At 41.9% G+C, this 57,671-nt stretch carries 59 protein-coding genes and 2 pseudogenes (2 of these 61 only partly in view); 47 read left to right on the top strand and 14 right to left on the bottom strand.

From position 1 onward, the window contains the following. The 4 genes from kdpB to ACN222_RS21220 all read left to right on the top strand — a co-directional run. Positions 1-1,919 carry the 3' portion of a potassium-transporting ATPase subunit KdpB gene (gene kdpB, locus ACN222_RS21235; RefSeq protein WP_010998383.1) on the top strand. 187 nt of this gene lie to the left of the window's left edge, so 1,919 of the gene's 2,106 nt are visible here — the last part of the coding sequence; its start codon lies off the left edge, out of view; the stop codon is at positions 1,917-1,919. Positions 1,920-2,024: 105 nt separating this feature from the next. Beyond that, positions 2,025-2,321: a K(+)-transporting ATPase subunit F gene (gene kdpF, locus ACN222_RS21230; RefSeq protein WP_010998382.1), complete on the top strand. Its 297-nt coding sequence runs from the start codon at positions 2,025-2,027 to the stop codon at positions 2,319-2,321. A gap of 317 nt (positions 2,322-2,638) precedes the next feature. Then, positions 2,639-3,238, top strand: a complete 600-nt coding sequence (gene kdpC / locus ACN222_RS21225) for a K(+)-transporting ATPase subunit C (RefSeq protein ID WP_010998381.1) — start codon at positions 2,639-2,641, stop codon at positions 3,236-3,238. A gap of 217 nt (positions 3,239-3,455) precedes the next feature. Continuing rightward, the gene (locus tag ACN222_RS21220; RefSeq protein WP_010998380.1) at positions 3,456-4,589 is read left to right on the top strand and encodes a universal stress protein; all 1,134 of its coding nucleotides are present in this window, start codon (positions 3,456-3,458) and stop codon (positions 4,587-4,589) included. Positions 4,590-4,597: 8 nt separating this feature from the next. Here the strand turns inward: ACN222_RS21220 and ACN222_RS21215 are convergent, their stop codons facing one another. The 4 genes from ACN222_RS21215 to ACN222_RS21200 form a co-directional block, all read right to left on the bottom strand. Next, a complete protein-coding gene (locus ACN222_RS21215) occupies positions 4,598-5,092 on the bottom strand; it encodes a DUF427 domain-containing protein (RefSeq protein WP_010998379.1) in 495 nt (164 codons plus the stop codon). 119 nt (positions 5,093-5,211) lie between these two features. Continuing rightward, positions 5,212-6,783, bottom strand: coding sequence for an HlyD family efflux transporter periplasmic adaptor subunit (locus ACN222_RS21210; protein ID WP_010998378.1), 1,572 nt, complete (start codon positions 6,781-6,783; stop codon positions 5,212-5,214). Between the two features lie 61 nt (positions 6,784-6,844). After that, a complete protein-coding gene (locus ACN222_RS21205; protein WP_010998377.1) occupies positions 6,845-9,856 on the bottom strand; it encodes a peptidase domain-containing ABC transporter in 3,012 nt (1,003 codons plus the stop codon). A 751-nt stretch (positions 9,857-10,607) separates the two neighbouring features. Continuing rightward, a complete protein-coding gene (locus ACN222_RS21200; RefSeq protein WP_419756872.1) occupies positions 10,608-16,073 on the bottom strand; it encodes a phytase in 5,466 nt (1,821 codons plus the stop codon). Positions 16,074-16,589: 516 nt separating this feature from the next. Between ACN222_RS21200 and ACN222_RS21195 the strand changes: the two genes are divergently transcribed. Further along, positions 16,590-17,141, top strand: coding sequence for a histidine phosphatase family protein (locus tag ACN222_RS21195; RefSeq protein ID WP_126987197.1), 552 nt, complete (start codon positions 16,590-16,592; stop codon positions 17,139-17,141). A 461-nt stretch (positions 17,142-17,602) separates the two neighbouring features. After that, a complete protein-coding gene (locus tag ACN222_RS21190) occupies positions 17,603-18,073 on the top strand; it encodes a dTDP-4-dehydrorhamnose 3,5-epimerase (protein WP_096637190.1) in 471 nt (156 codons plus the stop codon). Positions 18,074-18,208: 135 nt separating this feature from the next. On the opposite strand, the gene argJ is transcribed toward ACN222_RS21190, so the two are convergent. Continuing rightward, positions 18,209-19,372 (bottom strand): bifunctional glutamate N-acetyltransferase/amino-acid acetyltransferase ArgJ, encoded by a 1,164-nt coding sequence (gene argJ, locus ACN222_RS21185; protein WP_010998373.1) that lies wholly within the window; start codon positions 19,370-19,372, stop codon positions 18,209-18,211. A 379-nt stretch (positions 19,373-19,751) separates the two neighbouring features. Here argJ and ACN222_RS21180 point away from each other — a divergent pair, with 379 nt between their 5' ends. After that, entirely contained in the window at positions 19,752-21,224 is a 1,473-nt protein-coding gene (locus ACN222_RS21180; protein ID WP_096637189.1) for an AAA family ATPase, read from the top strand. Positions 21,225-21,237: 13 nt separating this feature from the next. Here ACN222_RS21180 and ilvA read toward each other — a convergent pair whose 3' ends face one another. Beyond that, complete coding sequence (gene ilvA, locus ACN222_RS21175; protein WP_010998370.1) at positions 21,238-22,749, bottom strand: threonine ammonia-lyase, biosynthetic; 1,512 nt, start codon at positions 22,747-22,749, stop codon at positions 21,238-21,240. Positions 22,750-23,083: 334 nt separating this feature from the next. Between ilvA and ACN222_RS21170 the strand changes: the two genes are divergently transcribed. Next, positions 23,084-23,902, top strand: a complete 819-nt coding sequence (locus ACN222_RS21170) for a zinc-dependent peptidase (RefSeq protein ID WP_010998369.1) — start codon at positions 23,084-23,086, stop codon at positions 23,900-23,902. A 186-nt stretch (positions 23,903-24,088) separates the two neighbouring features. Here the strand turns inward: ACN222_RS21170 and ACN222_RS21165 are convergent. From ACN222_RS21165 to ACN222_RS21150, 4 genes and pseudogenes are all read right to left on the bottom strand, one after another. Next, positions 24,089-24,620, bottom strand: a pseudogene (locus tag ACN222_RS21165) (HEPN domain-containing protein). A gap of 11 nt (positions 24,621-24,631) precedes the next feature. Continuing rightward, positions 24,632-25,813, bottom strand: coding sequence for a DUF262 domain-containing protein (locus ACN222_RS21160; protein WP_010998367.1), 1,182 nt, complete (start codon positions 25,811-25,813; stop codon positions 24,632-24,634). Between the two features lie 254 nt (positions 25,814-26,067). Beyond that, positions 26,068-26,625: pseudogene (locus ACN222_RS21155) on the bottom strand (Uma2 family endonuclease). Positions 26,626-26,679: 54 nt separating this feature from the next. Then, a complete protein-coding gene (locus ACN222_RS21150) occupies positions 26,680-27,159 on the bottom strand; it encodes a DUF2335 domain-containing protein (RefSeq protein ID WP_010998364.1) in 480 nt (159 codons plus the stop codon). A 484-nt stretch (positions 27,160-27,643) separates the two neighbouring features. Here ACN222_RS21150 and ACN222_RS21145 point away from each other — a divergent pair, with 484 nt between their 5' ends. Beyond that, complete coding sequence (locus ACN222_RS21145; RefSeq protein ID WP_010998363.1) at positions 27,644-29,341, top strand: putative bifunctional diguanylate cyclase/phosphodiesterase; 1,698 nt, start codon at positions 27,644-27,646, stop codon at positions 29,339-29,341. On the opposite strand, the gene ACN222_RS21140 is transcribed toward ACN222_RS21145, so the two are convergent. From ACN222_RS21140 to ACN222_RS21130, 3 genes are all read right to left on the bottom strand, one after another. Continuing rightward, a complete protein-coding gene (locus ACN222_RS21140; RefSeq protein WP_010998362.1) occupies positions 29,338-29,664 on the bottom strand; it encodes a hypothetical protein in 327 nt (108 codons plus the stop codon). The two genes, ACN222_RS21145 and ACN222_RS21140, sit on opposite strands and share 4 nt — an antisense overlap. 217 nt (positions 29,665-29,881) lie before the next feature. Beyond that, complete coding sequence (gene cls / locus ACN222_RS21135; RefSeq protein ID WP_010998361.1) at positions 29,882-31,324, bottom strand: cardiolipin synthase; 1,443 nt, start codon at positions 31,322-31,324, stop codon at positions 29,882-29,884. Positions 31,325-31,333: 9 nt separating this feature from the next. Continuing rightward, positions 31,334-32,170 (bottom strand): endonuclease/exonuclease/phosphatase family protein, encoded by an 837-nt coding sequence (locus ACN222_RS21130; protein WP_049942531.1) that lies wholly within the window; start codon positions 32,168-32,170, stop codon positions 31,334-31,336. 448 nt (positions 32,171-32,618) lie between these two features. On the opposite strand from ACN222_RS21130, the gene ACN222_RS21125 reads away from it, so the two are divergent. The 5 genes from ACN222_RS21125 (at position 32,619) to ACN222_RS21105 (ending at position 36,716) form a co-directional block, all read left to right on the top strand. Then, complete coding sequence (locus ACN222_RS21125; RefSeq protein WP_010998359.1) at positions 32,619-33,482, top strand: alpha/beta fold hydrolase; 864 nt, start codon at positions 32,619-32,621, stop codon at positions 33,480-33,482. A 311-nt stretch (positions 33,483-33,793) separates the two neighbouring features. After that, positions 33,794-34,252: a pentapeptide repeat-containing protein gene (locus tag ACN222_RS21120; protein WP_010998358.1), complete on the top strand. Its 459-nt coding sequence runs from the start codon at positions 33,794-33,796 to the stop codon at positions 34,250-34,252. Between the two features lie 306 nt (positions 34,253-34,558). Continuing rightward, on the top strand, positions 34,559-35,386 hold the full coding sequence (locus ACN222_RS21115) for an ABC transporter permease (protein ID WP_010998357.1): 828 nt from the start codon (positions 34,559-34,561) through the stop codon (positions 35,384-35,386). A 244-nt stretch (positions 35,387-35,630) separates the two neighbouring features. Then, entirely contained in the window at positions 35,631-36,089 is a 459-nt protein-coding gene (locus tag ACN222_RS21110; protein WP_010998356.1) for a hypothetical protein, read from the top strand. Between the two features lie 159 nt (positions 36,090-36,248). Then, positions 36,249-36,716, top strand: a complete 468-nt coding sequence (locus tag ACN222_RS21105; protein WP_010998355.1) for a GNAT family N-acetyltransferase — start codon at positions 36,249-36,251, stop codon at positions 36,714-36,716. 197 nt (positions 36,717-36,913) lie between these two features. Here ACN222_RS21105 and ACN222_RS21100 read toward each other — a convergent pair whose 3' ends face one another. Further along, a complete protein-coding gene (locus ACN222_RS21100; protein WP_010998354.1) occupies positions 36,914-37,402 on the bottom strand; it encodes an NAD(P)H-quinone oxidoreductase subunit N in 489 nt (162 codons plus the stop codon). Between the two features lie 887 nt (positions 37,403-38,289). Here ACN222_RS21100 and rplC point away from each other — a divergent pair. The 33 genes from rplC to ACN222_RS20935 form a co-directional block, all read left to right on the top strand. Then, positions 38,290-38,925, top strand: coding sequence for a 50S ribosomal protein L3 (rplC, locus tag ACN222_RS21095; RefSeq protein WP_010998353.1), 636 nt, complete (start codon positions 38,290-38,292; stop codon positions 38,923-38,925). A gap of 64 nt (positions 38,926-38,989) precedes the next feature. Beyond that, entirely contained in the window at positions 38,990-39,622 is a 633-nt protein-coding gene (gene rplD / locus ACN222_RS21090; protein ID WP_010998352.1) for a 50S ribosomal protein L4, read from the top strand. Beyond that, positions 39,615-39,929 carry a 50S ribosomal protein L23 gene (locus ACN222_RS21085; RefSeq protein ID WP_010998351.1) on the top strand — a complete coding sequence of 105 codons (315 nt, stop codon included), beginning with the start codon at positions 39,615-39,617 and terminating at the stop codon, positions 39,927-39,929. The genes rplD and ACN222_RS21085 overlap by 8 nt, the downstream gene beginning before the upstream one ends. A gap of 6 nt (positions 39,930-39,935) precedes the next feature. Beyond that, positions 39,936-40,799 (top strand): 50S ribosomal protein L2, encoded by an 864-nt coding sequence (rplB, locus tag ACN222_RS21080; protein ID WP_010998350.1) that lies wholly within the window; start codon positions 39,936-39,938, stop codon positions 40,797-40,799. 122 nt (positions 40,800-40,921) lie between these two features. Continuing rightward, positions 40,922-41,200, top strand: coding sequence for a 30S ribosomal protein S19 (rpsS, locus tag ACN222_RS21075; protein ID WP_010998349.1), 279 nt, complete (start codon positions 40,922-40,924; stop codon positions 41,198-41,200). 84 nt (positions 41,201-41,284) lie between these two features. Then, a complete protein-coding gene (gene rplV, locus ACN222_RS21070) occupies positions 41,285-41,644 on the top strand; it encodes a 50S ribosomal protein L22 (protein ID WP_010998348.1) in 360 nt (119 codons plus the stop codon). A 52-nt stretch (positions 41,645-41,696) separates the two neighbouring features. Then, on the top strand, positions 41,697-42,479 hold the full coding sequence (gene rpsC, locus ACN222_RS21065) for a 30S ribosomal protein S3 (protein ID WP_010998347.1): 783 nt from the start codon (positions 41,697-41,699) through the stop codon (positions 42,477-42,479). A 147-nt stretch (positions 42,480-42,626) separates the two neighbouring features. Further along, complete coding sequence (gene rplP, locus ACN222_RS21060) at positions 42,627-43,055, top strand: 50S ribosomal protein L16 (protein ID WP_010998346.1); 429 nt, start codon at positions 42,627-42,629, stop codon at positions 43,053-43,055. A gap of 3 nt (positions 43,056-43,058) precedes the next feature. Beyond that, entirely contained in the window at positions 43,059-43,283 is a 225-nt protein-coding gene (rpmC, locus tag ACN222_RS21055) for a 50S ribosomal protein L29 (protein WP_010998345.1), read from the top strand. A 12-nt stretch (positions 43,284-43,295) separates the two neighbouring features. Then, on the top strand, positions 43,296-43,541 hold the full coding sequence (rpsQ, locus tag ACN222_RS21050) for a 30S ribosomal protein S17 (RefSeq protein WP_010998344.1): 246 nt from the start codon (positions 43,296-43,298) through the stop codon (positions 43,539-43,541). Between the two features lie 38 nt (positions 43,542-43,579). After that, positions 43,580-43,948, top strand: a complete 369-nt coding sequence (gene rplN, locus ACN222_RS21045; RefSeq protein WP_010998343.1) for a 50S ribosomal protein L14 — start codon at positions 43,580-43,582, stop codon at positions 43,946-43,948. After that, the gene (gene rplX, locus ACN222_RS21040; protein WP_010998342.1) at positions 43,948-44,301 is read left to right on the top strand and encodes a 50S ribosomal protein L24; all 354 of its coding nucleotides are present in this window, start codon (positions 43,948-43,950) and stop codon (positions 44,299-44,301) included. Before rplN ends, rplX begins: the two co-directional genes overlap by 1 nt. Positions 44,302-44,406: 105 nt before the next feature. Next, the gene (gene rplE / locus ACN222_RS21035; RefSeq protein WP_010998341.1) at positions 44,407-44,955 is read left to right on the top strand and encodes a 50S ribosomal protein L5; all 549 of its coding nucleotides are present in this window, start codon (positions 44,407-44,409) and stop codon (positions 44,953-44,955) included. Positions 44,956-44,975: 20 nt separating this feature from the next. After that, entirely contained in the window at positions 44,976-45,377 is a 402-nt protein-coding gene (gene rpsH, locus ACN222_RS21030; protein ID WP_010998340.1) for a 30S ribosomal protein S8, read from the top strand. A 96-nt stretch (positions 45,378-45,473) separates the two neighbouring features. Next, entirely contained in the window at positions 45,474-46,022 is a 549-nt protein-coding gene (rplF, locus tag ACN222_RS21025) for a 50S ribosomal protein L6 (RefSeq protein WP_010998339.1), read from the top strand. A 2-nt stretch (positions 46,023-46,024) separates the two neighbouring features. Beyond that, complete coding sequence (gene rplR / locus ACN222_RS21020; protein WP_010998338.1) at positions 46,025-46,387, top strand: 50S ribosomal protein L18; 363 nt, start codon at positions 46,025-46,027, stop codon at positions 46,385-46,387. Between the two features lie 92 nt (positions 46,388-46,479). Continuing rightward, positions 46,480-47,004, top strand: coding sequence for a 30S ribosomal protein S5 (rpsE, locus tag ACN222_RS21015; protein WP_010998337.1), 525 nt, complete (start codon positions 46,480-46,482; stop codon positions 47,002-47,004). A 68-nt stretch (positions 47,005-47,072) separates the two neighbouring features. Continuing rightward, positions 47,073-47,519: a 50S ribosomal protein L15 gene (rplO, locus tag ACN222_RS21010; RefSeq protein WP_010998336.1), complete on the top strand. Its 447-nt coding sequence runs from the start codon at positions 47,073-47,075 to the stop codon at positions 47,517-47,519. Between the two features lie 70 nt (positions 47,520-47,589). After that, positions 47,590-48,903 (top strand): preprotein translocase subunit SecY, encoded by a 1,314-nt coding sequence (secY, locus tag ACN222_RS21005; RefSeq protein WP_010998335.1) that lies wholly within the window; start codon positions 47,590-47,592, stop codon positions 48,901-48,903. After that, the gene (locus ACN222_RS21000; RefSeq protein WP_010998334.1) at positions 48,903-49,457 is read left to right on the top strand and encodes an adenylate kinase; all 555 of its coding nucleotides are present in this window, start codon (positions 48,903-48,905) and stop codon (positions 49,455-49,457) included. The genes secY and ACN222_RS21000 overlap by 1 nt, the downstream gene beginning before the upstream one ends. Before the next feature lie 199 nt (positions 49,458-49,656). Then, complete coding sequence (gene infA / locus ACN222_RS20995) at positions 49,657-49,881, top strand: translation initiation factor IF-1 (protein ID WP_006276978.1); 225 nt, start codon at positions 49,657-49,659, stop codon at positions 49,879-49,881. Between the two features lie 116 nt (positions 49,882-49,997). Continuing rightward, positions 49,998-50,111 (top strand): 50S ribosomal protein L36, encoded by a 114-nt coding sequence (rpmJ, locus tag ACN222_RS20990; protein WP_010998333.1) that lies wholly within the window; start codon positions 49,998-50,000, stop codon positions 50,109-50,111. A gap of 114 nt (positions 50,112-50,225) precedes the next feature. Continuing rightward, positions 50,226-50,606, top strand: a complete 381-nt coding sequence (gene rpsM / locus ACN222_RS20985; RefSeq protein ID WP_010998332.1) for a 30S ribosomal protein S13 — start codon at positions 50,226-50,228, stop codon at positions 50,604-50,606. A gap of 54 nt (positions 50,607-50,660) precedes the next feature. Continuing rightward, complete coding sequence (gene rpsK / locus ACN222_RS20980) at positions 50,661-51,056, top strand: 30S ribosomal protein S11 (protein ID WP_010998331.1); 396 nt, start codon at positions 50,661-50,663, stop codon at positions 51,054-51,056. A gap of 290 nt (positions 51,057-51,346) precedes the next feature. After that, the gene (locus ACN222_RS20975; protein ID WP_010998330.1) at positions 51,347-52,294 is read left to right on the top strand and encodes a DNA-directed RNA polymerase subunit alpha; all 948 of its coding nucleotides are present in this window, start codon (positions 51,347-51,349) and stop codon (positions 52,292-52,294) included. A 35-nt stretch (positions 52,295-52,329) separates the two neighbouring features. Then, positions 52,330-52,680, top strand: coding sequence for a 50S ribosomal protein L17 (gene rplQ / locus ACN222_RS20970; RefSeq protein ID WP_010998329.1), 351 nt, complete (start codon positions 52,330-52,332; stop codon positions 52,678-52,680). A gap of 84 nt (positions 52,681-52,764) precedes the next feature. Beyond that, positions 52,765-53,613: a tRNA pseudouridine(38-40) synthase TruA gene (gene truA / locus ACN222_RS20965; RefSeq protein ID WP_010998328.1), complete on the top strand. Its 849-nt coding sequence runs from the start codon at positions 52,765-52,767 to the stop codon at positions 53,611-53,613. 73 nt (positions 53,614-53,686) lie between these two features. Continuing rightward, entirely contained in the window at positions 53,687-54,142 is a 456-nt protein-coding gene (gene rplM, locus ACN222_RS20960; protein ID WP_096637188.1) for a 50S ribosomal protein L13, read from the top strand. Then, positions 54,142-54,558: a 30S ribosomal protein S9 gene (gene rpsI / locus ACN222_RS20955; protein ID WP_010998326.1), complete on the top strand. Its 417-nt coding sequence runs from the start codon at positions 54,142-54,144 to the stop codon at positions 54,556-54,558. The genes rplM and rpsI overlap by 1 nt, the downstream gene beginning before the upstream one ends. Before the next feature lie 107 nt (positions 54,559-54,665). Next, positions 54,666-54,905, top strand: coding sequence for a 50S ribosomal protein L31 (gene rpmE / locus ACN222_RS20950; RefSeq protein WP_010998325.1), 240 nt, complete (start codon positions 54,666-54,668; stop codon positions 54,903-54,905). 102 nt (positions 54,906-55,007) lie between these two features. Continuing rightward, the gene (prfA, locus tag ACN222_RS20945; RefSeq protein WP_010998324.1) at positions 55,008-56,108 is read left to right on the top strand and encodes a peptide chain release factor 1; all 1,101 of its coding nucleotides are present in this window, start codon (positions 55,008-55,010) and stop codon (positions 56,106-56,108) included. Positions 56,109-56,126: 18 nt separating this feature from the next. Next, positions 56,127-56,732: an Rpn family recombination-promoting nuclease/putative transposase gene (locus tag ACN222_RS20940; RefSeq protein ID WP_010998323.1), complete on the top strand. Its 606-nt coding sequence runs from the start codon at positions 56,127-56,129 to the stop codon at positions 56,730-56,732. A 131-nt stretch (positions 56,733-56,863) separates the two neighbouring features. Further along, positions 56,864-57,671: the 5' portion of an ABC-F family ATP-binding cassette domain-containing protein gene (locus ACN222_RS20935; protein WP_010998322.1), read on the top strand. Its footprint extends 887 nt past the window's final position; the window shows 808 of its 1,695 coding nt (coding positions 1-808); it begins with the start codon at positions 56,864-56,866; its stop codon lies beyond the right edge, outside the window.

Raw genomic sequence — 57,671 nt, 5'->3', positions numbered from 1 at the left:
CAACACTCGTCACCTTAGCCGTGACTATTAATCCCGACTTATTTGGCCCCAATCAACAGAAAAATCCCCAACTTTTCAACGGTCTATTAACCGGGATTTTATTTTTTACTGTTTGGTTTGCTAACTTTGCCGAAGCCGTCGCCGAGGGTAGAGGTAAAGCCCAAGCTGATACATTGCGCTCAACTAAATCAGAAGCGATCGCCAAACAACTTTCTCCTGATGGCACAATTGCAGAAGTCCCTTCCACTAACCTCAAACAAGGCGACACTGTATATGTAGTAGCTGGCGATATTATTCCCGCCGACGGGGAAGTAATTATGGGTGTCGCCTCAGTGGATGAATCAGCAATTACTGGGGAATCTGCCCCAGTTCTCAAAGAATCAGGCTCAGATGTTGCTAGTTCCGTTACTGGTGGAACACGGATTATTTCCGATGAACTGATTGTCAGGGTGACATCTGACCCAGGTAAAGGTTTTATTGACCGAATGATTGCCTTGGTAGAAGGTGCAGAACGCAGCAAAACACCTAATGAAGTCGCTTTGACTGTCTTATTGGCAGTTTTGAGCTTGGTATTTCTATTTGTGATTGCCACCTTACCTGCATTTGCCTACTATGCTGATACACCAGTTAATGTCCCGACTTTAATTGCCTTATTAGTTGCATTGATCCCCACCACCATCGGCGGGTTACTCAGCGCTATTGGCATTGCTGGTATGGATAGAGTTGCCCAATTTAACGTCATCGCCACCTCTGGACGGGCAGTAGAAGTCTGTGGTGATATTAATACCCTAGTGTTAGATAAAACAGGCACAATCACCTTGGGTAATCGTTTGGCTGAAGAGTTTATTCCCATTAATGGTTACTCTGTAGAACAATTAGCCAGCGTTGCTTGGGCTGCTAGCGTTTTTGACGATACACCAGAAGGCAAATCAATTGTCCGCCTAGCTGAGAAATTAGGTATCAGGTATGACCTAGATCCCAACCTAGCCCAAGCAGTAGAATTTTCTGCCAAAACACGGATGAGTGGCACTAATTTACCTGGTGGAAGGGAAGCAAGAAAGGGAGCAGTCGGTGCGATTCAAGGGTTTGTGCGTTCTCGTAATGGGCAAACTATCCCAGAATTAGACGCAGCCTATGAGCGAGTCTCCCAACAGGGAGGTACACCCCTAGCAGTTTGCCTAGATAACGAAATTTACGGTGTCATCTACCTAAAAGACATTGTTAAATCTGGGATTCGAGAACGATTTGACCAGTTGCGGCGGATGGGAGTACGTACCATTATGCTCACTGGTGATAACCACATCACAGCCTCTGTCATCGCCCAAGAAGCCGGAGTTGATGACTTTATCGCCGAGGCCACACCAGAAGATAAAATCAGCGTCATTCAACGAGAACAAGCACAAGGCAAACTCGTAGCCATGACGGGAGACGGAACCAATGATGCGCCAGCCTTAGCCCAAGCTAATGTTGGTGTAGCCATGAACACGGGAACCCAAGCCGCCAAGGAAGCCGCCAACATGGTAGATTTGGACTCAGACCCCACAAAACTGATTGATATTGTCAGTATTGGTAAACAATTGCTGATTACCCGTGGTGCGTTGACTACATTTTCCATTGCGAATGACATTGCTAAATACTTTGCCATTATTCCGGTCATATTTGCGGCGGCTAATCTGCAAAGCCTGAATATTATGAATTTGACTAGTACTAACTCTGCTGTGCTGTCGGCTCTAATTTACAACGCCTTAATTATTCCGGCTCTCATCCCCTTAGCTTTAAAAGGTGTGCAGTTTAGACCATTAACAGCCAATCAGTTACTTCAACGTAATATTCTCATTTATGGCTTAGGTGGAGTGATTGCACCATTTATCGCTATTAAATTGATAGATATATTAATTACTCTGGTTGGGTTGGCATGAAAAAACGATTCGAGATGGTGCAGGGGGGAGAAGAAAACCAATGACAACTGACAACTGACAACTAACAACTAACTAAATAATTTAAGCGGGTGTATAAGAAAAAGTATGAAAAAAGGAATTGATGGATATGACAAGTTTTTCATGGTGGATTTGATACAGGCGATTACCTCCGCTTTTTCGGAGACTATTGCCTATATTTGGTCAAGATGGACAAAACAACAGCTACCCTTAGCGATCGCCCTTATTTTATGTTTCCATCTCATCATTAACCCCAGAGTCTATGCAGCTACTAGTATTACACTAAATCAAAACTCCCCCTGGGCTTTTGGTATTTTAGGAGCAGTGATCGCCGGACTTGTTATTTACTTATTTGTCGTTATTTTTCAACCAGAGCGCTTTTAATAATGGCAACAAAGATTGGTGAAATCTACACCTACAAAATCTAAAATTGAATGGCTCTTGCGTTGGTTTTATGGTGGAGCATTAAAATCACAGTTTTATAGAAAGGCTCAAAAACTTAAAACCCAGTCACAGCAATGAATACAGGCTATCTTTGGGTTTTATTTATTATTCTGTTCCATAAAATGAACTGAAGAGCCAATTGAATTGTGATATTAACGGAAAAATGTTATGAGAAAAGTCGGGTTTAAAACCGAGTGTAACTGTGGTTGACTGTCTTTAATTTTGAACTTTTAATTTTGAATTTTGAATTGATTAATATGTCTTTTATTCGAGAAATTTTGAGAGCAATTCGTATTACTCTAATCTTTTGGTTAGTGACAGCCATTATTTATCCTCTCGCTATTTTAGTAGTTGGGCAAGGTTTATTTCCCATCCAAGCTAACGGTAGCATCATGGAAAATATAGAAGGAACACCAATAGGTTCAACCTTAATTAGTCAAGTATTCACTTCCGAAAAATATTTTCACAGTCGTCCTAGTGCGGTTAGATATAGTCAAGGCAGAAAAGCCAAGCCAACAGGTATATCTGGTGGTAGCAATCTAGCTCCTAGCAACCCAGCACTGCTTGAGCGCATCATTGAGGAAGCAAATCAACTCCGTGATGAGAATGTTCAACCTATTGCCGATTTAATTTATAGTTCCGGTTCGGGCTTAGATCCCCATATTTCTGTTCAAGCTGCAAGACAACAGTTAGAAAGAGTCGCTCGCGCCCGTGGTGTTCAACCAGATGAAATTCTCCTGGCAATTAATAAGTTCACTGATGGTAGATTTTTAGGAATTTTTGGTGAACCAGGAGTTAATGTTCTGCGATTAAATTATGCTCTCGATTTGCAAGATATCAATCGTCAACAAAACTGATAATATTAGGGATTTTTAACATTTGACAGTTAACTCTGAATTTTTAACTTAGGACTTACGCATGAAAACGAAAAATCAAGGGTTTGGAGAAGGGTGTAGGAAAGGGTATAGGGGTGTCAATGTTTAAAACCCTTACACCCCTATACCCTTACCCCCTTACACCCAGTCTCAACAGAAAACCTGGGTGCGTAAGTCCTATAACTATTGACCAATTCCTATGTATCCAGTAAAGCGGGGCAAACATAAAATTTTTATTGGTATGGCTCCGGGTGTAGGGAAAACTTACCGGATGCTAGAAGAAGCACAGGCTCTTAAACAAGAGGGAATTGATGTTGTTATTGGTCTGTTAGAAACTCACGGACGCAAAGAGACAGCCGATAAAGCAGCAGGGCTAGAAGTTGTTCCACGTCAGCAAATAGCCAGAGGTGGATTAACACTCACTGAAATGGATACAGATGCTATTTTAAAGCGATGTCTATCAACAAGCCGCTATGGGTCTACACCCCAGTTAGTATTAGTTGATGAACTAGCTCACACAAACGTCCCTGGCTCACCACGAGAAAAACGCTATGAAGATGTAGAAATCATCTTAGCCGCAGGTATTGATGTCTATTCCACCATGAATGTGCAGCATTTGGAAAGTCTCAATGATGTGGTAGCGAAAATCACTGGTGTGGTTGTCAGAGAGCGTGTACCTGATAGGATTCTGAAAGAAGCCGATGAAGTTGTGGTTGTAGATGTTACACCTGAAACCTTACAAGAAAGGTTAATAGAAGGGAAAATTTATGCACCACAAAAAATTCAACAATCCCTAGATAACTTTTTTCAACGTCGTAACCTCATTGCTTTGCGGGAATTGGCTTTGCGGGAAGTAGCAGACAATGTAGAAGAAGAAGCGATACCAGGGGTAAACGCCAGTACAGCCAATGGACAATTCTGTAATATTCACGAACGAGTTTTGGTTTGTATCTCTACATATCCCCAATCCGTACAATTGTTACGTCGGGGTGCAAGACTCGCAAATTACATGAATGCACCCTTATATGTAGTATTTGTTGCTAATCCTGAACAATTCCTCACCAAAGAAGAAAGCTTACACATCGACACTTGCGAGAAATTGTGTAAAGAATTTGCAGGTACTTTTATTCGTGTGACTAGTGGTGATATAGGTAAAGCGATCGCCCAGGTTGCTGAACAATATCGTATTACACAAATCGTCATCGGTGAAAGTCAGCGATCGCGTTGGCAAATTCTCCTCAAAGGTTCTTTAACTCACAAGTTAGTCCGCTTGCTAAAAAACATCGATTTACACATCATTGCTACCGAAAAAACACCCTCAGCCAAGCGCTAAAAAACATTTCACCATCCCCAACTACCAGGGATACCTTTAAAAGGGCCGACGACATCTTTCGTTATCCAACCACCATAAAAATTTCCCGGTTGTGGTTCCACCTGATCGCCATCAACATAGCAAGCCTCCATAAGATGGGCATAGAATGCGACATGATCTTGCAGCGATGCAAATGCTGTTGTCGGATTGGGGTAAAACCAGGCTGCGTTTTGCGCTTCTTTATCTCCCACGCGGATGGTATAGTAACCCGCTAATCCTTTCCACTCACAAAAACTCGATTGTGGTGTAGGGATGAGGTATTCCATTTTAATATCCCCTGGAGGAATGTAATAGGAAGGCGGATGGCTTGTTTCTAAAACACGCTTGGCATTTTGGGTATCGGCGATGATTACCCCATTAAAAATTATCTGAATGTGTTTGCTTGTGTCCTCCAAGCGAGGGGGACGAGGATAGTCCCAAACAGATTCTTGTCCCGGTTGAGGTTCAATACGTTGAGGATACATCAGCTTATATCAATTCAAAATTCAAAATTCAAAATCAGGAAAGCCAAACAGGATAAGGGTCAACTGTCAACTGTCAACACCAAAAGATGTGTAAATTCGATGCCTGACATCTGAAATATTTAACGCACCTGTTTTAAACTATCAACTTGATTGGTAAACATTTCCGTAAACAGACTTAGGACTGTCCGTTCTTCCCTGACTTTGATATTAGCGCTAATTGACATACCCGACTGCAAGGAAATGTGCTTATCTTGGACTTGTAAGTATTGTTGATTGAGTTTAATTCTGGCAGGGAAGCGATAAAACTTATATATTTCATCTGGTTGCAACGCATCTGAGCCAATATCAATTATTTCACCTTTGATATCACCAAACTGGCTGAAAGGAAAAGAGTCAATTCTGACATCTACTTTCATTCCTTTGCGGACAAAACCAATATCTTTATTAGTGATGAAAACCTCAGCAATAAAGTTTTCATTAGGGACGATTTGCAATAATTTTTGTGTAGGGTTCGCCACAAATCCAGTATTGTTTGCTTTTAAATCAAAGATTGTGCCAGCTACAGGAGCGCGTAATTCTTGATATTTAAGATCCTGTTGAGCTTGAGAAATTTTGCTTGTGATATCGGCTAAATTGCGTTCATTATCTAAGACAATTCTCATGAACTGACTATCAATTTCTGCAATACGTTTTTTGTTATCAGCAATTTTCTCTAAAATATTTTTATCAGAATTAGCAACTGTATTAGTAACTTGCTGTTGATTTTTTTCAATATCAAATTGCAGGCGTTTTTGTTCTTCAACTAATTGAGCGACTTCTGCTGCTGTAGTTTGTACCTGCTGTTGTTGATTTAGATATTGTAACTGCGAAATACCACCTTCTTCTGCTAAGATTTTAATCTTATCTAAAATCCTTTGTTGGATTGCCAAACTAGATTGAGTATCTTGTAGCTTTACCGTTGTTTGAGTTAGTTGTTTTTGAATTTTGGAAACTTCTAGTCCTGCGGCTGCTGCACGAGAATCTAATTCAGTTTTGGCAACTTGTAGCTGTTTTTGTTCATCACTATCTAAACCTATACCCGTGGTAGCATTATTTAATTGAGTACGCAGCAATTCATTTTCTGCAACTAGTGCTGCACGACTTCTTAACAGAAAAGTTGCTTCTTGTGGTAATCGACTGCGAACAAATTCTAGTTCAGAAGCAATACCACCAGTTGATCTCATTAAGCGGCGATAGGTCTGATTTTCTTGAGTTAAGGCACGTCTAACCTTTTCTAATGAGTTTAACTGGGCGACGGTGGTAACTTGATCAAAGGTTAATAGTAGATCACCTTTATTAACTGTTTCTCCATTTTTAACAAAAACCTCCTTCACTACACCATTCACTGGTGCTTGTACTTCTTTAACTGTACCTTCTGGTTTCAGTTGACCAGTAGCTGGTACTACCTGTTCGATTTTTGCAAAATATGCCCAACCAATACCCACACAAGCTAACCCTATCAAGGTCAGCATAATTGTGCGTGACCAAATAGGAGATTGGCGCAGTACTACCGATTGCTCAAAGTCATTTTGATTAAATTTAACTAAAGCTTTGCTTGTCTCTGGTGAAGCTTGACCATCAATTTTGATCATCTTATTTTGCTTCCCATTACTATTATTACCGTTACGGCGATCGCTATTGAGTTGAGTCATAGTATTTTTGAATAAGGGACTGGGGATTGGGGATTGGGGACTGGGGATTGGGAATAACCAATTACAAATTTACTTCCTGTTGTTGGTACAGGTAAAAATAATGACCTTTAGCCGCCATTAATTCTTGGTGGCTTCCTTGTTCTATAACTTTTCCTGCATCCATGACCACAATCATGTCTGCATGACTGACGGTGTTGAGTCGGTGGGTAATAAAGAATACTGTGCTACCTTGAAAGGCTTTAGCTAAGTTAAGGCAAACTTGTCGTTCTGTAGGATAGTCTAAAGCGCTGGTAGCTTCGTCTAATACTAATAGTTTAGGTCTTTGGAGAACAGAACGGGCGATCGCTATTCTCTGTCTTTGTCCTCCAGAAAGTCCAGCCCCACGTTCCCCTACGCGGGTATTATACCCGTTGGGTAAGCTCATAATAAATTCGTGGGCTGCTGCTACTCGCGCCGCTTCGATAATTTCGTCAGTGCTAGCATCAGGGTTTGTCAGGGCAATATTTTCTTGCACCGTCCCATCAAATAACAGGGTTTCTTGGGGTACTACACCGACTTGGCGACGTAATGAATATAGTTCTACTTTGGCAATATCGTAACCATCAATTAAAATTCTGCCGGACTCTACATCGTACAAGCGCAGCAGTAATTTCATCATCGTACTTTTACCGGAGCCGCTTTGTCCGACTATACCGATAAATTTCCCAGAGGGGATTTCTAAATTGACATTGGATAGCTGTAAAGGGCCGCTTGGTGCGAACCTAAAGGAAATATTCTCGTATTTGACAGACCCTTGAATCTCCGGTAAGGGAATATTGTAGCGGTCAATTTCGGCTTCTTGGGGCGTATCAACAATATCACTCAACCGTTCTAGAGATAATGCTGTTTCTTGGAAGCTTTGCCAAAGTTGAGCTAGGCGTAAAATAGGGCTGGTGACGTAACCGGAGATAATTCTAAAGGCGATTAATTCCCCTAGAGTTAGTTCACCTTGGAGTACCAAATAAGCACCCACCCACAACACAAGTAAACTGCTGAGTTTGTTGAGAAATTGACTCGTAGAGTTAGCTAGTGTTGATGTGATAACAGTTTTAAAACCTGCTGCTACATATCGAGCATACCTCTCTTGCCAGGAAAAGCGCGATCGCAGTTCGATATTTTGCGCCTTCACCGTCTGAATCCCAGACATCACCTCAACTAAATAAGATTGCGTTTCCGAGTTGCGTTCGGCTTTGGAACGTAACTGTCTACTCACCGTAGGCGATGCAATTAAGGTGATAATGATAAATATAGGAATCGTGCCTAAACCAACTAAGGTAAGTTGCCAGCTATAAAATAGCATGACAATGATATAAACCACGGAGAAGACCGCATCTAAACCTACTGTCAAGGCTGTCCCCGTGAGAAACTGACGAATATTTTCTAATTCGTTGATGCGGGTAGCGAGTTCACCCACAGGACGCTTTTCAAAGTAGCGCAGTGGTAGGCGTAATAAGTGGTCAATGATTTCTGAACCCAAACCCATATCGATACGGTTGGTAGTATCGACAAATAAGTAAGTCCTTAAGGTGGTGAGGACTGCTTCAAATACCCCAACGGCTAACAGCAAAACTCCCAAAACATTCAGGGTACTAATACTGTTTTGGACGATGACTTTATCAATGATGAGCTGAATAACTAGGGGATTGGCTAAAGCCGCTAACTGAACAAAGAAAGAAGCAATAAAAACTTCAATCAAAACCCGGCGATAGCGAGACAAGTAAGGTATGAACCAACGTAAACCAAAGCGTTCTTGTGGGGTTTCTTTGGTAGCAGACAGCAGCAATACCCTGATTTGTGGGGGATAACTGTCTTCGACAATATCTAAATGCTCAAGTATCTGGGCGGGTTTGCAGCGTACTATCCCTTGAGATGGTACACCCAAAACTACATTATTATTATCAGCCGCATACAAGACTGCATAACCATCACCATAACGGACTAAGGCCGGGGTAGGAACACGGGTAATAGCCGCCGCAGGTAAATCAACTAGATTGGCTTTGAGTCCAATTAACTCGGAGAGGTAAGCGCAAGCAGGGAAGGAGATGGTTCCTTGACGTTTAATTTGCTCATTCAAAATGCGGCGCACTACTTCTTTGCGGAAGGGAATTTGTAAGTGCTTGGTAAGCATTTGAAAACAAGCAAAGGTAGAATTTAATTCACCTTTACCCCGAACAAAGGGGAATTTTTGTCTTGGTTTAGCATTGCTGGGAACAGAACTTGACTGGGGAAGTTCTTCTTCGCTAGCGTAGGGAATATCTAAAGCTTCTGTAATGTTGGGTGAACTATCATGGACGGTAAGTTCTCCACCAGGGCGATAATCGTTCTCTAAAAACAATAAATCTAAAGGCTCTAAACCAACTAACCGCGCCGGACTTTCTCCCTGGACTTCAATTACCCGATTCCCGTCACTAGGTTCTAGGCGAGAACCTATGGGGTAATTTGTCACTGTTCCGCCACTAACAAACCAAATGCTTTCACTATCTAATTGATGGAAGAAATTTCTCCCTGGTGGAAGGTAATCTATTTTGGCATTTTCTAGAGCTTGTGCAGCCAGTTCATCAAGGTTACTAATCACGTTAGCTTGGTTAGCTAACTGGGAACTCAAAACATCGAAAACCTCGATGATGTAACTTTGGTTTTGGCGTGCGTGAGCAAAACCTGGGTATGACTCCAACAGACGTAAGTAATCTGTAGCATTTAAAGTTAAGCCTATCACTTCATCGGCAGAGGCGATCGCAGTTTCACAAGCTACATCCCGCAATAACCCAATTTCACCAATGATTTCCCCTGGTTTCATCAACTTTAGGGTTGTCGGGACTTGCGTTTGCGGATCAAATCCCAACAGTCGTACTTGACCTTCATAAATAATTGTTACTCGTTCTGGCGTTCTTTCTTTGCCAATAATTTTTTGACCAATACGATAGCGAAATGGCTGTAAATTGTCGAGGATTTGAGTCAGTTCCTCACTTGGTAACTGGTCAAAACCCTCAATGGTGACAAGAAATTCTTGAAAAGCGCTCTTAATATAAGTCATTTCTAATTCAGTTAACTAAATTTATCTATGCTTGAGTCAGCTTTAGGAAGTTTTTACTACAAAGACAAAATTTAAAGTTTTTTCATTTAATTTATACATAGCTTTTGATTTGCTACCAAGACAAAAGTGTAATTTGTCTTATTAGACCTATCTATGTTTAAAGAATTTCACTGAGAATCTAATAAACTAATCTGAAATTATTCAGATCAAAATGTATACCCTCCAACCGAACAAAAGTACCGTATATATACACAACCCAGAGAGATTTAATTGTTAGTGGCTATTACATCAAATGCACCAGAAATTTTATCAGTAAATACCCAAAGTAAAATTACCACTATTTTGCCAACCCATAAATACTTGGGCTTAGATAATTAACTTTATTTTTCAATTTATACGAAATTCACTGATTTGGTCTTGGAGGCATAGTGCTAATTAGTCTTGACAGCAAAAAAATATCTAGGATTCTAGAATACCAGCAAGGTATTGTATGATTACTTATTTCACGAAAATAATTATATTTATTTATACAATTTACCTGTCCGCTTTACGTAATTGTCAGAGCTTGTAAATTCAGGGATTATACGGTATATCATTCCTCATGAAAGTAAACTTAGCTAGTTATAAATCAAACAAGACTGAAAGTATTAGTTATTGACGAACTAGAGACGTACACCATGAAAATTCCTAATTCACATCTAGCGTGAATTAACGTGAGTCTCTGTTGGAGACTCACGTTGAGTTAGGATGACTAACCCACCAAACTTACAGCAAAAACAAAGTCAGTCACACTCAGACTAGTTGAAGTAATTCCTTGTAATGCAACTAACTCAGTCGCCCCTAGTTTCACCAAAGTATCAGCGCCTTGCTGTACCAGACTCAAAGCGCTAAATTGTGTCACACCAATTCCACCCAGTCCGATTTTGTCAACACCGACTGCAAAATCAGTCACAGTATTCTTGCTAGTTGGTAAACTACCATTAGCAATCCAAAACTGGTCAGCACCAGCGCCACCAGTGAGGCGGTTACTACCAGCTTGACCTGCAAATAGCACATCATCACCATCACCACCGAACAAAGAGTCATTCACACTGGAGAATAATTTGTCATCTCCTGAACCACCATTGAGACGGTTATAGCTACCGTTACTTGTGAGGGTGTCGTTACCAGAACCACCAAAGGCAAATTGACGAGAACCTTCAATGACTTGCAGAGTATCATTACCTGCTGCGCCAAAAAGGTTATTACTTCCACCTGCTTCAATCACGGTGATTTCGTCGTCACCATTACCACCATTAGCTGTGGTATTGCTGGCGGGACTATCCACACCAATGAAGACTTGATCGTTACCATTACCAGTAGAGACGGAAGCATTACTGCCTACAAATACCGTATCATCACCGTTGCCCGTGGAGATAGTATTATTCCCAGGAGAATCTACCGTATCGGCACCATCACCTGTGAATAATATTTGACCAGGTTCCGCCGTAATATTATCACTACCAGAGGAGCCGAACTGAATATCTAATGGTTGTGTGACTGGTAAATTATCGGGGAGTTCCAAGAGAGCCAGTCTTTCAGCTAGTGGGGAAACTCTAATGCTAATTGTCCCATCAGGATTGGTGGTAGTTCCCGTGACACCGAAATCATTGTCATTGAGTAGGGCGAGAGTATTTGGTGCGACGAGTGCTAGTCCTTCTAATTTACCCACACCTGTGTAACCCAGTTCAGCCGCATTGGCGATGAGACTCTTACTCACAGGGGTGATATTAGCAGCAGTTAACTCATCTGGTGTCAGTTGTTCAATTGTTCTACCAGTGGGCAAACTATAGTTAGCAGAGTTATTGATATTGGTAGCACCCGCCAAATCAATCAGAAAAATCAATTTATTAGCGTCGGCGGTTTCACCATCATCCCGCTCAACTACAGCGAATTTACCCTTACCCAAGGAAACTGCATCACCAATTTTGTCAGTATTTGGCAGACCTTCCAGTAAATACAAATATTCGGCTGTTACTTGTTTGCTGACAATATCAAACTCCAGAATTCTCAAGTTGCGGGAACTGCGAGAAACCGTATCACCACTATTGTCAGGGTTATCAATGGGACTTTGAATAAAGGCGTAAAGTTTGTTACCTTCCAGCGCCACAGCTTCAAATCCGCGATTGTTGCGGCGTTGGGCGTAAACTTCTGGTAATACTTCCGTCCCAAAAGTGCCGGCTGGTTGGTCGGGATTGGGTGCGGTTGCAGTTCCTCTGGGAATGAAGCGATCGATTAAGGAGCCATTACTATTAAAATGATAAATTGCTGGACGGTACTCATCCACAAGCCAGTAATCCCCATTTCTATCTACAACAATTCCCTCTAAATCGGCTCCCAAGGGGTCGTTAGATAAGATTTGGTTTTGTAAGTTAACGGGAATTTCATCAGTGTAGGCTGTGTTTCTCGCCCCAGCTTGCAGGTTGGGTAGTCCAGTTAAGGGTGTTGTCCCATCTTGGCGGAACAATCCGGTTCTTTGGGTAATGGTGATTTCGCCTGTAGCGCGGTTGAGTTCAAAACTGACTATTTCTGGTTGGAAGTTGGGTAAAGCAAATGGTCTGTTTGCACCGATGTTTTCACCATTGGGGCCTCGGTCTGTATTGGTGACGAATTTCAAGTTACCATTAGCGGCGATACCTTGGAAGTAAAGCCCAGAGAAACCACCAAGGAAAATATCTTGACCTGCGGAAGTTGTCCCTAATTTGGGTAGGTTCTCAAAATCGTAGATAGTCAGTCTGGCTTGGGCGACGGGATTACGAGGGTCGTAACTGGTGGTGTCAATGTCTAAGGGTTGAGAAAAAGCATTGGCGATATTTTCCCAAGGTACTAGTTTGAAGTTAGCGTTCACATTTTCACCATCAACTATGTTGGCTGGTTGATTGTCACCATCTTGGGTAACGAACAAACCAAAGGGGAAATTAGCGCCTAATGGGACGTTAACTACATCTGCACCATCAGACTCTTGCACACTGTCGATCGCTCCATTATTCCCCACGCCAAAACTACCGACATAATCGTTGTTGCCCTCCCTGGTATAAGCAACAAAGGTATTTTCACCTTGGCTAGATGCTAATAAGTAACCTGTGCCATTCTCACCATAGTAAATAGTCAAGCCTTCTACATCGTCGGTCAGGTAAGAACCACCCAAATCTTTGATTGTGTCAATTAGCCTACCTGTATTCCCCCTGTTGGGTTCGGCTTCGTATTTCCAAATACCGACATTCTCTTGTCCAATGTAGAGGAAACCAGTCTCTTGGTCTACCACCATCCCTTCAGTTTGGGGGTCAATTCCCGCATCTGTGGGGATGGTGAACTGTCGGATTAATTGCGTCCCAATTTTGCCATTACCTTGGTCTATGAGTTTGAACTGGGCGATGTCTCCAGTTTGGCGGCGATTGACAAAGACGTAATAATCATTCGTGATGGGGCTACGGTACAAAGCTAGACCGTAAGCGCTGCGGGAAGAAGAGGAATAAGGCGCTGCAAAGGGTGCGCCTTGGAAGAGAGTCCCAAGATTACTGTCGGTGATGTTTTCTAGATATTGACCGGGGGTTGTGGGATTGGGGTTAATTTTGAAGAATACTAGCTTATCATTTTGGCGATCGCTCGCTACGGCTATATCTATAGATTGACCACCCAATTGAAAGCCGTATTGTAAATCAACGTTGTTGTAGCGAATACCGCCAGGATTAACACTCTGCAATAAGTTCCCTGACAAGTCATAAACCCGCAATCCCGCATTTTTCACTGAAGTTATGACGAGGCTAGCATCGGGATTCGTTGCATTCACATAAATTGCTGGGTCATCAGCATCAGCATTTTGGTCAATTACTGGAATTGACGGATTATCATCGTCAAGTAAATCAGGGCGAGTTTCTACTGTCGGCGTAACTGTAGGAACTATCTCTGCACTCAAGGTGAGGATTTGCGTAAATTGCGTACCGCTAAAGTTGTTATCACTCACCAAGACAATCGATTGACTACCATCAGCTAGTGTGGGGCCGAAGCTAATACCCTCGATGTTGTCTGTACCATTGGGTAGGTTGAGGTCATTGAGATTTAACAGTAGGCGCTTTTGGGCGGGTTGAATAGTTGCAAATTCTGTGGGGTTCAGACTATCGAGGGAGTTAATGGTGCTAATATCAGTCGCACCTTGCAGAGAAATTTCGTAAATTTTGATCGTATTCCCCACACCTTGAGCAAAGGAACGTTCCACCGCTAACAAAGTACCACGGTTATCAATCGCCAGCAAATCTACCAAACCATTATCACTAAAGCCTGTGGTTGGATTTGGCGATGCAGCGATCGCATCTGTAATATAAAGATATTCTTTCTCTGGCTGACCACTAACTAAGTTATATTGCAGAATCCGCGAACGGCTACCACTAGTGAGAGAAGCCCTAACACCATCTTGGAGGAGGGCGTTTTCTGTCGCGGTGAATAAAGTTTTTTGGTCTGGTGTGATGGTGAGGCTTTCAAAGGCTAGGTTATTACGAACCCCTGATGTTTGGGTATCACCAGCATCAACAATACCGTTATTATTAGTATCCTGGACGATAGGGAGAAACTTTGTAGGTACAAAAAGCGATCGCACTTCTTGACCTGTGGTTAAGGAAAACTCTTTAATAAAGGGATTGGTCACCCGACCAGCGCTAGGATTTGCCTCACCTTCGGAGGAGATAAATACAGTCCCATTATTAGTTAAAGCAATACCTTCTGGGTCAAGACTATTTAAAGGGAAAGTATCACCATTGCTATCTTTGAGAGTAGTAACATCAGTAAAAGTTACACCACCATTGCTTGTGAAAGTATAAAAACGCGCAGGGGCAAATTGTGAGCGATCGTCAGAGATGGCATAATAACGGTTGTTAGCTGCATTATATGTAACACCGGATAATCCACCCACCGGGACTGATAACCCATTAACTGCCCCAGCCGCACCAGTAGGAATAAAGCCTGTGGGGAAAGTTGTTTGTCCTTGAAACTCCAACTCAGTAATAGTTTTACCCGCTTCAGTCGCCCCCACCTGCACATCAACCGACACCAAGCGATGGTCAGAACTGGGGAAAGGAAACGTTCCCACTGGGGGGAATGTGGGATCATTACTTAAAGGCCAAAAAACTTGTGAATTAGTAATCTGCAAGTCCGTAGAAGGTAAAACATAATCTGAGCGTAGGTTACCCGGTGTGGTATCAGCAAAGTCAGCTGTGTCAAAACTAGGATTACCTTGATGGTTGGTATTTGCTCCCCCTTGCAAGGCTGACTGTTGCGCCGCGCCGGGACTGCTGGGAATGGCATTAGTATTGATCCCAGGGTTTTGTAACAATTGCAGAATAGCGTTATCAAAACTATCCCCATCATAGGGGTCAGCATTTTGATCACCCATAATCACAAAGCTCGACCCAGCCGCTAAACCGCCAGTTCCCCCAGCATCATCATAAATATAACCACCCTCACCAGGGGTAATATAGTCTGCCCAAAAACGAATCTCGTCATGGTTGCGTTTACCGTTGCGGTCTTCTGCACCATCAAAAACTGGGGGTGTGGGGTGACTCACTAGGACATGAACTGTTTCACCATTTACCAAAATGGGTACATCCCAGTGGCTTTTAGAAGAGAGGCGCAAAACTGCTTGTTCTTCCGGTGAATACCAAGGCGTTTGAGAACCAGGACTCTGGATAGTAGATAATAAAGAATCTGGCATATCCTTCCATAAGAAATTTTGGAAGGTGCGGATATTAGCCGTATCAATCGGGTATTTGGATAAAAGCAACATCCCGAATTGACCAGGGAAATTACCAAAACCAAAAGCATCATCACCATATCCTGGTGCGCCTGGAGTGGTTACGGTTGCGCCGTTATTGTTTAAGTCAAACCCAGAAGCAATACCTGTATTCGAGGGAGCAATGTAAACATAAGAATAATTAACAGGCGTTGCACCATTTTGGCTCACACCTAGATAATTTTGTTGGAATAGTTGAACGGCTTCTAAAGGATTCTCACTATCGTAGTCAAACTCATTAATTAGCAACACATCCGGGTTATTGCGTTGGATGATTTCCGCTACAGCCTTTGCTTGAGCGTTATTAGGGGTAGATAAATCGCTGACTAACTGACCTTCAGCGTTACGGTTGAGAGACGCGTTGAACTGGGAAAAGCGGACTGTAGTATTTACCATAAATTTGTTTTCAAATTACATCCAGAGTTTGGGGGTTGCTACACCGATAAAAGATTGAATAATGCACAAATTGACCCAAAGTCCGAAGCGTTGGGAATTTGGAGTGTAAATGACATTATTTTTGGCAGCAAAGCAAAATCAACTGCAAAGATGCAGTTTACAGTTAGAGAAATCAGCTAAACTTGGAGGATAGGCGATGACCTAAGGCGATCGCTCACTCTCCACCAAAAATCAGGATATATGCCATAAGATGGCTACATATCCCAACTGCTATTCGGTTTCAATGCCCTCAAACTATCCCAGCTAGGTTAAGAAACTGCTAGCAAAAGATTAAAACTAAGAAACAAACTAAGAAAAAATTCTCTGATTTAGCTCTGTAGCCTTATCTGTAAAGCTTTCAACATCTATTACGGCGCAACTTCCTTGCGCGACATTGGTTTTTAAGTATCCAAGCTTGTATGTTATTCATGAATATGAGAAATTAAACTTAAATCTGTTATTGGACAATAAATAGCATTGTCAAACAAAATTTTCTATTTAGTTAGGCACTGTCAAGCATCAGGACAAGAACCTGAAGCACCACTCACGCAAGAGGGTATAGTACAAGCCAATTTACTTGCAGATTTTTTTTCGAGATTTCATGTTGAACGTATTGTCTCTAGTCCTTTTGTTAGAGCGTATCAATCCATCACACCTCTTGCTGACAGGCTTGGGATTACTATTGAGCTTGATGATCGACTCAGGGAAAGAGTATTGAGTACAGCAGTGCTTCCCGATTGGCGTGACCATCTGCTCAAGACTTTCGACGATCTCGATTTATGTTTGGTAGGTGGTGAATCAAGTCGTGCCGCAATGCAACGGGGAGTTGCAGTAGTAAATGAAATTTTGTTGCACAATACTAAGACTACGATTATTGTCACGCATGGTAATTTAATGACTCTGCTATTAAAACATTTCCACCAGCAGATAGGTTTTGCTGAGTGGCAGCGTTTGACAAATCCAGACATATATAATGTCGTGATTGGCAATGATTATGTAGAAGTTAAGCGGATATGGCAGAAATCGTGACTTAATTCTACAGTGTTCTTAGAAAATATGTTCTAGCCAATACTTCGCAATAGAGATGCACAATAATGGCTCTCAAAACTCCTGATATTGCTCTGATATGGTAACTAAAGTAAGAAACGAAGGGCAGAATTTTCTTACTTTGAGCAACATATCCCATTTTCCACTATCTACTGCAACCAGCCAGAACGCTTACCCTACTGCTTACAGATAAAAGAACCAAGAATTTTCAACCTTCAACCCAATTGGAGCTAACAAAAATCCTACTACTGGGCATAATCTTACTTCATCAGAACTGCCTGTTGCTGGTAATCTTGCGGAACCTAGCAGCTTGAATATATCCGCTCAGTAGAGTTACTGAACTTTACTGTATTTGGTTACTTTCGCCACACTTTTTTCTTTTTGAGCATCTAATATTGGATGTATAAGTTCAATCCATAAGATGCTCCTATAGGATTTTTTTTATGAGTATTAGGGAAATTGAAATCCGTCAGCTAGAGTCAATAAAGGGGGGGATGGTTGAATTCTTTACTCCTCAAACAAGTCATGAAACAATGCTGGTGCAAATCGCGCCAAATACAATAGATGACTTATTTGTTCATAAATCACAAACTGACCAATTACTGGTAGTTAAAGGGCAGATTGTACTTGTAACTTTAATTAATAAGCAATATAAATATATTCCCCTAAGTGAAAACCATCCTATGGTAGTGACGATTCCTCCTGGGGTGCTGCATGGTGCAATCAATTTAAGTTCGCAACCATGTTTAGTGGTGAATGCTGTGTTGCGTCATCGACCTCCTCAAGAAAGGGATTATATTACTTGTTGTAGACCTTTTCCCTACGATTTGGAAGCTGCGACTCTTGCCTTGAAGCAGTTAGAAGCAACAAAGAAAATAGAGGTTCTTGGTGCAACACCTACACAGGTTGTATAGAATATTCGTTTTGCCATCATTTACGCCCACAGAGTATTTATAGCCCTTTATTTACATTAATTGGAACAGGGTCAACGATGAGCAAAGCTGAATCGTTGACTATTGGCTGGGAACTCAGCACTCCCTCACCCCTGCTCAAGTAGAGTACTTACCGTTAATTTCCACGTAACCTTCTGTCAAGTCGCAACCCCATACAGTAGCCACATCTGTACCGATATTCAAACTTACATGAATATTGACTTTTTCTTTGGACATAATTTCTTTTAACTTCTCCAAGTTTTCAGCTTGGAAAGTATTAGGATAAACTTGCACTTCATCAAATCTAATTACCACCTGATCTGGATTAATATCCCGTTCATCTTCACATTTGCCTATTGCCATAGCTACTCTTCCCCAATTAGGATCTGCACCATACACAGCAGTCTTAACTAGTGGTGAATTAACAATGGCTTTAGCTACTCGTTTAGCTTGAGCATAGTTAGCGGCTGAATCTACGGTTACCTCAATTACCTTAGTTGCGCCTTCGCCATCACGGGCAATTTTTAACACTAAATCATGGGCAATTTCTTGCAATGCACTAGCAAATTCTGCTTCAGGAACTTCACCCGCTAAACCATTCGCCAAAATTACCGCACTATCACTAGTAGAAGTATCAGTATCTATGCTTAAACAATTAAATGTTTTATCTATGGTAGAGCGAAAAATTTGACGCAGTGTATTGGCAGAAATCGCGGCATCAGTAAAAAAGAAAGCTAACATTGTCGCCATATTCGGCTCAATCATGCCGACACCTTTAGCAATACCCACCAATTTGGCATTACCAACTTGTCGTGCAGCGATTTTAGATACGGTGTCGGTGGTCATAATACCCCGTGCAGCTAAGTCAAAATCGGCAGCAGTTAGTTTTTGACCCATTCCCACCAAGCCAGCGCGAATTTTTTCTATGGGGTAACGTCTACCAATTACCCCAGTGGATGCGATCGCCAAATTTTCGGCAGCAATCCCAGTTTCCTGTGCCACGAGTTGTATAATCTCTTGAGCATCAGCAATCCCCACAGCACCATTAGCAACGTTGGCATTTTTGGAAATTATAATAATCCCTTGTGCTTGCCCATCTTGTAAATTTTGACGGCTAATAGTCACACTAGGCCCAGCGAAAAGGCTTTGAGTAAATACGCCATCAGCTACACAAGGTACATCTGATCGTAAGAATACAAAATCTTCAGTAGTATCACGTATACCCAAATTAGTAATAAAGGTACTAAATCCTTGAGGTGTGGAAGATGCAGTTAGTGACATTTTGATCTGTGGAGAGTAAAGAATCTAAGGACTATTAGCGGTAGCGCGGCGTTAAGCAACTTGCTTGGTAAATAATACCAGCCCTAGCCTTCTCTGGGTGAGGCTGGGATTTGAACAAGGATGTAAATTTTTCAAACCCTTACACCCCTACACCCTTACACCCCTCAAATCACAGGTTGATGCTTCTAGACAGCAGCTAATTCACGGTAAACATTTACAAAACAAGCTGATGTCTAAAATTGCTGCTGTTTTATTTAGAAAGTTGCTGAATAAGTTAATGGCTCTTCTGCCAGGGAGAGGGGTTATAAAATCATAAAACCTCTTGTTAGAGTGAAATAGCTAGCAGCTGATTTTACACACAGAGCTACAGAGGAACGCAATGCTGATTTTTGAAGAGCATTTTCAAGACAATCGCTGTAGCTGGGTAACACGAGATAGTGAAGAGTGTAGCCTTTGCATGGACGTGAGTCATTATGTATTTGACCATAAACGTGCAGGTGATACATATTGGCTATCGTGGAACTCAGCCGAGTTCTTTTATGAGAGAACGAATTTTCATATTCATATAGTTCTAGAAAAAGCTGCTGGTGTAGATGATCATGGTTATGGTTTTGTCTGGGGATTGTCAGACGTTAGCAATTTCTTTGAGTTCGTGATTTCGGGCAATGGTCACTATCGCATCACGGAAATCAAAGATGGTAACTTTATTAATTACACAGATTGGAAAAGGTGCGATCGCATTCACCGTAGTGACTCGGTTAACCTTTTAGAAATTACCCGTGTGGGTAATATGGTAGAGTTCTATATCAACAGTACTTTAGTAGATAAATTTCCTGCCGATAAGTTAGTTGATGTCTCAGGGAAAAATTTTGGTTTTGTGATTCATGACAAAATCAAAATGAAAGTCCATAGTTTAATTGTCAGCGCTCCCGATACGGAAAAAGAATCGGTTGATAGTCATAGTGATACTCGTGATTCTAAGCAGGAGACAAAAGCCTCTTTTGTTGAGCATGACCCCCCAGAAAAGGATACTGTAGAAGCTGTGTTTGCAGACTTAAAGGCATTAGTTGGGCATGAGCAAACTAAACATCAACTTTTCTCCTTAGCCAACTACTTGAAAGTACAAACGGAACGGAGAAAACGAGGACTAAAAATAGTAGACACTTCACTACACCTAATGCTTTACGGCCCCCCAGGTACAGGTAAGACGACCATCGCCCGTTTGGTAGGGCGTTTATATAAACAAATGGGATTTTTTCCACGGGGACACGTTGTTGAAACCGATCGCGCCGGCATCATTGGCGGTTATATTGGACAAACTGCCCTACGAATGGAAAGTGCTGTACACCAAGCCATCGGCGGTGTTTTGTTCATTGACGAAGCCCACGCCTTAGCGGCTGAAGATACCCCTAGCGATTTTGGCAAGGAAGCATTGCAGATATTAATTAAACGCATGGAAGATTACCGCGATCGCATGGCTGTGGTTGTCGCCGGCTACACTGATGAAATGGATCGCTTATTAGAGTTAAACCCCGGTTTTAAATCACGGTTAAATCGGTTATTTTATCTTGATCACTACACTCCCAATCAGTTGCTATTGATTTTCAAGAAATTCTGTCAAGACAACGGTTATATTTTAGACTCCTCAGCCATTATCGTGCTGCAAGCCACCTTTGAGGTCGCCTACGCCAAACGGGACAAAAGTTTTGGTAATGGACGCTTTGCGCGGGCGCTATTTGAACGCAGCATTGAACAACAAGCTAACCGCATCGTTACACATTTACAAGAGTTAGATGATTACGAAATTAACTTGATTCTTGCTGAAGATTTGTCTTTTATAGAATTCAAATAGTGGGCTGTCATCTCTAACCCAAAAATAGCTTATAGGCTGGGTTCTGGCTTTCATCCCAATACTGGTAGCCGAGGGAATCGAGAAATGCTTGCCATTCTTCCATTTCCTGCGGTGGGACTTGCATTCCTACCACAATGCGCCCGTAGTCTGAGCCATTGTTGCGGTAGTGAAACATACTGATATTCCAATTAGGACTCATGGAGGCAACAAATTTCATCAATGCGCCAGGGCGTTCCGGAAATTCAAAACGGTAGAGTAATTCATTATGGGCTAGGGGAGAATGTCCACCCACCATGTGGCGCAAGTGCAGTTTTGTCAGTTCATCATCTGTTAAATCGAGGATTTCAAAACCACATTCTGCAAAAGTCTCTACCATGTGAATTTTATCAGCACGGTTTTGAATCTGCATCCCAATAAAAATATGGGCAATTTTTTCATCAGCAATGCGATAGTTAAACTCTGTCAAATTGCGTCTACCAATACATTCGCAAAACTTCCGCAAACTCCCAGGTGTTTCAGGAATTGTCACTGCAAAGATAGCTTCGCGGCGTTCACCAAATTCTGCCCGTTCTGCAACAAAGCGCAGACGGTCAAAATTCATATTTGCGCCGCAGGCGACAGCAACTAAAGTTTGTCCTTGGATTTGTTCTCGTTCTACATAAGCTTTAGCGCCGGCGATCGCCAATGCCCCCGCCGGTTCTAAAATAGATCTGGTATCTTCAAATACATCCTTAATCGCTGCACAGGTGTCATCTGTATCGACCAAAATAATCTCGTCCACATATTCCTGACACAGCCGGAAGGTTTCTTCTCCCACTTCCCGCACTGCTACCCCATCGGCAAATAAACCCACCTGTGACAATCGCACCCGTTTACCAGCTTGCAAGGATTGGTTCATGGCATCAGCGTCAACCGGTTCAACCCCAATAATTTTAATTTCTGGACGTAAGCGTTTTACATAAGCAGCAATCCCCGAAATCAAACCGCCGCCGCCAATAGCAACAAAAATTGCATGAATAGGTTGCTGATATTGTCTGAGAATTTCCATCCCAATAGTTCCCTGTCCCGCAATTACATGAGGATCATCAAAGGGGTGAATAAATGTTAAACCTTTCTCTGCTTCCAATTGGCGCGCGTAGGCATAGGCATCATCATAGGTATCCCCATGCAATACCACCTCTCCTCCTCGTGCTTTAACTGCATCTACCTTCACCTGGGGTGTAGTAACCGGCATGACAATAATCGCTCTCGTTCCTAGCTGTTTTGCGCCTAGAGCCACACCTTGGGCATGATTCCCCGCAGAAGCCGCAATTACACCCTGTGCCAGTAAATCCGGCGGTAGATTCACCATCTTGTTGTAAGCACCCCGCAGCTTAAAGGAAAACACAGACTGCATATCCTCACGCTTCAGCAACAGTTTATTATTCAGTCTGGCTGAAAGATTGGGGGCATATTCCAGAGGTGATTCCTGGGCAACATCATACACACGGGCAGTCAGAATTTGTACCAGGTAGTCGCAAAACATGGGGTAGATGGAGTGAGGAGGGGTAGATAAAAGATAATTTTACGTTAAGTTTGTCCTTATGCTTTGACGATTATTAGCGATCGCTAATAATCAGATTCAGATGACTAGAGTATACTTTTTCTAGTGATGGCGATCGTTGGCTTTAACGTTTTGCATGGGCGCTTGTGCGATAAAGTTTATCTAGCTTCGTATTGGCAACTGTTCAACTCACAAGATTATTGAGATTTTGAGAAGCAGTTTTGACACAATTATTCAACTTGAAAACAACTGAGTAGAAAGTATCTTAGTGTTAGGGTAGCGTAAAATCGCTCCATAACATCCATAGGCACAAGTAATGTTGAAATCAATTATTATTTTTATCATTATTGGTCTAGTTATTGGTTTGATTTTCATCAGTCCCATCCTGAGAAACAAACGCAGATATCGCATTAAAGAACGTCCGTTTCCTCCACTTTGGAATGCCATTATTGAAAATAATCTGCCTATTTACCTTCGACTTTCTCCTGAAGAACGGCGACGGCTACAAGGACATGTTCAAGTATTTTTAGCAGAGAAACAATTTATTGGCTGTAGAGGCTTGCAGGTAACCGAAGAAATGAAATTAACAATCGCTGCTGTAGCCTGTTTACTCCTACTTAATGAGCGAGGAGAATATTTTCCAAAACTGCGCTCAATTTTAATCTATCCCAGCACTTATTTTGTCACCCAAACCGTTGCCGTTGATAATTATATTGTCGAAGAAAGGCGTGATGCCAGATTAGGAGAATCATGGACTAAAGACCAACTTATATTATCTTGGGAACAGATACAATACGATATTCACAACTGGCAAGATGGACATAATGTTGTTCTACATGAATTTGCCCACCAATTAGATCAAGAAGATGGTAAGGCTGATGGTGTACCTATTTTGCCAAACAAATCAGATTATCCCATTTGGTCTAAAGTAATGACCGCAGAATACCAACAACTCTGCAATGATGTTCAAGAAGGAAGAAAGACTGTAATAAATGCTTACGGCGCGACTAACCCCGCCGAGTTTTTTGCTGTGACGACTGAAACATTCTTTGAAAAACCACAGCAATTGCTGGAGAAGCATCAATCACTTTATAAAATATTACAAAAATATTATCAAGTAGAACCTAGAAATTAGTTTGACTATTGCGCTAGATATGTAGGAATTAGATTTGATTACCAAAGTGACTTTCGTAGGCAGGTAACAGGGCATAGGAAAAAGGGAATATATGTGTATTGAGTTTTCTAAACAAATACGAGTACTAGATATATTAATGATTTAATTAACAATTCTATAAAAATTACTAGTCTAATATTTGTTTTCTTATAAACATTGGCGAAGCTTCTCAGGGAAAGAATCTACAAACATTAAAGCCTTCTTATATAGTTCATATATTTCATCAGAAGTTTTTTCTAATGAGAAAGTACCAAAATCCTGATGTACTAGTCTGTTTCTTTCACGCCCTATTTCAAGGAATGCTTTAATAGAAGAATTAAGTTGATCATTATCTTTTACTTCTTTCTTGAGAAAATTTGAAAAGACTTCTCCGAATAAACCAAAAAAAAGTATTGGCATTTGTTTCTTTCCAATTGAAGTAGGTATGATATTGTCTACTAATAGCTTTATTCTGTACAAAAGATAATAAAACTTTATTTTTATTAGATGTTTCGTCTACAAATCTGACAATATCATCTGTTATGCGAGATTCAAAATAGCTTGCTGCTGCTAGTAGTAAAGCCTTCCTAAAATTTTCATCTACCGTATTTTTGAGTGATATTTCGTTATCCTTTTCAAGATATACTACTAAATCTTTAAACTCTTTGTAGAGTCTATCTACACCCGTATCTTCAAGCACTACAATATCTCCTATTCTCCTAATATTTTTGTAGCTCGTTCTAAACGAGTTTCTACGTTAGATGTCTTTGTTGTTCCTTCCGATGAAGCTTTTACAAATTGCTCATCGTTTTCTAGCTGCTTAATTTTATTAATATCTAAAGGGTGATCTAATAGCTGTCTTTGCAAGAATTTTGACTTACATATTGCAGTAAATACAGCTTCAAAAAGGGCTATATGGAATCGATTATTACGTTTTTTCATAAATGGTTCTTGCGGTAAAGACTCACATTGTTTTAAAAAGGATTTAAATAAATTCTCAAGATATTGATTTTGTTCATGAGAATTATTTCTACTTTTTCTAGAAAATTTGTTTAAAAATTTGGGTAGTGAGGGAGCATAATCTTCGCCATCAATCAGCATAGCAAAACCTCGAAGCAAAAGTTCAATATCTTTCATGTGAATATCCGGCTCATTCATATGTAATAAATCTCGCCATCCTTGTTCCATATTGATACGATTGAGCATCTCATAGAAAGGGGAATGATATAAACTAGCTCTAATTTCTTGTGGATATAAATTAACTCCACCTGAATTTAAACGATTAAAAATTTCATATATTGAAGAATCATCATCCTTAGGAAAGTTTTGTTTAACTATTACGTTACGGATAGGCCTAAGCTCGAACTGTGTTTTGTAATCATCTAAAGTATAATAATTAAGACCTTTAAATTTGTTTGGTTGTTTAGGAAGTTTTTGTGGGAGACTTAAATCAAAATCTATAAAATAATTATTATCGTGTAGTATGTCATCAGGAATTTTGCCGAATTTTTCAAAAATCAGCCTTAATTCAACTCGCTTCTCCTTAACAGGAAATCTACGCTTCATAAAATAATAAATTGACATTAAACGTTGTTGACCATCAATCACTAAAAATTTATTTCTATCTTCTTCATAAAGAAATATTTGCGGAATTGGCAACCCAAGAATTATGGATTCAATTAGTTTTGATGCTCTATTTAAATCCCAAACGTAGTTTCTTTGAAATCCAGGTATTTTTACTGCTCCAGATTCCATAAAATTATAAATTGTTAGTACATTAAAATCATTAGGTGTAGAGGTCAAATCATATTCATCAATTTGAAAATCATCCTCTTCATTAGAGTAATCTTCAAACCAATTTTGATCATCATCAAAAGAGTAATTGTTATTCATATAAATACTGTAATCATGGTATTGGAACTTGAAAAGCTTAGTAATATATTGTATACATTGTGGGTTAAAATGGTCAATTATAAAGTAAATATTTACACATACTTTAAAGTAAGAAAATTTAGTTTTCGTGCATCAAGTATCTACTCTGGAGTTACTCAATATCTCTATAAATATTAAGCAAATTAATAAATATTACTAATGTTAGCTGTTCAATAAACACATAACAATTTAGACATACGTCCAAATACTCACTGTCATTGATTACCCAATAATTTCTCAATAGAAACGGCAATATCAGTAAATGCCAAAGGGTTAATACTTCCCTGCGTTAATATTTCTTGTGACTGATAACCTTTTTCTGTAGGTTGTCTAAATACAATAAGTTGCATAGTTCGTAAATTAATTACCCAATATTCTGGAATCCCTACTGCGGCGTAAATCTTGGTTTTCACTTCCAAGTCTTTAGTTAGACTTGAATCTGAATACTCAATTACCCAAAAAACGTTTTCTGGATAAGGATGGTGTTATCTGTAATCCTTCCCCAAGCGTTGCACGATCGCAATATCAGGTTCTGGTTCTGAGTTACTATCAGGTAAGGTAATTGGTTTGGCTTGGCGGACTTTCGCCTTATTTCCTAACAGGTAAATTAAATATTCTCCCGCCTCATCACTGCAATAAGCGTGGGATTCTCCCTCTGGGGCCATTTCTACAACCTCTCCATTGAGTAATTCCACCTGTCGCCCTGTCAAAATTCCGGCTGCAATCATGCGATGATAGTCGTCAATCTTCCACTTTGCAGTTGTTAGAGTCACAGCGATCGCTCCTATTACTCCTATCCCTTACATTCTATCGAAATATTTTAAAATTTATTCCACAATATCGGTATTTTTAAGTTCTAATATATAACTGTTTTTTTGTGATTTTTTACTACTAAAAAGGAAAAGAAAGACTAAAGCTATAACTCCCGTTGAACCAATGAAACTACCAGCTAAAGTAGATTCCCAAATTGCTATAATTGAACCAGCTATAATTGATATAACACCAAGAGAAAACCCAAAAATTTGCCCTAATCTTCTCTCATACCTTTCTTGTTTAAATTCAGAGATTTGAGCATCTATAAGCTTTTCCCGCATCTTATGTTTGTGTTCTTGCTCTCTCTCTGCCATAGCAATAATTCGTTCAGATGTATTGGGCAAGATACTATTATATTGTTGAAGAACTATCGGTGATGGAAGTGTTTCCATAAAGTCTTTAATTTCTGCATTAATTTGTTGCAACTTGAACTCATCTTCTTGAGCCAAAATCTGAGTTTGTTCAGTTTTTTGATGGGAATTAAATTCATTCATTGTGTGATAAATCTTGTTAGATAGGAATAGTTAAAACTAAATTTAAGTAATATAAGAATAATTTAGATCGGCTCAAGATAACGCCTTTATTTGTGATTGGAGCGATCGCTCCTACTCATCCTACCAATTCTTTTCTTGCATAGCAGGGTTTATTTGAATCATGCAAATATGCTGCAAGTTTTATCCTCAAAATTCTGGTAATAAGCCATGCTCTAGCATAAGCATTTACACTCACAAATCTTTTGATTTTTATTTTACGTAAATTTTATCAATCCCTAAGTGAAATTACTTTATTATTTTTTTCATAAATAACCCAATATCTAATATTTACAGAAACTATAATGAAAATTCTATATATTCGATAGTTATTTAGGGCAGCATAATAAATAACCTCCAATTGGTTTGTTTCTACTGGCTGGTGAATCAGGATGACAAGAATACCTGAGTACCAATTTGCCAACTTTCAAACCCCACATTAGGATCTATGCAGTTAAATCAGAAGCTCTACTTATACTCAACTTTAGATAATTTTCGGTTACTCAACAAAAATTACACCGCCAAAATTATGTTGGTGGCGTTTTTAGGGACTCACATCCCGCTTTTAACTTTACTCTTCAGTTTCGTCATTTCCAATTCTTACTCTTGGGAGATGACAATTAGAGTTCTGGTTATTGCTTTATTCGCTACGTTAATTGGTACGGTTGTTACCCTTTATGCACTTCACCATCTGCTGATTCCCGTCAATTTGACATCCGCCACGTTGCGAGACTACCTCAATAACAAAACTTTACCCAGTCTGCCTACAGAATTTGTAGATGAAGCGGGTACTCTCATGGCAGATACATCACAAACTCTCCACAAATTAGATGAGTTGATTGACTATATCAGCAATTATGACAAACTCACAGGCTTGCCTAATCGGGAGCTATTGCGGGAACGTGTTAATCAGGCTTTATCACAGCAATACAGTCAAAAAATGTTAGCTGTAATGGTATTGGGAATTGATGACTTTACTGGCATAAGTCATGCGTTAGAACATGAGCAATCAAATTTGCTATTAAGAGCGGTAGCCCAGCGTTTGACCAGTTGTTTAGCACAGAAGGATATTTTAGCCCATTTAAGTGGAGATGAATTTGCGATCGCTAGGGTAGAAATTCCCTCAATTGAAAGTATCATTAAGCTGTCACAACTGCTATTGACTACGCTAAATAAACCTTTCACTATCCAAGGTAACCAGATTCATATCACAGCTAGCATCGGTATCACAATTAATCAACCAGATAATCTTCATGATGTTGACCAGTTGTTACAGCAGGCTCATGTAGCTTTGTATCAAGCCAAGCAACAAGGACGCAGCCAACACCAGTTCTATTCGCCAGAGATTAACGCCCAACTGCAAGAACGATTAGCTTTAGAGAATGAACTACATGGAGCATTAGAGCGAAATGAAATAGTGGTTTATTACCAACCCATTATCGATTTACAGACTAAGCAAATCACAGCCGTTGAAGCGTTAGTACGCTGGCAACATCCTACACGAGGTTTAGTATCTCCCGCCAAGTTTATTCCCATTGCTGAAGCCAACGGCTTAATTGTGGAAATTGGCGAATGGGTATTGCGAACTGCTTGTCTGCAAAACCGCACTTGGCAACTTGCAGGACTTCCACCAATACGGATGTCAGTAAACCTGTCAGCTCGACAGTTTGAAGAATCAAATTTAGTAGAGCTTGTCAGTGAAATCATACAGGAGAGTGGTCTGCATCCATCGTATTTGGAACTGGAAGTCACTGAAAGTTCTTTAATGACAGACATTCAGCGCTCAGTCACAATACTCAAACAATTACGAGAATTAGGCGTATGGCTAGCTTTAGATGACTTCGGTACTGGTTATTCTTCTCTCAATTATCTAAAGCGCTTTCCTGTAAATATGCTGAAAATTGATCGGTCATTTGTGCAGGATGTATGTTCTAATCCTGATAGTGCTGCGGTGACTAACGCTATTATTGCCCTAGCAAAAAGCTTACAATTAAAAATTACAGCTGAGGGCATCGAAACCCAGCAACAGCTTAGTTATTTACAAAAGCGCGGATGTCAAGAAGGCCAGGGATATTACTTTGGTATCCCTGCACCTGCAAAGGAAATTATGGAAATATTGCAACCAAAAGAGGCGATAGCAGTCTAATTTTTTGCCTTTATATTACATATATCTTCAGACTCTTTGCTAAACAATTCTAATAAACCAACTGTACCCACAAAAAATGTATAGATGCCATATTGAATTGGCATCTTTTTTTTGCTAGGAGCATAAAAAGCGGCGATTATTCCTTCCAACAAATGGCAACTTACAGCAAAGCGCTCGACCCAGAAAATAGGATTTAAAATGCTGGGAATATTGCTATTAGTAACTACTGCATAAATATTCCATAGTTCCAAACCAATAGCAGTGCTGATGAGAATCGTAGAGATAACTTTAATAATAGATGTGAGTGTTTGCTTTATATTCATTACATTTCTTCAATTTTGTATATATTATCTCACAATCTATATTAGCGATCGCCCAAACAATACTCTTTGAAATAGAGAATAAAAATATAATGTGTTGGTCGCCCATTGATTTCATTCCCAATACCGCAAGAACGTTCAGGTAGAGATAGATTTTTGATAGCAGAGAGTGACTGGAAAGTAAAATAATATGCTATGCCTGGAAAGTGCTACATGACTCTCACAACAAAGGTTTCAACAAACTAGATATTCTCACAGCTAACTTAAACCACAAATATTTCCTCTCATAATCAGAAAAATCCACAGCCAAAGCAGCCTTTAAATCAGCTTGTAACATCTCCTCCACACTTTTCACAAACTGAGAATTGGCAACAAAACCCATAACTTCAAAATTGAGAAAGAATGAGCGATTATCTAGATTAACTGTTCCCACACCTGCCATTTCTTTGTCAATCAGTATTACCTTCTGGTGCATAAATCCATGTTTATATCGATATAATTTAATATTCGTTGCCTTCATCTCTGTGTAATAAGAAAAGGAACACAAGTACACAAGTAAATGATCGGGTCGATTTGGTAAAATAATTCGCACATCCACGCCGCGTAGTGCTGCCAATTTCAAGGCTGTCAAAGTGGAATCATCCGGCACAAAATAGGGAGTAGCAATCCAGAGACGAGTTTGTGCTTGATTGATAGCGCTGACGAAAAACAGTTTACAAGCTTTCAGCTTATCTGCGGGGCCTGTAGGAAATACCAATGCTGTGTAGTCACTTTCCCAATTGGGTTGCACTTGCCAGTTTACATCGATAACTTGACGAGTCGCCCAATACCAATCTTGCAAAAAACATCCTTGCAGACTTTGGACAGTGGGGCCTTCTAACATCATGTGGGTATCACGCCAAGGACTCAGGCGAGGATTTTTACCTAGATATTCATCACTAATATTCAAACCACCAATAAACGCAGTTCTCCCATCAACTACTAAAATTTTGCGATGGTTGCGGAAATTTAATTGAAAACGATTACCTCTGCCTCTGGTAGTATGAAATGCACTCACTTGAATATCATATTTTTGCAGAGATTTAACATAAAGGCGAGAGATTTTATTAGAACCAATTTCATCATAAATTAAGTAAACTCTTATTCCTTGCTTTGCCTTGGCAATTAGAGCATCTTTAAACTCATTCCCAGCTTTGTCATCAACAACAATGTAGGATTGCAGCAAAATATAACTATTGGCAGATGCGATCGCACTCAACATGGCTGCATAAGTTTGCTGACCATTAATTAGTAATTTGGCATTATTACCAGATGTAAAAGGAATACCAATGAAGGCCTCAGCTAATAGTTGCAATGGTTCCAATTTTGCCGAAACTACCACCTGAAATTTTGTAATCTCAATATAAGTTTGACGAACAAATTGATAATGTTGGGCGTAAACTGAGCGGATAGCTTCAGAATATCCATGAAACTTAGTTCTGCCTAAGATCCAATATAAAGGAATAGTCAGCCAGGGAAAAGTGATTAAGGAAATACTCCAAGCGATCGCCCCACGAGAAGAACGCACATCCATCACGGCATGGGCAGCATGGGCAATTCCCAAACCATGAATAACAACTGTAGCTGCGCTAAAAAAAGCAAGGACGCTACTGTCTATCAGCATCTGAATTTATTATGTATCGATATAAGTAAATTCTGCCAGTAAAGGTTTGTGATCGGATGAACAAATTTCATCTAAAACCTTAGCAGTTGCTGGTTTTTCACTCAAACCACGATAAAAAATATAATCTAGGGGGGGTGACAAAAGAAACCGTTTAATCTTTTTATTTTCTTCCGGTGTAAAATGTGCTTCTTTTAAACCCAATCGAATTACTGTTTTCTCTAAAAGGACTGCTCGTTTGCGACTCCAAGTATTGAAATCGCCAGCAAAAAGAATCGAACCCCTATGGGTAGATATGGCTAACTCTAATTCGTGTAATTGAGCTTTAAATTTATCTAAATCGACAAAATTAATTAGATGGCTATTAATAGTTAAAAGTGTCTGTTGCTGATGAGATAAGGAATATTCAGTAATCAGCGAAACCTTAGGAGTTTTGAACACAGGCTCATGGTGTTTAGTGACGATAACTTTTTTAGCGATCGCACTAATTTTTGCTGCCGTCAAAATACCTGAATAAGTTTGATGATGAGCATCGATAAAATTAGGCGCATAAGCCCAACTCATATTTGTAAAGCCCATAATTTGTTCTACATTCACGCCCATACGGACTTCTTGTAGAAATATGATATCTGGTTGGTACAGCCTGAGGATTTTAAAAAAGTCTTGAAACCAAAATTTCTCAAAGTTATTTTTAGCAATATTCCAATTTAAAACTTTAATAGAATTGCTGTTCAACTCTGTTTGCAATCCCTGACTACTATCAATAGTTAATTCTTGCGTACGCATAAATCTGTAATAAGGCAGAAATTGTCTAGCAAGAATGACTGCGTGTTCTTTGATGTCAGGCATAACTAGCATTCAAAAAACTTGATATAGCTTAATTTTATTACATACTATGTGATAGTGATGGTGTTCCACCCAGCATACCTACTCACTAAAATTTAAAATAATTTTTACTCACAAGTGTTGATGACTTATCTACACTATTCTGCTATCGCCTCTATTAAGTCTATAATTACCGATATAAGGAACTTCCAGATAAAAAAATATCCAAAATTTAGAGTGCGTCAGTGCGGGAAAACCTAGCTGTACCAAGAAATCATTCACACTGACGCACCCTACCAACCGTGAATTTGGAATAATTTATTTTTTGGCGTTCCCTAACACCATCTTTAAACAGATGCTTTCAGCCAGAAAATATTGCACAATATCAATTTAATAGCTGAATTTGATAATTACTAATTAAGCCAAAATTCTTACGCTAAGACTAAATTCATAAATGACATAGGAGTCTAATATGTCTGTTACCCAAGAAACTTGGACACATAAATATATCACTACTAATGGCGTGAAACTCCACTACGTTACCCAAGGAACAGGGACATTAATGTTGATGTTACATGGGTTTCCTGAGTGTTGGTATTCCTGGCGATATCAAATCCCGGAATTTGCCCAACATTATCAAGTTGTTGCGGTGGACTTACGTGGCTACAACGATAGTGATAAGCCACAAGAGCAATCCGCCTACGTCATGGATGAGTTTATCAAAGACGTGGCAGGACTGATTAAAGAATTAGGACATGAGAAGTGTATCCTAGTTGGTCATGATTGGGGTGGTGCGATCGCTTGGTCATTCGCCTACGCTCATCCCCATATGCTAGAAAAATTAATCATTCTCAACTTGCCCCACCCAGCCAAGTTTATTCAAGGCCTGTACACTCCTCAACAGTTATTACGTAGTTGGTATATCTTCTTTTTTCAAATCCCTAGACTGCCTGAATTACTACTCCAATCTACCAATTATCAAGCAATTCCCAACACTATTCAAAACACAGCATTTAATAAGAACGCTTTTACTCCAAATGACCTCAATACCTATAGAAATGCTGCGGCAAAACCAGGTGCGCTTACAGCCATGTTGAATTATTACCGCAATGTTTTTTCCCACTCCTTTTTTAATAAAAGTTGGGGTATTTTGAATGTGCCAACACTCTTGATTTGGGGAGAGAATGATACTGCTCTCGGTAAAGAACTTACCTATGACACATCAACCTACGTCAAAGACCTGCAAATTAAGTATATTCCCGCTTGTGGACACTGGGTACAACAAGAAAAGCCAGAATTAGTTAATCAATATATGCGGAATTTTCTGATGACATAAAGTACCAAATAACATAATTACTACGTGCCACTTAGTAATAGTCAAATACTGAAAAAGTTTAATAATAAAACTATACTAATTGGTACATTAACTTAAAAATATTTAACAGTAAATTAATCCAAGTATTTATGCTTATTTCTTTGGATGTAAATCTCTGAAAACCATAGCCAATATAATATCCAAGATCCAATCAAACATCTTTTACGTTACAAACAAGTTGTGCTTTAAATCAACATTATCCTGAATTTTAGTGAGATAATAGAAATGTGAGGTAAAGAACGGACACAATCTAAATAGAAAGGGGGATAATTATGAAACTTAAGCTATTCGCGGCGCTTGCCTTAGCAACTCCCCTATTTTTGGCTAACTCAGTAACAGCTGGGAATCCGCAAGACCTACAAAGGTTATTATCAACTGGGGAATGTAACGGGTGTAATCTAACAGGCATGAACCTCAGTGGCGAACATTTAATTGGTGCTGACTTACGAGGAGCAAATTTGGCAGGTGCTAACCTCGAAGGTGCTAACCTCGAAGGTGCTGACTTAACTAACGCCAACTTAAAAAAAGCTAACTTAACTTCAGCCTACCTCACCAACGTCAATTTCAAAAAAGCTAACCTCAATGGGGCAAACTTGACTCGCGCCCATGTCATCGACTCTAATGTGTACGGTGCATCAATGGATAATCTCACCATAACCGATGCGGAAATTTATAATACTGCGATCGGTATTGGTGGTGAAGAAGCCCAAAATATTCCTGATTGGGACTAGGGTTGAACTAAGCAAGCTGGATTTAAAAAGCACAAAGTGGGGTGGGTAAGTTTGAATCGGGTGTCATCACCCACCCTTGCAAAAATAATGAGACTAACATTAACACGCAGTTGCGTTTAATAATGTTACTTGACAAAACATATACAGTTGATCATGAGAAGCAGTGGTAATATCACTGCTTCTTTGTATTCAGCGCCCACTACTGATATATTTTGGGCATAACGTAGAGAAATTTTATTAAAACTTTGAGATGCCAAAAAATGTAAAGTAATATTTACAACGAATTTGATACCTGACTAAAAAAAAGTGACATCTCAAAAAGCCTTAATCTGGGGCAAAAAGTTTAAAACCTCACAACTGCAAATCCTGTTAGCTGATAGTCTGACTATCTTTTGGGGAGATTGGTTAGATTTACGGGTACGCATAGCCCAAGTAGCTGCATCCGGCTTAATCTCACCACTAATATATATTTTGGCTTTTGGTTTAGGGCTGGGTAGCTCAATTAGGCCAGGTTCCGCCATCAGTGCTAATTACAATAACTATTTAGAATTTATCTTGCCAGGAATGGTAGCCTTATCTTCCATGACCATTAGCTTTGGTGGGACAACATTCTCGATTTGTGGAGATAGATTATTTACCAAAACCTTTGAAGAACTATTACTCACACCCATCCATCCCTTAGCACTGCAATTGGGTAAAATGCTGGCTGGAGTTGTACGGGGTTTGATGACTTCTGGTTCAGTGATATTGGTAGCCCTGATAATCACGAGAAACTGGAATTTCCTTCATCCCCTGTTTTTGGTGTTGTTGATATTAAATTGTGCAGTATTTGCAGGTTTGGGTGTAATTGTGGGACTATCGGTGCGATCGCTAGAATCGGTAGGACTATACAACAACTTTGTCATTATCCCCATGTCCTTCTTAGGTGCAACCTTCTTCGACCCCAGTACCTTACCAACAGCATTCCAAGTTATCGTTTATTTATTCCCTTTAACTTATGCCAGTACGGGGCTACGCGCAGCCGCCAACTTGCCCTTATCTCAGTTCCCTTGGTATAGCATACCTGTCTTACTAGTCATAGCGATCGCCCTTTCTCTTTGGGGTGCTGCTAAATTTGCCCACCAACAAGACTAATAGAACTTACGCATGAAAACGAAAGATCGAGGGTTTGGACAAGGGTGTAGGGGTATAAGGGTATAAATGCTTGAAACCCTTACACCCCTGTACCCTTAAACCCTTACACCCGGTCTCAACAGATAACCTATTTGCGTAAGTCCTAACTAAATAAAAATCTTTCCCAAACAAAGTTTTTCAAAGTTTCTCTATTTACCAACCAACAAAACGCTAATCTGACTGGGTAACGGGATAAAAAGTAACCATGACCCAACCTTCCAATATTCGTAAGTTGTTGATCGATGCCAAACTAGGACTACTACCTTATCTAGATCAACGCTTAAACGACATCGAAAAGACCCTGAAGCAGCAGGAAAATCTGCAATTACAGCCTTATGATATCCAACTAGGAGATTGTAAAACTTTAGCCGCTAACGAACCCAGGCCAGCAATTACTCAGTCAGTCTCTCTCAAATTTGTCCTGACCGGCAACACAAAAGATAAATTAGAACTGTTCTTGTTAGCTTCCGAATTGCAAAACGATTTAGATGCAGCAATTTATGAGTGGAGTAACCGCGAATGGCATCAATTTGAAAAACCTTTAAAGCGACCAGTAACCCAAATTACAGGCGGCTTAAATTATGCAGTTTTAGAAGAACCAGAGAACTCTTCTCAAATTATCCTTTATCGTGAATTTGATTTAATCTACCCAGTCAGTTTTTGAAGCGTAAGTGGGGTTTATAGTTCATATAAATCCACTGTCTTATTCTTTGAGTACATTACGAGGTAAATAAGCCAGCCGAAGGAAATGTCTGGAATCCTCGCAAAAACATAGTTACAAATTATGCCTTGCAGTACTAGCTCATAGATACTTTCTGAACTTATGCTAATTCGCCCTGCAACATCAGCTGATGTTCCTGATGTTTTACCAATGGTTGCCAATATCTGTGCTTTACATGAATCTTGGGATGCTGCCAAGTATGGTTTTTTGCCACAGCCTGAAAAGCGTTATGAAAGATGGTTGACCAGATTAGCAGATCAAGAACGTAGCGTGTTTCTGGTAGCTGAAAATCAAGGACAACTGGTAGCTTTTGTAGCGGCGACAGTCGAGCAAGAAATACCTATTTATCGGACTAAAGAATTTGGATTTATTCACGATATTTGGGTTGAGCCAGAATATCGTCAACAAGGTATTGCCAGGCAATTAGTAGAAATAACCATTGAACGCTGTCGGCAAATGGGAGTAGCACAAATTCGCTTAGATACCGCAGCCATAAACAAAGCAGCCAGAAAATTTTTTAAGTCCTGTGGTTTTCGTCTCAGTACAATGGAAATGCTGATAACTTTGTAAGCGCTGAGTACTGAGTGCTGAGTAAGCAATTCTGTAATTTGGAATTGATTACTCATCAGTCCCCCCCTGGGTACTCTTCCCTTGGGGAAGCTCCGCGAACGAGAACGCCTTTCCTACGGAACGCTCCGCGAACGGCGAACACAGTCGCCTGCGGAGGGAAACCCTCCGGCAGCGCTGTCTCAGCAGTCCCCTGTCATCTAAACAGCTTGATAACTAGCAGAGAATGTATCTTTTAGAGCCTTCCAACGGAAAGTGCGATCGCCTCCTCTCTCAACAACTACCTTCACTCTTGGTTCCAGACTTGGTAAACTGGTCAAGAACTCGACTTCTTGATCAGATAAAATATGCCCTTCAATGATCCACAACACCAAACCCTTAGACTTGGGTGGCAGGTGTTCTAGCTGAGAACCAACAATTGGTGGCAGATAATATACATTCCCTACTGCTGCACCATTACCAGAGCTTTTTTTGCCCAGATGGGGAGGTCTTACCCCGTGAACTCCTGTGAGATAGGCTGCTACATCGCCTAATCCCCTAGCAGTAAATTGCAGAGTTGTATAGCCAGCAGCACGCAACCGCCGCCGATATCGACCTTCAAAACCTCCTTCTAGAGGTACGTAAACTCCTACAGATCCAAATTTCTCTAGATCCCGAATTAAACCGTTACCAGTGGTAATTAGTGCCATAGATTTTCTGAGGTTTTGTCATATCCCACTTCCATATCTCTATTATTTACTGTGAAGTGAGAGATTCAGTTAGATCAGGAAGCTTATACTTTAAATAAGCTATACTCAATCGTGCTGACTTGACTGTACATAGCAGCCCAAAAAAATAATCTATAAATTTTCTAGACAATTATCATTGGATAGTTTATATTATTAGATTGTGACCAAACTGAACTATCAGGGTATCATGTAGCGATGATCTTGGGCTAGTGTTAGCTATAGAAGCTAATGAGTCTATTCCCAAAAAGAATAAACTAGCCGTAATGGATCAAAGACTGGTAAACTAGAAAAGCTTTTAGGTCAAACCAAGAGTTGATGGCTAAATATAAAATTCCATCATCCTTAGACTACATTCACTCGTGTAGTCAGAGAACAAGCAAAACCTTAAGCTAAGGTTGAATTTGTTTAGTGAAGTAGAAACTGAGCAGTGATGTTGGCTTCATAGCATTACACAGTTTTCAGTTAAAGGATACTGAGCGGTAAAAACTGCTTAAGTCCACTACGACACGGCAGTTGCCTCAAACTGGGAGATATCCTTCAGGTACTGCCGCCAGAAAGTGCCTATGCAAGCGCTTGGACGAAAGCGTTGCTGCACAAAGTGTAAAGCTGTAAGAGCTTGCCCTGATACCAGAAGCTATCCCTTCCTTAGAGAAGTCGCTTGTGGCTGTTCTGGTAATTAAATGAGTGTAACTAAATAGATTCAGCAAACAAAGACACCGCCTGATTGTGTCCGGAAGAATTTGCAGTGGCATCAACCCCATACAAGTTCACAATTTCGTCCGTTCATCACCGGAAACCACACAGTGTGTCTAGAAAACCCGATTTCGTAGAAAGGAGAGCCAGTTACTGTGTCAGTAGGGATTCTCGGCACCAAGCTGGGCATGACCCAAATATTTGACGAAGCAGGAGTCGCAATTCCTGTGACTGTCGTACAAGTGGGGCCATGCGTTGTTACCCAAGTTAAAAGTAAACAAACCGACGGTTACGCTGCCATCCAAGTTGGTTATGGCGAAGTCAAACCCAAGGCGTTGAATAGACCTTTACTCGGCCATTTAGCCAAATCATCTGCCCCAGCATTAAGGCATTTGAAAGAGTATCACACAGATGGCTCTAGCGATTATGCTTTAGGTCAAGAAATTAAAGCAGATATTTTTAGTGTAGGTGAGCTTGTAGACGTAATCGGTACAAGTATCGGTCGCGGCTTTGCAGGCAACCAAAAACGGAATAACTTTGGACGCGGGCCAATGTCTCACGGTTCCAAAAACCACAGAGCGCCTGGTTCTATCGGTGCAGGTACAACCCCAGGCCGCGTGTATCCAGGTAAGCGGATGGCTGGTCGTTTAGGTGGTACTCGTGTCACCATTCGCAAACTGACCGTAATCCGCGTTGATGCAGAACGTAATTTACTGCTAATTAAAGGAGCTGTTCCTGGTAAACCAGGCGCTTTACTAAGTATTGTACCTGCTAAAAAAGTTGGGAAGTAGTCACAAGTCAATATCCAAACGTTACTGACAACTGACAACTAAGCAACTGATAAAGGACAGAAAAATGGTAGAGAGTGTAGTAAAAAATTGGCAAGGGGAGCAAATCGGACAAAAAACGTTCGAGTTGCGGGTTGCCAAAGAAACAACGGCGGCGCACATTGTACACCGCGCCCTAGTTAGACAGCAAACCAACGCTCGTCAAGGAACAGCCAGCACCAAAACCCGTGCTGAAGTCCGAGGCGGCGGTCGTAAACCCTGGCGACAAAAAGGAACTGGTCGCGCTCGTGCAGGTTCCATCCGTTCACCGTTATGGCGTGGTGGTGGTGTCATCTTTGGACCCAAACCCAGAGATTTCGATTTAAAAATGAACCGCAAAGAGCGGCGTTTAGCACTGCGGACAGCATTTGTCAGCCGTATAGACGATTTGATTTTAGTAGAAGAATTTAGCAACGAGTTATCCCGCCCCAAAACTAAAGATTTGGTGGCAGCATTCACTCGTTGGGGTGCAGAACCGGAAAGCAAAATATTGTTAATTTTGTCGGAATTTCCTGAAAACGTGTATTTGTCTGCCCGTAACATTGAGAACCTAAAACTCATTGCGGCTGACCAACTCAACGTTTATGATTTGCTGCACGCTGACAAAATTGTTGTCACCACATCAGCATTAGAAAAAATTCAGGAGGTCTACAATGGCTAAGTTTGACCCCCGCAACCTGCCCGATTTAGTGCGTCGCCCGATCTTGACAGAAAAAGCGACCATCATGATGGAGCAGAATAAATACACCTTTGAAGTGACTCCTAAGGCCAGTAAGCCACAAATCAGAGCAGCAATTGAAGACCTATTTCAGGTCAAGGTTGTCAAAGTCAATACGGCATTGCCACCACGCAGAAAAAAACGTGTGGGTAAATTTATTGGCTTTAAGCCCCAATATAAGAAAGCGATCGTCACTATCGCCCCTGGGGATGTAGATAAAATCAGACAAGTTCTATTCCCAGAGGTATAAAATATCATGGGTACTCGTTCTTACCGCCCTTATACCCCCAGTACTCGCCAGGTTACAATTTCCGACTTCGCGGAAATTACCAAAACCGAACCAGAAAAGTCGCTGACGGTATATAAACACAGGGCAAAAGGCCGCAACAACCAAGGTCGGATTACTAGTCGCCGCCGTGGTGGTGGACACAAAAGACTGTATCGGATCATTGACTTTAAACGGGATAAACGTAGTATTCCTGCCACAGTCATAGCTATTGAATACGATCCTAACCGGAACGCTCGGATTGCTCTGGTTTCCTATGAAGATGGGGAAAAACGGTACATCCTGCATCCAAACAACTTAAAAGTTGGGACAGTAATTATTGCTGGGCCAGAGTCTCCTATTGAAGATGGCAATGCTTTACCCTTGGCGAACATTCCCTTAGGTACAAGCGTTCACAACGTAGAGTTAAAAGCAGGCAAAGGTGGTCAAATTGTCCGCTCTGCTGGTGCAACAGCTCAAGTTGTAGCTAAAGAAGGGAATTACGTGACCCTCAAGCTACCTTCTGGAGAAGTCCGCTTGATTCGTCGGGAGTGCTACGCCACCATCGGCCAAGTAGGTAACACCGACGCGAGAAACTTAAGCGCTGGTAAAGCAGGTAGAAATCGCTGGAAAGGTCGCCGTCCTAAAGTTAGAGGTAGCGTCATGAACCCAGTAGACCACCCACACGGCGGTGGTGAGGGTAGAGCGCCTATCGGTAGATCCGGCCCTGTAACTCCTTGGGGTAAACCCACCTTGGGCGCCAAAACACGCAAACCCAAGAAAGCCAGCAGCAAGTTGATTATACGCCGTCGTCGTAAATCTTCTAAACGCGGTCGTGGTGGTCGTGAGTCTTAATTAGTGCTGTTAGCGGGGCGTTCAGCCCATGCTGAGTAATGAGTGCTGAGTAGTATGAACCTAATCAACACCCAAAACTCAAAGTTAAAAACTCACAACATAAACTCAAAACTTTCGCAATTATGGGTCGTTCTCTTAAAAAAGGTCCTTTCATCGCCGATCATTTACTCAGCAAAATTGAAAAGCTCAACGACAGAAATGAAAAACAAGTAATTAAAACTTGGTCAAGAGCTTCCACAATTTTGCCCTTGATGGTAGGTCATACTATAGCCGTTCACAACGGTCGTCAACACGTTCCAGTTTTTATCAGCGAGCAGATGGTGGGACATAAGTTGGGAGAATTCGCTCCTACTCGTACCTACAGAGGCCATGGTAAATCTGACAAAAAAGCAGGTAGGTAAGTTGTCAATAGTCAGTAGTAGGCTGTCAGTGGGTGAAAACAACTGACAACTAACCACTGACAACTGACAAAATTGGAGAAAATTATGGCTACTGATACTACTGAAGTAAAAGCGATCGCCCGCTTTATCAGAATGTCTCCCTACAAAGTACGTCGGGTACTTGACCAAATTCGGGGGCTTTCTTACCGGGAAGCGCTAATTATCCTAGAATTTATGCCCTATCGAGCCACTGAGCCAGTGTTAACACTACTGCGTAGTGCTGCTGCTAACGCTGAACATAATGCAGGGTTAGACCGCGCCGAGTTAGTGATTACCCAAGCTTATGCTGACCAAGGCCCAGTCCTGAAACGTTTCCAACCCAGAGCGCAAGGTAGAGCCTACCAAATTCGCAAGCCGACGTGTCATATCACCTTGGCTGTGGCTGCTAACGCCGGTGCTAAATAAGTCCTAGACACAAAAAATTGCGTTAAAGTCAGAAATTTTAGAGGAAGCATTTGTGGGACAAAAAATTCATCCAGTTGGCTTTCGCCTGGGAATTACCCAAGAACACCAATCGCGTTGGTTTGCCGAACCTAGCCGCTATCCAGAACTTCTACAAGAAGACCACAAACTACGTCAATATATAGAACAAAAACTGGGTAGACTCGCACAAAATAACGCAGGTATTTCCGAAGTGCGGATTGAGCGGAAAGCCGATCAAATCGATCTAGAAGTGCGTACAGCTCGCCCAGGTGTAGTTGTAGGTCGTGGTGGGCAAGGTATTGAAGCATTGCGTACCGGACTACAAACCTTATTGGGTGGCAATCGTCAAATTCGCATCAACGTAGTAGAAGTACAACGAGTTGATGCTGATGCTTACCTGATTGCCGAATTTATTGCTCAACAGTTGGAACGTCGTGTTTCCTTCCGTCGGGTAGTGCGTCAAGCAATTCAACGCGCTCAAAAAGCTGGCATTCAAGGCATCAAAGTTCAAGTTAGCGGTCGCCTCAACGGTGCAGAAATTGCCCGGACAGAGTGGACACGGGAAGGTAGAGTACCTCTACATACATTAAGAGCTGATATTGACTACTCTTACTGCACAGCCAAAACCGTTTACGGTATTCTTGGCATCAAAGTTTGGGTATTCAAAGGCGAAATCATCCCTGGACAAGAAGTAGCGACACCACCACCTTCACCCCGCGACCGCGACCGCGACCGTGGCGATCGCGATCGCGAACCTCGCCGTCGTCAACAACAACGCCGCCGCCAGCAGTTTGAAGACCGATCCAACGAAGGATAGTCATTAGTCCTTAGTCATGGTGAATGGCTCTTGACAACTGACCCTTTGGGTTCGCCAGTTGCACCCTTACGGGAAGGCTTACGCCAACATGAGGGAAACCCCCAAGACCGCACTGGCTCACAACTGACAACTGACAACTGACAAACCATGTTAAGTCCAAGAAGAACTAAATTCCGCAAACAACAACGCGGGCGGATGGGAGGGTTAGCCCACCGGGGTAGCACCCTCAACTTTGGAGATTTCGCACTCCAAGCCCAAGAACCAGCTTGGATCACCTCTCGGCAAATCGAGGCTTCCCGTCGGGCAATGACTCGTTACATCCGCCGGGGTGGCAAAATTTGGATTCGCATCTTCCCAGATAAGCCAGTAACCATGCGTCCGGCAGAAACCCGGATGGGTTCCGGTAAAGGTAATCCAGAGTTTTGGGTAGCTGTAGTTAAACCAGGCCGGATTTTATTTGAAATCGCTGGTGTTACAGAAGAGATTGCTCGTGAAGCAATGCGTTTAGCAGCTTATAAGCTACCAATTAAAACTAAGTTTATTGTGCGTTCTCAAGTTGTAGAGGAACAGGAGTAGGTTATGCCACTTCCCAAAATTTCAGAAGCTAGAGAACTAAGTGACGAGAGATTGGTTGAGGAAATCACTGCTGTCAAAAAACAACTGTTTCAGTTGCGCTTACAAAAAGCTACCAGACAACTAGATAAACCTCACCAATTCCGCCATGCCCGCCACCGTCTAGCCCAATTGTTAACGGTAGAAGGAGAGCGGAAACGGGCAGCCGCAACTCAATCGCCTCAAGAATAAAAGTAGGAGATTATGGCAATCAAAGAACGCGTTGGCTTAGTAGTAAGCGACAAAATGCAGAAAACTGTAGTAGTCGCCATCGAAAACCGCGCTCCCCACCCCAAGTACGGCAAAATTGTAGTTAAAACCCGCCGTTACAAAGCTCACGACGAAGACAATAAATGCAAAGTGGGCGATCGCGTGCGGATTCAGGAAACCAGACCCTTGAGTAAAACCAAGCGCTGGCAGGTTGCAGAAATCCTCAACACCAAAGCTTAGTTGTTATAAAAATAACAACTTTATAAGGGAGACCAATTGTGATTCAACCCCAAACCTATCTTAATGTCGCAGACAATAGCGGCGCTCGTAAATTGATGTGTATCCGTGTCTTAGGTGCGGGTAACAGTCGTTACGGCTTCATTGGCGATAAGATTATTGCTGTGGTCAAAGATGCCACACCCAACATGGCTGTAAAAAAATCTGATGTTGTGGAAGCAGTAATTGTCCGTACTCGCCATCATATCCGTCGTGATAGCGGTATGACTATTCGCTTCGACGATAACGCCGCCGTCATCATCAACAAAGATGGTAATCCTAGAGGCACACGGGTATTTGGCCCTGTAGCACGGGAATTGCGCGACAAAAACTTCACCAAAATAGTTTCTCTGGCTCCGGAGGTGCTGTAATGCCAAGTAAAAAGGACACAACACCCAAATTTCATAAACTCCACGTCAAGACTGGCGACACCGTGCAAATCATTGCTGGTAAAGACAAAGGCAAAGTCGGTGAAGTGATTAAAGCACTGCCCCAACTGAGCAAAGTTGTCGTTAAAGGTGTCAATATCAAAACTAAGCACGTCAAGCCCCAACAAGAAGGTGAATCGGGACGGATTGTCACTCAAGAAGCACCGATTCACAGTTCTAACGTCATGCTTTACTCCACCAAGCAAAACGTCGCTAGTCGTGTTTGTTACACTTTCACCGCAGAAGGTAAGAAAGTAAGGAAACTCAAGAAAACTGGCGAAATTCTCGATAATTAGGGAATTAGCCGACTTGAGATTTTAGATATGGAATTAAATTTACAATCTAAAATCGGAAAATAAAGTTTCCCTGACAAAGCCCAGGGAGAATCAGGACAAAAAACTATGGCGACCACAAGACTCAAAACCTTATATCAAGAGACAATCGTCCCTAAATTAACCCAACAGTTCCAATATACTAACGTTCATCAAGTACCAAAATTGGTGAAAATTACTGTGAACCGGGGTTTGGGGGAAGCAGCTCAAAATGCTAAGTCCCTAGAAGCATCATTAACCGAAATTGCCACTATTACTGGTCAAAAGCCAGTAGTCACACGGGCGAAAAAGGCGATCGCTGGCTTTAAAATTCGTCAGGGTATGCCTGTTGGTATCATGGTGACATTAAGAGGCGAACGGATGTATGCTTTCTTCGACCGCCTGATTAGCCTGTCACTGCCAAGAATTAGAGACTTCCGTGGTATCAGCCCCAAAAGCTTTGATGGTCGCGGTAACTATACTCTAGGCGTAAGAGAACAGTTAATCTTTCCAGAAATCGAGTACGACAGCATCGATCAAATCCGTGGTCTAGATATTTCTATCATCACCACAGCGAAAAACGACGAAGAGGGCCGCGCCTTACTTAAAGAATTTGGAATGCCCTTTCGCGATCAATAAGTTCATCTAAAGAGGGAACGATGGCGGCTAACGACACAATTGCAGATATGCTGACGCGCATCCGCAATGCTAACATGGCAAGGCATCAAACTACACTAGTGCCAGCTACAAAAATGACTCGTAGCATTGCTAAAGTGCTACAGGAAGAAGGCTTTATTGCTGAAATTTCTGAAGAAGGAGACGAAGTAAAACGTAATCTGGTGATTGCCCTGAAATATAAGGGTAAAAATCGTCAGCCTCTAATTACCGCCCTGAAGCGTGTAAGTAAGCCTGGGTTACGTGTTTACTCCAACCGAAAAGAATTACCAAGAGTATTAGGTGGCATTGGTATTGCCATTATTTCTACATCCAGTGGTATCATGACCGACCGCGAAGCGCGACGGCAGAACGTGGGTGGTGAAGTACTCTGCTACGTCTGGTAGTTATTAGTCATTAGTCATCAGTCATTAGTCATTTAGTACAAAACAAAGGACAACTGACAACTGACAACTGACAACTGACACAAGGATAAAAAAATCATGTCTCGTATTGGTAAACGTCCAATTACTGTACCAGCCAAAGTGCAAGTCACCATTGATGGCACAAAGGTTGTGGTTAAAGGCCCTAAAGGCGAACTGTCAAGAGAACTGCCTGCAAACGTTAGTGTTTCTCAAGAAGGAGAAACCTTACAAGTAACCCGTCGGGATGAAACTCGGACTTCTAGACAACTACACGGTTTAAGCCGGACTCTGGTTGCCAACATGGTAGAAGGCGTTTCTCAAGGTTTCCAACGCCGCTTGGAAATTCAAGGCGTGGGTTATCGGGCTCAAGTTCAGGGGCGTAACCTAGTTTTAAACATGGGTTACAGCCATCAAGTCCAAATTGAACCACCGGATGGTATTCAATTTGTTGTAGAAAATAATACCAATGTTATAGTCAGTGGCTATGACAAAGAAATTGTAGGTAACACAGCAGCGAAAGTTCGAGCCGTTCGTCCACCAGAACCTTACAAGGGTAAAGGTATCCGCTACGCCGGTGAAGTGGTTAGACGTAAAGCTGGTAAGACTGGTAAGGGTGGTAAGAAGTAAACATGAAACTTACTCGTAGAGAATCAAAAGAGCGTCGCCATAGACGCGTTCGTGGTAAAGTTCAAGGTTCTCCAGAACGTCCACGTCTGGCTGTCTTCCGCTCTAATGAGCATATATATGCTCAAGTAATTGATGATACACAACATCACACACTGGCAGCTGCATCGACTGTAGAGCCAGAATTGAAATCTAGTTTGGCTTCTGGCTCTAACTGTGAAGCATCAGCGCAAATTGGTAAATTGATTGCGGCGCGATCGCTCGAAAAAGGTATCACTAAAGTTGTCTTTGATCGCGGTGGTAACTTATACCACGGACGTATCAAAGCATTAGCCGAAGCAGCACGCGAAGCTGGTTTAGATTTCTAATTTGTCAGTAGTCAATGGTCAACAGTCAGTAGTAACTGACAACTGACAACTGACAACTGACAACTGACAACTGACAAAAAGAGAGCAAGATTATGGCAACAGGTCGTCGTAAAGCGAACCGCACAAAAAAAGAAGAAACCAACTGGCAAGAACGGGTAATTCAGATCCGGCGGGTGAGCAAGGTTGTTAAAGGTGGTAAAAAACTCAGCTTCCGAGCGATCGTTGTTGTTGGTAACGAACGCGGTCAAGTTGGGGTCGGAGTAGGTAAAGCCTCTGATGTGATTGGTGCTGTGAAAAAAGGTGTGGCCGATGGCAAAAAACACCTGATTGATATCCCCATCACCAAATCTAACTCCATCCCTCATCCTATTGATGGTGTCGGTGGTGGTGCTAAGGTCATGATGCGCCCAGCCGCTCCTGGTACAGGTGTAATTGCCGGTGGCGCTGTCCGGACAGTATTGGAATTGGCAGGGGTTCGTAACGTTTTAGCCAAGCAACTCGGCTCTAACAACCCGCTCAACAACGCCAGAGCAGCCGTAAACGCCTTATCTACACTACGCACCTTAGCTGAAGTTGCTGAAGACCGAGGCATTGCGATCGAAAAACTCTACATCTAAGTAGTCATTTGTCCGATGTGGAAATGACAACTGACAACTGACAAATAACAACTGGCAACTTTTAGATTATGAGACTCAACGATGTTAAGCCCCAAAAAGGCTCAAAAAAACGCCGTCGCCGTGTAGGTAGAGGTATTTCTGCTGGTCAGGGTGCTAGTGCAGGTCTAGGTATGAGAGGTCAAAAATCCCGTTCTGGTAGTGGTACCAGACCTGGGTTTGAAGGTGGTCAACAGCCATTGTACCGTCGGATACCCAAGCTGAAAGGCTTTCCTGTAGTTAATCGGAAAATTTACACTACGATTAATGTAGAGAAGCTAGCTGATCTTCCTGCAAATACAGAAGTAACTTTGGAATCTTTGAGAGCAGCAGGTATTTTGACTGCTGCCAAAGGCCCACTGAAAATTTTGGGTAATGGAGATTTAGGCGTAGCCCTCAACGTTAAGGCAGCAGCTTTCACAGGTCAAGCTCGTAGCAAAATTGAGGCTGCTGGAGGGAGTTGTGAAGTTTTAGGGTGATGCCCAACAGCGCACTTGAAAGCTAGCCAATTTGCTTCCAGCGCCTGGTTCACGATAAAGGTAGCACTCTATGATCAGTCGAGATAAAGCCCCAACGGCTCAAGAAACTTTTATGCAGATGGCGCAAGCAGCTGGGCTGAGAGGCAGGCTGCTTGTAACTGTCGGTATTTTAATCCTGGTTCGCCTGGGTATCTTTTTACCAGTACCAGGAATTGATAGAACTCGTTTTGCCGAAGCAATTTCGAGCAATAATGCCATATTCGGTTTATTGGATATATTTTCAGGGCGAGGACTTTCAACTTTGGGAGTCTTTGCTTTAGGGATTTTGCCTTTTATTAATGCGTCAATTATCATCCAATTACTGACTGCGGCAATACCATCTTTAGAAAATTTACAGAAAAATGAAGGCGAAGCGGGTCGGCGGAAAATTTCCCAAATTACTCGCTATGTAACTGTAGGGTGGGCAATTTTTCAGAGCGTGGCTTTCTCCGCTTTATTTCTCCAGCAGTTTGCCTTGCAACCAGGCCCAGTATTTGTAGCAGAAACAGCGATCGCACTGACAGCTGGTTCTATGTTCGTTATGTGGGCATCGGAACTGATCACAGAACGCGGTATTGGTAATGGTGCATCCTTGTTAATTTTTGTCAACATTGTCGCATCCTTGCCAAAATCCTTAGGTGACACCATTGACTTAGTGCAAGTTGGTGGTAGAGAAATTGTTGGTCGCGTGATTGTGCTAGTGTTAGTATTCCTAGCAACAATCGTGGGCATCGTATTTGTACAGGAAGGCATCCGGCGCATCCCAATTATCTCGGCTCGTCGTCAAGTTGGTCGTCGGGTACTCGCAGAACAGCGTAGCTATTTACCCTTGCGTCTCATATCTGGTGGTGTCATGCCAATCATCTTTGCAGCAGCCATTTTGAGTTTGCCACTTTTGATTGCTAACTTCACCAAGAATCCCGAATTGGCTAACATTGTCAATACTTATTTGAGTCCAGGTGGTTCTGGATCTTGGGTATACGCTTTGGTGTACTTAATTTCCATTGTTTTCTTTAGCTACTTCTATTCTTCTTTGATTGTTAACCCTGTTGACGTAGCTCAGAACCTCAAGAAAATGGGTTCTAGTATTCCGGGTATTCGTCCTGGAAAGGCAACTAGTGAATACATCGAACGGGTAATTAACAGACTAACTTTTTTGGGTGCAATCTTTTTGGGTTTGGTGGCAATTATCCCCACTGCCGTAGAAAGAGCTTTAGGAGTACCAACCTTTAGGGGATTGGGTGCAACTTCATTGCTAATTCTGGTTGGTGTGGCAATTGAGACAGCTAAACAAGTCCAAACTTACGTTATTTCTCAGCGTTATGAAGGAATGGTGAAACAATAGTGACGCGACTAATCTTCTTGGGGCCGCCGGGAGCAGGTAAAGGAACACAAGCTCAAATTTTGGCTGAACATTTACATATTCCGCATATTTCCACTGGGGACATATTGCGGCAAGCCATGAAAGAGCAAACTCCCTTGGGAATCAAAGCTCAAAGCTATGTAGATAGTGGCGAGTTGGTTCCTGATCAGTTAGTGCAAGACTTGGTAGAAGAGCGTCTTGAGCAAGCAGATGCTAAATCTGGTTGGATATTGGATGGTTTCCCTCGTAAAGTCACACAAGCGGCTTTTCTGGAAGAATTGCTGCAAAAAACTGGTCAAGGTGGCGAAAGAGTAGTCAATTTGGATGCGGCAGATGATGTCGTGGTAGCACGGTTGTTATCCAGAGGCAGGAAAGATGACACCGAAGAGGTAATTCGTCGCCGCCTGGAAATTTACCGCAGCGATACTGCACCCTTGATTGATTATTATAGCGATCGCCAAAAACTTCTAACCATCAATGGCGACCAGTCCCAAGAAGAAGTCACTCACGAATTGAAAGCAACTTTAGGTTCATAACTAGCCCAAAAAGTCCAGGGGATAGAGTTTAGGGACTGTACCTAGTCCCCAGTACCCAATCCCCAGTTCCCTGTCACTGAAAGATGTTGTCAAATTTAGCTAAGATATATTAATAAACGGTTGATATATTTGTTGAAATGTGTTCTCTTGCAAATGAGTGCTGCAAACGAACAAAAAGTTGTTGAATTGAGGAAAAAACTTGTCTAAACAAGATTTGATTGAAATGGAAGGCACTGTTACTGAGTCTTTGCCTAATGCCATGTTTCGCGTTGACCTAGATAACGGCTTCAACGTGTTAGCACACATCTCAGGTAAGATTCGCCGTAACTACATCAAAATTTTGCCTGGCGATCGCGTCAAAGTGGAACTAACTCCCTACGACCTCACAAAAGGCAGAATCACCTACCGACTGCGCAAGAAGTAGATATATGTAAGGAAGTCTACCATAAAACAAATTATTTGGGTGTTACCCATTTACTTAATTGCATAAAGTTTCCTAAAAATGCTATAATTTAATATTTGGAGTCAATTTTTAAAGGCATGAAAGTCAGAGCCTCGGTCAAGAAAATTTGTGAAAAATGCAACGTAATCCGCCGTCGTGGACGCGTTATGGTGATCTGTGTTAATCCCAAGCACAAGCAACGTCAAGGATAACATCCCGTGGGCGTTGAGAGTGACGCTTACCAACATCACCATCAGCAATAATTCGGACGCGTTTAACCGCGTTTTTCCATCAGCAACTGCGAACAAAATAGGGAGACATTCATCGTGGCACGTATTGCCGGAGTAGACCTTCCACGCGACAAACGCGTTGAAATCGGTCTAACCTATATCTACGGAATTGGACTATCAAGGTCGCAAGAGATTATCGCGGCTACAGGTGTTAACCCAGATACCCGTGTTAAAGACCTCAGTGATGCCGATGTAGCAGCCCTGCGAGGCGAAGTCGAAAGCAACTATCAAGTTGAAGGTGACTTGCGCCGCTTGGAAGCAATGAACATCAAGCGCTTAGTTGACATTGGTACATACAGAGGTCGCCGTCATCGGATGGGCTTACCAGTCAGAGGACAAAGAACTCGCACTAATGCTAGAACTCGTCGTGGGAGAAGGCAGACAGTGGCCGGTAAGAAGAAGGCTCCTGGTAAGTAATATTTCTCTGCTTGCTACCAAGAGCAAGTTTTACCTAAGGTTAACTGAAATAATATGGCAAGACAACCAACAAAAAAATCTGGGAGTAAGAAGCAGAAACGGAACGTTCCCAATGGAATGGCTTACATCCAATCTACTTTCAACAATAGCATTGTCACCATCACCGACCAAAATGGAGATGTAATTTCTTGGGCTAGTGCAGGTTCTAGCGGTTTTAAAGGTGCTAAAAAAGGAACTCCCTTTGCAGCACAAACCGCAGCAGAAAGTGCAGCCAGACGAGCTATCGACCAAGGAATGCGCCAAATTGAAGTGATGGTTAGTGGGCCAGGAGCAGGTAGAGAAACTGCGATTCGGGCGCTTCAAGGAGCAGGGCTAGAAATTACCCTGATTCGAGACATAACCCCCATTCCTCACAATGGTTGCCGTCCGCCAAAACGCCGTCGCGTATAGGTCAAGACTTTTGTTCTCACCTGCAATTGCTTGACAATTGGGGTGAGTGTTGAAGAACTTCCGACGGCTGGGACGACAACAAGCGTGTCAGCTCTTCCATTAGGGAGGGCTGCTGTACTCCAAATCAAGCAAAATATAATGAATGCCTGCAAGCTTAATCAGTAAATCAAACTGTACCCCCACCAGATGTTGGCAGTTTGATACACCTAAGTCAGCCCAGGGCAATAAAGTAAATTCGAGAGGCAAAAAATTTGCCTGCTAGCAGCACCTTAATTAAGGGAGGCTACTCCGTGGCGCAGTTTCAAATTGAATGTGTAGAGTCTAATACAGAGGAAAGTCGGAACCATTACAGTAAATTTATTCTAGAACCTCTAGAACGTGGTCAGGGAACAACAGTCGGCAATGCGTTGCGGCGGGTTTTACTATCCAATCTAGAGGGAACAGCAGTCACAGCAGTGAGAATTGCCGGTGTTTCTCACGAGTTTGCTACAGTTCCAGGCGTGCGAGAAGATGTCTTAGAGATCATCATGCGGATGAAGGAAGTTATCCTCAAAAGCTATTCTTCTCAGGCCCAGATCGGCAGATTGCTAGTTAACGGCCCAACAACAATCACTGCATCACATTTTGATTTACCCAGTGAAGTAGAAGTTATTGATCCTACCCAGTATGTCGCTACTATTGCTGAGGGCGGCAAATTGGAAATGGAGTTCCGCATCGAAAGAGGCAAAGGATACCGCACAGTAGAAAGAGGGCGTGAAGAAGCTACATCTTTGGACTTTCTGCAAATTGACTCCATCTTTATGCCTGTGCGGAAAGTTAACTACAGTGTTGAGGAAGTGCGTGCTGATGGCTCCATTCCTAAAGACAGGCTTCTGTTAGAAGTTTGGACAAATGGTAGCATTTCTCCTCAAGAAGCCTTATCTTCAGCAGCCGGGATTCTAGTTGATTTGTTCAATCCGTTGAAAGATATTTCACTAGAACCAACGGATACAAACTCCGACATTCCAGACGACCCCACTGCTCAAATTCCTATCGAAGAGTTGCAACTCTCTGTACGGGCCTATAACTGTCTCAAGCGGGCGCAAGTCAACTCTGTGGCTGACTTGTTGGATTACACCCAAGAAGACTTGTTAGAGATCAAAAACTTCGGTCAGAAATCAGCAGAAGAAGTCGTGGAAGCTTTACAGCGACGCTTGGGCATCACCTTACCCCAAGAAAGAAGCTCTAAACACAACTAGTCTTACAATCGTTCAAAGTTCACTGTAGTATTGTTATGCGTCACCGGAATCGGGTCAAAAAACTTGGTAAACCAGCTGATCAGCGCCGCGCCCTGTTACGAGCGTTGACTACTGAGCTAATCCGTCATGGTCGGATTACCACTACTTTGGTTCGTGCGAAAGTGGTACGAAGCGAAGTAGATAAAATCATCACCCTAGCAAAAGATGGCTCATTAGCAGCACGTCGTCGAGCGTTGGGTTACATCTACGATAAACAGCTAGTTCATGCGCTGTTTGAGCAAGTTTCCTCTCGGTATGGTAATCGTCAAGGCGGATATACCCGTATTCTGCATACCGTACCTCGTCGGGGTGACAATGCTGAGATGGCGATTATTGAATTGGTGTAGAGAAGACAGGAGGTAGAGGGCTGGAGGCAAAAGGGTAAATCCTTTGCTTAAAACCTTGTACTTCAGTCTTTATTGAAAGAACCTATGTTAGATAGTCACCAGCCGAAACAAACTCAACGAGTAGCCTTGGTAGTGCAGTACCTTGGTACACATTTTCATGGCTGGCAACGACAAAAACAGCATCGGACAGTTCAGGAAGAAATCGAAACAGCGATCGCTAAAATTCTCGGACATCATGTCACACTACATGGTGCTGGGCGTACTGATAGCGGAGTCCACGCTGCTGCTCAAGTAGCCCATTTTGATGCTACAGGGTTAATTCCCGCACACAAGTGGGCATCAGTTATCAATAGTTACCTGCCCAAGGATATATTGATAAAAGCTTCAGCAGCTGTAGGCGACCGTTGGCACGCTCGTTTTAGCGCCGCATACAGGCGGTATCGCTACACAATCTATACTGAAGATCGACCGAACTTGTTCGTCACACCTTTCAGTTGGCATTATTATTATGCACCCCTAGATGAATCTCTGATGCAGGCTGCCCTTAAACCCCTGATGGGAAAGCATCACTTGGCGGCATTTCACCGTGCAGGGTCAAAGCGATCGCATTCTTGGGTAGAGGTACAAGCAGTAGAGTGTCATCGTAGTGGGCCGTTTATCCATATTGAAATTCAGGCTGATGGATTTTTATATGGCATGGTGCGACTGTTGGTAGGGATGTTAGTACAGGTAGGTTCCGGGCAACGAACTCTGGCTAACTTCACCGAACTCTGGAAAGAACAACGGCGGGAAGAAGTAAAACACGCCGCACCGTCACAGGGCTTATGCTTGTTACGAGTCGGCTATCCAGATTTTCCCTTTACCCCTGACGTTTGGTATGACACCATGCCAAAGTTAGTTTTTAGTCAAGAGTCATTAGTCAATAGTCATTAGTCAAAAGTTTTTGCTATGGACTACAGACTATTGACTATCAGACTCTGAAAAAAATGACAAAGGACAAATAAAAATGAGTAAAACCTATCTTCCTCCTCAAGAATCCCTTGAGCGTGATTGGTATGTAGTAGATGCTACGGACAAACGCCTGGGTCGCCTTGCCAGTGAAATTGCCATGATTTTAAGAGGCAAAAATAAGGCACACTATACCCCACACCTAGATACAGGTGACTTCGTGATTGTTGTAAATGCTGAAAAAGTAGCAGTTACAGGCAAGAAACGTACTCAGAAACTTTATCGTCGTCACTCTGGTCGTCCTGGTGGGATGAAGACAGAAACCTTTGCCAAACTGCAACAGCGTTTACCAGAAAGAATCGTGGAACACGCTGTCAAAGGTATGCTACCCAAAAATAGCCTGGGTAAGCAGTTATTCACTAAACTGAAAGTTTACGCTGGGCCGACTCATCCCCACGATGCCCAAAAACCTAAAGAACTCAACATTCATACAATCCCTGGAGCAGAAAGTTAATGGTGGTAGCAGAAGCAAATAGCGGTCGCGCCGTGTACTGGGGTACTGGTCGCCGTAAGTCCGCAGTAGCACGGGTACGCTTGGTTCCCGGTACTGGTCAATTAATTGTGAATGGCAAGCCTGGAGACTTGTATTTTCAATTCAACGCTAATTATTTAGGCGTTATCAAAGCTCCTTTAGAAACCTTAGGTTTAGAAAACGAATACGATATTTTGGTAAAAGCAGAAGGCGGCGGCTTAACCGGACAAGCTGACTCAGTGCGTTTAGGGGTTGCTCGTGCTTTATGCCAACTAGATCCTGAAAATCGTCCTCCTTTAAAAACCGAAGGTTACTTAACCCGTGATCCCAGGGCTAAAGAACGGAAAAAGTATGGTTTGCACAAAGCCCGGAAAGCTCCTCAGTACTCCAAACGATAAACTGGGGATTGGGTACTGGGGACTGGGGATTGGGTATCAAGTTGCTCATCTCTAGCCTCTAGCCCCTGAAAAGTTATAATTTATATAGATTCACCACAAAAGGAACAATGGCTAAATCTGATATTCATCCCAAGTGGTATCCAGAAGCAAAAGTCTACTGCAATGGTCAAGTTGTGATGACCGTTGGTTCTACCAAACCAGAATTACACGTAGATGTTTGGTCTGGCAACCACCCTTTTTATACTGGTACTCAGAAGATTATTGATACTGAAGGTCGCGTAGAACGCTTCCTACGTAAGTATGGTATGAGCAGCACTCAAACCTCTGGCGAACAAACTAAAAAGTAGCGGTTTGGCTCTGCTGTTAACGACGACCCTGCGTCTGCTGGGTCGATTGTCATTTTTTGCCGAGCCAAGTGGTTATTTTTTAAAGGAGCGATCGCACTCGTTATGGCTGAATCATACCTGCTGGAGAAACTAAAATCCGTTGAACAAACCTTCAATGAATTAACTCGTCGTCTGGGAGATCCTGACACGGCTAAAAACCCCGATGAGTATCAAAAGATTGCTAAGTCCCGTTCTTCTTTAGAAGAAGTTGTAGAGACTTATGATAATTGGAAAATCGCCCAAGAAGAATTAATTGGGGCGCGTCAGGTACTTAAAGAGGCAAACAGTGATCCAGATATGCACGAAATGGCAGCTCTGGAAGTAAAAGAATTAGAAGAAAAAATAGACTATTTAGAAACTCGTTTGAAGGTTTTGCTGCTACCCCGTGACCCCAACGATGATAAAAACATCATGTTGGAAATTCGCGCTGGTACTGGTGGCGATGAAGCGAGTATTTGGGCTGGTGATTTACTGCGGATGTATTCTCGCTATGCTGATACTCAAGGCTGGCGGGTAAAGTTGGTGAGTGAGTCCCTGGGTGAAATGGGTGGCTTCAAAGAAGTTATCCTGGAAATTCAAGGTGAGAGCGTTTACAGTAAGCTGAAATTTGAAGCAGGCGTTCATCGTGTGCAGCGTGTACCAGCAACCGAAGCTGGGGGAAGGGTGCATACTTCAACGGCGACAGTGGCAATTATGCCAGAAGTTGATGAAGTAGAAATCCACATTGATCCGAAAGATATTGAAATGACTACGGCTCGTTCTGGTGGTGCTGGTGGACAAAACGTCAACAAGGTGGAAACTGCTGTTGACTTGATGCACAAACCGACGGGAATCCGCATTTTCTGTACAGAAGAACGCAGCCAGTTACAAAACAAAGAACGGGCGATGCAGATTTTGCGGGCGAAGTTGTATGAGATTAAGCTGCGCGAACAACAAGAAGAAGTGACTTCGATGAGGCGATCGCAAGTTGGAACAGGATCGCGATCGGAGAAAATTCGCACTTATAATTATAAAGATAGCCGTGCGACTGACCACCGTTTAGGTCAAAACTTTTCGCTTAATCCAGTTTTGGAAGGCGATTTAGAGACGGTCATTCAATCTTGTATTTCTCAAGACCAGCAGGAACGGTTGGCGGAGTTAGCAACTTCTAGCGCTGCTGGTTAATTATTAGTTTAATAAATTATGTTTAAACCGTCTGTGAGTAACAGGCGGTTTTTGTTTTGCTTCACGCAGAAAAGCACTTACGCACCCAAGTTGTCTGTGATTTTATATCCAAGCAGAAGTATAGACACAGGAGATATTAAGCATTATCGAGAATTTTTTATTAGTGAGCGAGTCAGGCGAATTTATCTGGATGAATTAATAGATGCGACTTCCTTACCAATTAGTCTGGCTACTGTCAAATTGATCGTGACATCTGAAGATACAGCCATTGTAGAAGCCAGGAAGTTGATAGCCAGAACAAAATCAGAAATCAACTTACCAGCTAAACAAAAGGAATTCTTAGAATTGATAGAGACTATCATTTTATATAAGTTGCCCTCAATTAGTAAGAAGGAGTTAGAAGAAATGTTTAGCCTCAGTGACTTAAGAAATACTAGATATTTTCAGGATGTTTTTCAAGAAGGCAAAGAAGAAGGTGAGCGCAGTGGCAAGCTAAAAGCAGTACCAGCAATGTTGGCAGCAGGTTTGACTTTAGAGCAAGTGGCACAAGCTTTAGATTTAAGTGTTGAGGAAGTACGACAAGCCACACAACAGCAGTCTTCTGACTCTCAAAGCGGCAATTAAACAAGCTCACTTTACTCTTTTGTTTGGTAAGAGTTTCTTAAGACAAATTATTGGTTAATTTTTGTTAATATTGGACACAGTATTGGTACTTCGTCCGCAACTAACCATAATTCCTAACTGAGAGAAACTTGATGCTGCGATTAGAACATATTAGTAAAATTTATCCTACAGGCGAAGTTCTCAAAGATATCAACTGGGAAGTGAAACCAGGCGATCGCATTGGTTTAGTCGGTGTCAACGGTGCGGGTAAATCGACTCAGCTAAAAATTATTACTGGGGAGATAGAACCGACGGCTGGGGAAATTATCCGTCCTTCTAGCCTGCACATAGCTTACCTCAACCAAGAGTTTGAGGTAGATCCTAGCCGCACCGTCAGAGAAGAGTTTTGGACTGTATTTAAGGAAGCCAACCAAGTACAATTGGCTCTAACCCAAGTACAACATGATATGCAAACAGCGACTCCAGAGGAACTGGATAAGCTAATCGACAAATTGGATCGTTTGCAGCGTCAGTTTGAAGGTTTGGATGGCTATGGTTTAGAAGCGCGCATTGGGAAAATTCTCCCAGAAATGGGATTTGAGCAAGAAGATGGCGATCGCCTCGTCAGCGCTTTCTCCGGTGGTTGGCAAATGCGGATGAGTTTGGGTAAGATTCTTCTGCAAGCACCAGATATCTTACTGCTGGACGAGCCGACTAACCACTTAGACTTGGAAACTATTGAGTGGTTAGAAAATTACCTGAAAAAGCTAACTACACCAATGGTCATAGTCTCCCATGACCGGGAGTTTCTTGACCGCCTCTGTACCCAAATTGTGGAAACTGAACGAGGTGTTTCTAGTACTTATCTGGGTAACTACACATCTTATCTAGAACAAAAAGCCGAAAGCCAGTTAGCTCAAATGAGTGCTTACGAACGTCAGCAGAAAGAAATCGAGAAAC

It is taken from the genome of Anabaena sp. FACHB-595 (assembly GCF_048568275.1).
Classification (GTDB): Bacteria; Cyanobacteriota; Cyanobacteriia; order Cyanobacteriales; family Nostocaceae; genus Trichormus.
The sequence above is the reverse complement of the archived record's forward strand: the minus strand, read 5'-3'. Positions and strand labels throughout refer to the sequence as shown.

Bases quoted from the DNA above. Each gene is read 5' to 3' on its own strand.
- kdpF (WP_010998382.1), top strand. From the start codon at position 2,025: ATGAAAAAAGGAATTGATGGATATGACAAGTTTTTCATGGTGGATTTG.
- kdpC (WP_010998381.1), top strand. From the start codon at position 2,639: ATGTCTTTTATTCGAGAAATTTTGAGAGCAATTCGTATTACTCTAATC.
- ACN222_RS21220 (WP_010998380.1), top strand. From the start codon at position 3,456: ATGTATCCAGTAAAGCGGGGCAAACATAAAATTTTTATTGGTATGGCT.
- ACN222_RS21215 (WP_010998379.1), bottom strand. From the start codon at position 5,092: ATGTATCCTCAACGTATTGAACCTCAACCGGGACAAGAATCTGTTTGG.
- ACN222_RS21210 (WP_010998378.1), bottom strand. From the start codon at position 6,783: ATGACTCAACTCAATAGCGATCGCCGTAACGGTAATAATAGTAATGGG.
- ACN222_RS21205 (WP_010998377.1), bottom strand. From the start codon at position 9,856: ATGACTTATATTAAGAGCGCTTTTCAAGAATTTCTTGTCACCATTGAG.
- ACN222_RS21200 (WP_419756872.1), bottom strand. From the start codon at position 16,073: ATGGTAAATACTACAGTCCGCTTTTCCCAGTTCAACGCGTCTCTCAAC.
- ACN222_RS21190 (WP_096637190.1), top strand. From the start codon at position 17,603: ATGAGTATTAGGGAAATTGAAATCCGTCAGCTAGAGTCAATAAAGGGG.
- argJ (WP_010998373.1), bottom strand. From the start codon at position 19,372: ATGTCACTAACTGCATCTTCCACACCTCAAGGATTTAGTACCTTTATT.
- ACN222_RS21180 (WP_096637189.1), top strand. From the start codon at position 19,752: ATGCTGATTTTTGAAGAGCATTTTCAAGACAATCGCTGTAGCTGGGTA.
- ilvA (WP_010998370.1), bottom strand. From the start codon at position 22,749: ATGTTTTGCGACTACCTGGTACAAATTCTGACTGCCCGTGTGTATGAT.
- ACN222_RS21170 (WP_010998369.1), top strand. From the start codon at position 23,084: ATGTTGAAATCAATTATTATTTTTATCATTATTGGTCTAGTTATTGGT.
- ACN222_RS21160 (WP_010998367.1), bottom strand. From the start codon at position 25,813: ATGAATAACAATTACTCTTTTGATGATGATCAAAATTGGTTTGAAGAT.
- ACN222_RS21150 (WP_010998364.1), bottom strand. From the start codon at position 27,159: ATGAATGAATTTAATTCCCATCAAAAAACTGAACAAACTCAGATTTTG.
- ACN222_RS21145 (WP_010998363.1), top strand. From the start codon at position 27,644: ATGCAGTTAAATCAGAAGCTCTACTTATACTCAACTTTAGATAATTTT.
- ACN222_RS21140 (WP_010998362.1), bottom strand. From the start codon at position 29,664: ATGAATATAAAGCAAACACTCACATCTATTATTAAAGTTATCTCTACG.
- cls (WP_010998361.1), bottom strand. From the start codon at position 31,324: ATGCTGATAGACAGTAGCGTCCTTGCTTTTTTTAGCGCAGCTACAGTT.
- ACN222_RS21130 (WP_049942531.1), bottom strand. From the start codon at position 32,170: ATGCCTGACATCAAAGAACACGCAGTCATTCTTGCTAGACAATTTCTG.
- ACN222_RS21125 (WP_010998359.1), top strand. From the start codon at position 32,619: ATGTCTGTTACCCAAGAAACTTGGACACATAAATATATCACTACTAAT.
- ACN222_RS21120 (WP_010998358.1), top strand. From the start codon at position 33,794: ATGAAACTTAAGCTATTCGCGGCGCTTGCCTTAGCAACTCCCCTATTT.
- ACN222_RS21110 (WP_010998356.1), top strand. From the start codon at position 35,631: ATGACCCAACCTTCCAATATTCGTAAGTTGTTGATCGATGCCAAACTA.
- ACN222_RS21105 (WP_010998355.1), top strand. From the start codon at position 36,249: ATGCTAATTCGCCCTGCAACATCAGCTGATGTTCCTGATGTTTTACCA.
- ACN222_RS21100 (WP_010998354.1), bottom strand. From the start codon at position 37,402: ATGGCACTAATTACCACTGGTAACGGTTTAATTCGGGATCTAGAGAAA.
- rplD (WP_010998352.1), top strand. From the start codon at position 38,990: ATGGTAGAGAGTGTAGTAAAAAATTGGCAAGGGGAGCAAATCGGACAA.
- ACN222_RS21085 (WP_010998351.1), top strand. From the start codon at position 39,615: ATGGCTAAGTTTGACCCCCGCAACCTGCCCGATTTAGTGCGTCGCCCG.
- rplB (WP_010998350.1), top strand. From the start codon at position 39,936: ATGGGTACTCGTTCTTACCGCCCTTATACCCCCAGTACTCGCCAGGTT.
- rpsS (WP_010998349.1), top strand. From the start codon at position 40,922: ATGGGTCGTTCTCTTAAAAAAGGTCCTTTCATCGCCGATCATTTACTC.
- rplV (WP_010998348.1), top strand. From the start codon at position 41,285: ATGGCTACTGATACTACTGAAGTAAAAGCGATCGCCCGCTTTATCAGA.
- rplP (WP_010998346.1), top strand. From the start codon at position 42,627: ATGTTAAGTCCAAGAAGAACTAAATTCCGCAAACAACAACGCGGGCGG.
- rpmC (WP_010998345.1), top strand. From the start codon at position 43,059: ATGCCACTTCCCAAAATTTCAGAAGCTAGAGAACTAAGTGACGAGAGA.
- rpsQ (WP_010998344.1), top strand. From the start codon at position 43,296: ATGGCAATCAAAGAACGCGTTGGCTTAGTAGTAAGCGACAAAATGCAG.
- rplX (WP_010998342.1), top strand. From the start codon at position 43,948: ATGCCAAGTAAAAAGGACACAACACCCAAATTTCATAAACTCCACGTC.
- rplE (WP_010998341.1), top strand. From the start codon at position 44,407: ATGGCGACCACAAGACTCAAAACCTTATATCAAGAGACAATCGTCCCT.
- rpsH (WP_010998340.1), top strand. From the start codon at position 44,976: ATGGCGGCTAACGACACAATTGCAGATATGCTGACGCGCATCCGCAAT.
- rplF (WP_010998339.1), top strand. From the start codon at position 45,474: ATGTCTCGTATTGGTAAACGTCCAATTACTGTACCAGCCAAAGTGCAA.
- rplR (WP_010998338.1), top strand. From the start codon at position 46,025: ATGAAACTTACTCGTAGAGAATCAAAAGAGCGTCGCCATAGACGCGTT.
- rpsE (WP_010998337.1), top strand. From the start codon at position 46,480: ATGGCAACAGGTCGTCGTAAAGCGAACCGCACAAAAAAAGAAGAAACC.
- rplO (WP_010998336.1), top strand. From the start codon at position 47,073: ATGAGACTCAACGATGTTAAGCCCCAAAAAGGCTCAAAAAAACGCCGT.
- secY (WP_010998335.1), top strand. From the start codon at position 47,590: ATGATCAGTCGAGATAAAGCCCCAACGGCTCAAGAAACTTTTATGCAG.
- rpmJ (WP_010998333.1), top strand. From the start codon at position 49,998: ATGAAAGTCAGAGCCTCGGTCAAGAAAATTTGTGAAAAATGCAACGTA.
- rpsK (WP_010998331.1), top strand. From the start codon at position 50,661: ATGGCAAGACAACCAACAAAAAAATCTGGGAGTAAGAAGCAGAAACGG.
- rplQ (WP_010998329.1), top strand. From the start codon at position 52,330: ATGCGTCACCGGAATCGGGTCAAAAAACTTGGTAAACCAGCTGATCAG.
- truA (WP_010998328.1), top strand. From the start codon at position 52,765: ATGTTAGATAGTCACCAGCCGAAACAAACTCAACGAGTAGCCTTGGTA.
- rplM (WP_096637188.1), top strand. From the start codon at position 53,687: ATGAGTAAAACCTATCTTCCTCCTCAAGAATCCCTTGAGCGTGATTGG.
- rpsI (WP_010998326.1), top strand. From the start codon at position 54,142: ATGGTGGTAGCAGAAGCAAATAGCGGTCGCGCCGTGTACTGGGGTACT.
- rpmE (WP_010998325.1), top strand. From the start codon at position 54,666: ATGGCTAAATCTGATATTCATCCCAAGTGGTATCCAGAAGCAAAAGTC.
- prfA (WP_010998324.1), top strand. From the start codon at position 55,008: ATGGCTGAATCATACCTGCTGGAGAAACTAAAATCCGTTGAACAAACC.
- ACN222_RS20940 (WP_010998323.1), top strand. From the start codon at position 56,127: ATGTTTAAACCGTCTGTGAGTAACAGGCGGTTTTTGTTTTGCTTCACG.